We start from the raw sequence: 57,671 nt of genomic DNA, 5'->3' as shown, positions 1-57,671 counted from the left end.
CGCCGCGCACGAAGGCGATGTCGACATGGCCCAGGTCCAGCAGGTGCTGGGTGATCATCCGGGCGCCTTCGAAATCGTCGATGAACACCGCCGGCCCGCCTTGCCGGGGACGAGCCGTGGCGAAGCTGACCGCGCCGACGCCGGCCTTTTCGAGCGCTTCCAGGATGGCGGCGTCGTCGCACAGCGGCGGCGGCAGGATCACCGCACCGACCCCCGCGTCGACCAGCTTCTGCACCGCCTGGGCGGGCGTCGGATGGGCCTGGCTCGGCTCGATCAGCAGCTGGCAGCCGCTGAGGCTGGCCTGGCGGAACGCGCCCATCAGGTAGTTCGAGAGGTTCGACGAGCTGGCGTTCGAGTACAGCATGCCGATCTGCGAGACGCCGGTACGCGTGGCCCGCGCCAGCGAATTGGGGCGGTAGCCCAGGGCCTTGATGGCTTCCTCGACCTTCTCGCGCACGGCGGGGCGAACGTGGGGATAGCCGTTGACCACGCGGGAGGCGGTCATGGACGACACGCCGGCGTGCTGCGCCACGTCATGGATGGTCGGCGCCTGCCGCCTCTGCGTGCTCAAGGAGTCCTCGCCTCAATACGACTCTCTACGGGTCGGCGCGCAGTCTAGCGAAGACAGAGCGGGGAAGTCCAAGCGAGAGCGCGGCCGCGCTCGATATGCGGTTGCAGGCCAAACATCCGTTTTTGTTCTGGCGCGGACGGCGCGCGTCGCTAGGATGCATTGGTATCGTGAACAATGGTGGTGCGTCGTTGAAAAGTCCCCGCAAGGCCAAGGCGGTCCCGCCGTCTTCAGCGCGTGGCTCCTCGCCCGCCGCCGGGCCCAAGGCGATCACCATACACGACGTGGCGCGCCACGCCGGCGTCGGCTCGATGACCGTGTCGCGGGTGATCCGGGGGGCGGGCAATGTCAGCCCGGCGATGCGCGAGAAGGTCGAGGCCTCGGTTCGCGTGTTGAACTATCAGGTCAATGTCGCCGCCCGCGCCACGCGCTCGCGTTCGGCCGCCGCGCGGGTGGGGATCCTCTACAGCAACCCCAGCGCCTCCTACCTCAGCGAGATCATGGTCGGTGGGCTGGAGCAGAGCTCGCGGCTGGCCAGCCACCTGATCCTGGAGCGCTGCGAGGGGCTGGCTGGGCAGAAGCAGGCGGTCAAGCGCCTGCTGGCGGCCGGCGTCGACGGCGTGATCCTGCCGCCGCCGCTGTGCGACTCCCGCCAGACCATCAACATGTTGCGGGCCGAGGGCGTCACCGTGCTGGCCCTGGCCACCGCCCGGCCGATGATCGATGTCTCCAGCGTGCGCATCGACGACTTCGAGGGGGCGCTGGCCATGACCCGCCACCTGATCGCGCTGGGCCACCGCGATATCGCCTTCATCAAGGGCGATCCCCAGCACACCCCGACCGAGTTGCGCTACGAGGGCTTCCTGGCGGGCATGTCGGAGGCGGGCCTGGCCGTGCGGCCCGAATGGGTTGCCCAGGGCCTGTTCACCTATCGCTCGGGTCTGGCGGCGGCTGAAAAGCTGTTCGAGGCGCGCCTGAGGCCCAGCGCCATCTTCGCCAGCAACGACGACATGGCCGCCGCCGCCCTGGCCGTGGCCCACGGCCGGCAGATCTCGGTGCCGCGCGACCTGACGATCTGCGGCTTCGACGATACCGCCGTCGCCACCACGGTCTGGCCCGAAGTGACGACGATCCACCAGCCCATCGCCGAGATGGGCCGCGCGGCCGTGCGCCTGATCGTCGACGAGATCCGCGCTCGAAAGACCGGGGGCGACCCGGCCCCCGTCCATCACCTGCTGCCCTTCACCCTGATGGATCGGGACTCGTCCGGCCCGGCGCCGCCTTAAGCGGCTGGCTCGGCCAGAAGCCGGCGGGCCTCTTCCAGGCTCCACAGCCGCGCGGCGCCGCGCACGCCCGAGGCGTCGCCCCAGACGGCCGGCTTGATGCGCGTGCTCCAGCGATCGGCGAACACCCGGCGCGAGACCAGCTCGGGCAGGCGCTCGCAGACTTCCGGCACGTTCGACAGGCCGCCGCCGACGACGATGGCGTCGGGGTCGAGGATGTTGCACAGCACGGCGACCGAGCGGCCCAGGCGGTCCATCAACTGGTCGAAGGCGGTGGTCGCCGCCGAATCTCCGTCCCGCCAGGCCGAGATGATCTCTTCGCCGCTCAGCGCCCGGCCCGTCGAGGCCTGGAAGTCGCGTCGCAGGCCGGTGCCCGACACCCACATCTCCAGGCAGCCGTTCTGGCCGCACCAGCAGCGGGGGCCCTCGCGCTCCTCGGCCGTCGGCCAGGGCAGGGGCATGTGGCCCCATTCGCCGGCGATGCCGTTCTCGCCCTCGATCAGCTTGCCGTCGATCACTAGGCCGCCGCCGCAGCCCGTGCCCAGGATGATGGCGAACACGACCTTCGCCCCCGCGCCGGCGCCGTCGACGGCTTCCGACAGCGCCAGGCAGTTGGCGTCGTTGGCCAGGCGCACTGGCCGTTTCAGGGCCTCGGACAGGTCCTCGCGAAAGCGCCGGCCGTTCAGGTACAGCGAGTTGGCGTTGCGCATCACGCCGGCGGCCGGCGAGATCGAGCCCGGCGCTCCGACGCCCAGGGTGCCGCGCGCGCCGAGCTTGTGCTCAAGCCCCGTCACCAGGTCGCGGACGGCGACCAGCGCCTTGTCGTAGTCGCCCGGATTGGGAACGCGGGCCTTGGCCAGCAGCTTGCCGCTGGCGTCCAGGGCGGCGGCCTCCACCTTGGTGCCGCCGAAATCCACGCCGATCTGAATCACCAGTAGGGCTCCCAAACCCGGGTGAGGCGGACCAGCGCCTCGAGAAAGAAATAGTCGCCCCAGATGCAGGCCTCATCGACGCCGACGCGGTTGGGCATGTGATAGACGCCGTGGGCCAGGATCCCGGTTCCGGGCTGGCCCAGCGGCAGCAGGTAGCGCTCGCCCAGGGTCTCGACCATCGCCAGGGCGGCGGTCTCGTAGGCTTCGCGGTCGGGGTCGGCCAGCGGCAGTGCGCGAGCCAGTTCCAGCAGGCCGCAGGCGGCGATGGCCGCGGCCGAGCTGTCGCGCTCGGCGTCGGTGAAAACGAGATCCCAGCAGCAGACGAGATCGTCCGGCAGCCGGTTGAGGAAGTAGTTGGCCAGCCGCGCGGCCAGGTCGATCAGGCCAGGATCGGCCTTGTAGCGATGGACCAGCGGAAAGCCCGACACGCCCCAGGCCTGGCCGCGCGCCCAGCAGGAGCTGTCGCTGAAGCCCTGGTGGGTCTTGCCGCCGACGGGCTCGCCCGTCTTCGGGTCCATGTAGAAGGTGTGGAAGGTCGAGGCGTCGGGCCGCACGATGTGCTTGGCGGCCTGGGCGATATGGCTGTCGGCCGCGATCCGGAAGGTGGGGTCGCCCGTCTCCTCGCTGGCCCAATAGAGCAGGGGCAGATTGAGATTGCAGTCGATGATCATCCGGCCGGCCTGTTCGGGGTCGGAAAGATCGCCCCAGGCCTGGATGATGCCGGCGGCCGGAAGGTAGCGGGTCATCAGCCGGCGGGCGGCGGCCAGGGCCACCTCTCGGCCGCTCATGCTGCCCGTCAGCTTCCAGGCCGCCACGCACGACAGCGAATAGAGGAAGCCCAGGTCGTGGTGGTCGACATTGGCCCCGCGCTCGATCCGGTCACGGAAGCTTTCGACCTGGCGCTCGGCGGCTCGGCGATAGCGGGTATCGCCGGTCGCCTCGAAGGCCAGCCACAGCATCCCGGTCCAGAAGCCGTTGGTCCATTCGGTGTTGTCCATCGGCGCATAGACCCCGCCCTCGCTGGAGGGCTTGGGGAAGGCGTCGGTGAAGAGGTCGAGGCTGGCGTCGATACGGGCCAGGACGGCCGCCAGGATGGCGTCGAGCTTGGTCCTGTCGGGACGAGGGCGCGCCAGGATCTCGGCGGCGCGGATCAGCGGTTCGCGCGGGATCGCGCTGGGAGTGGAATGAGACATCGTCAATTGACCTTGGCCACGTCGGCGCCGCCCAGGTCGGCTTGCGCCAGGGCCGGATCAGGCTCGGCGTCCTTGGCGGGCGGGACCTCGCGCGGAGTGGGAGAGAGAGCGAACACCGAAGCTACCCAGAAGGCGGCGGCGAACAGGGCGATCAGCAGGTAGGTGCTGGGGAAGCCGATCAGGTCGTAGCTCTTGCCGACGATCGGCGACAGCACGGCCAGGCCCAGCGAATGGCCGAAGCTGACGCCCACCAGATAGAGCGTCGAGGCCAGCCGGCTTTCGAAGTGGAAGGCGATGTAGCGGAAGATCGACACCACCAGGATCGGCAGCTCCAGCGAGTGCAGCATCTTCATCGCCGAGATCGGCACGGGGCCGTGCACCAGGCCCGAGCCCGCGATGCGCACGATCATGATCGCCGCGGCCAGCAGCAGACCGTTCTTGGCTCCGATCTTGTTCACCACGAACGGCGCGACGAACAGCATGCCCGCCTCGAGGAAGATCTGGGCCGAGTTCAGGTAGCCGAACATGGCCGCGCCCTGCTTGGGATCGGCGAAGTGCGAGGCGTAGAAGGCCGGGAACTGCTGGTCGTAGACGAGATAGAGGTTCGTCACGCCCAGGATCAGCACCATGAAGCCCCAGAACTTCGGCAGCTTGAAGATGGCCATGGCGTCGGCGGGCTTGAGGGCGTCGGAGCGCTCGCGCTCGTCGGCGCTGGGCTCGATCTTCGCGAAGGCCAGCAGCGGCAGCAGGACGAGGCCCGCGCACGAGGCCAGGGCGAAGTTGTAGAGCGGGTCCAGGTTGAACAGCCGGCCCGAGAAGAACGCCGCGGCCGCGAAGCCCAGCGAGCCCCACAGGCGGGCGCGGCTGTACTCGAAGCCGTACTTTCGGCCCACGCGGTCGACGAACGACTCCAGGGCGTAGCTGCCGGCGATGAAGGTGACGCCCAGATAGGCCCCGCCTGCGATCGCGCCGAGCAGCAGGTTGGTCTTCAGGAGCGGGCCGTAGACGAAGGCGAAGAAGGCGCCCGACAGCACCACCAGTCCGCTGATCAGCCACAGGATGGTCTTGCGCAGCCCCACCTTGTCGGAAACGAAGCCGTACAAGGGCTGAGAGATCATCGCGAAGATGAAGTTGGCGGCGAACACCACGCCGGTCTCGGCGCCGGAAAGGCCCAGGGTCCGCTTCAGCCACAGGGCCAGCAGCGAGATGCTCATGGCCTGGGCGAAGAAGTAGAAGAAGAGGAAGGCGCTCAGCAGCGCGTAGTTCTTCCTGATGGCCATTCGACACCCTCCCGCGCCGGCCGCGCTGCATGGCGCGACTGGTCCGACCCTTCGGTCATAGACTGATCTGATAACGATACCAAGTGCTTTCGGCGTCGTTGTCGCTCGCTGGGCCGGGGCTTGCGCGAGCGATTTGATATCGATATCAATATTCGTGTTCGGGCGATCCGCAAGGTTTTTCGACGGCTTGCGTCGATCAGGCCGCTCGACGTTGAGAACAATGACGCCGCCAGACTGGCAGAGCGTCGCTCGGGGAGGAGTGCGCGATGGGGTTCACGGCTCGAAAATCGTCCTGGCTGGCGGGCGTCGCCGCGATCGCGGCGGGTCTGGCGGCGAGCGGCGCTTGCGCCGCCGACCAGGCCGATGCGTCGGGGCTGCATGTCTATCCGCTGCCGCCGGGCGGCCTGTTCTACAGCATGCACAACGACGCCTTCACGGTCCGGGTGCGCAAGCCGGGCGGTCCCTGGCGCGACCTCTACGAATACACCGCCAAGGTCGATTCCGATGGACCCAGCGACGTCTCGGTCGTGCAGTTCGACTTCGAGGGGCGGGTGGAGATCGGGGTCCGCAAGAACAACGGCGACTTCAAGCGCGTCGAGGTGAGGCCCGCCGGCAAGGCGATCAGGCACAAGGTCGAGAACGGCGTCGTGCTGTTCACCATCGACCAGCCGCAGAACCTGTCGGTCGAGTTCGACGGCGATCGCCTGCACAACCTTCACATCTTCGCTGGCGCGCCGATCCCGAGGCCGGCGCCGGGCCCGGACGTCGTTTTCTACGAGGCGGGACTGCACGCGCCGCCGGGCGGGGTGTTCCCGGTCAAGTCGGGCCAGACGATCTATGTCGCCGGCGGCGCGATCCTGCAGGGCGTGTTCAAGCCCGAGAAGGTCGAGAACGTCCGCATCATCGGCCGGGGTATCATCGACCGGCCCGCCGATCAGCTGGTCGTGCAGGACTCCCGGAGCGTCACCGTCGAGGGGCTGACCTTCCTGACCCCCAAGCACGGTACGATCGCCTGCGCCTCGTCGAGCAACGTGACCTTCAAGGACATCAAGACCTTGAGCAACGGTTCATGGTCGGACGGCGTCAACGTCTTCGCCTGCAGCGACGTGACCGTCGAGCGGGCCTTCATCCGCACCTCCGACGACAGCGTCGCGGTCTACGCCACCCGCAAGTCGGGCGTCGGCGACACTCGGCGGGTGAGGGTGCGCGACTCGATCTTCTGGCCCGACGTGGCGCATGCGGTTTTCATCGGCCTGCACGGCGACACCAAGGCCCGCAACGTGTTGGAGGACCTGCGCTTCGAGAACATCGACATCCTGGGGCTCGACGAGGACGATCCCGAGTACCAGGGCGCGCTGGCCATCAGCGCCGGCGACGACAACACCGTCCGCGACGTGCTGTTCGACGACATCCGCGTCGAGCAGATCGAGGAGGGCAAGCTCGTCAACATCCGCACGGTGTTCAACGCCAAGTACGGAACGAGCCCCGGCCTGCTGGTCGACGGCGTGCGTTTCCGCAACATCCGCTTCTCCGGCGACGGCTGGCCCAGCCCGTCGACGATCTCGGGCTACGGCGCCGATCGCCCGGTCCGGAACATCAGCTTCGAGAACGTGACGATTGGCGGAAAGCGGCTGAAGGCGGCCGATCCCGCGGTGATCGAGATCGGGCCCAATGTCGAAGGCGTGAGCTTCAGGTAGCGGGGAGGGCTGGCGAGTGGTTGAACCCTCCGTGTCCGGCGTCTGCTGGGCGCCCCTGAGGCGCACCGGGCGCGTGGCGCTCTATCGGCAACTCGCCGATCGGCTGCGGGCGGCGATCCTCGACGGCGAGCGTCGCCTGCCGACCGAGCGCGAGCTGGCCAGCGGCTTCACCGTGGCCCGGATCACGGTGCGGGCAGCCCTCGATCTGCTGGCGGCGGACGATCTGATCCTGCGTCGACGCCGGCACGGCACCGTGGTTCGCGGCGAGATCGACGACGTGGCGGCGAGAGGCGCGAAGGGCACGAGCTCCGGCTCGTCCATGTAATCGAGCGTGCGGATCGTAATGATCTGGCGCACGCGTTGTTGATATCCGCATGGTTGTGGTCGTTCGACATGCGTCTGATCGAGCTTCTTCTCGCACCTGTGTAGCAAGATCTATTTCGCTATTCGTCGAGATGGTCGCGCTGGGGTCGAAAAATCACAGGCGAATGTTCTCGAAAAACATCGTTGCGAATCCCGTTGACAGTTCTTGAAATGCGCTGGTATCGATAACAACAAGCCGATCGGAGCCGTCGTCGCGACGCCTTCGAAAGCGGCGCGGTCGGGGTGTCGGCCTCGGCGCAGAGCGACGTCGGACCTAAGGTCCGAAGGGGAGGATAGGATGGCTGATCTCGGCCCTCAGCGCGGTCGTAACCGCGCGCTGCAGGTTTCTCACATGGTCCTGGCGCTGGCCGCCGGCGCGAGCGCGCTGTCGGCGACGGCCGCGCATGCCCAATCGACGGGGCAGTCCGCCGACAAGCCGGTCACGGTCGAGACCACGGCCGTCGACGAAGTGATCGTCACCGGCGTCATGGTCGGCACCGCCGCCAAGAAGGCCAATGTCTCGTTCTCGGTGCTGTCCGAGGACGACATGAGCAAGTTCACGCCGATCAGCGCCGACGACATGCTGCGCGACATGCCCGGCGTGGTGGTCGAGTCCAACGACGGCGTGGCCCGCAACGAGGTCTTCACCCGCGGCATGACCATCGGCACCGGGGCCAACACTTCGGGCTATTTCTGGACCACGATCCTGGAAGACGGCCTGCCGGTCGTGCCGTTCAAGTTCAGCGGCTTCCAGGACGGCTATTTCTATCGCGCCGACATCTCGACTAGCCGGGTCGAGTCCGTGCGCGGCGGCTCGTCGGCCACCGGCGTCACCACCTCGGTGGGCGCGACCTTCAACTACATCACCGGCAAGGTGAAGCCCGGCGCGATGATCCAGACCCGGATCGGCTTCGAGGGCGAGGACCTGCACCTGTCGTGGAAGCAGGTCGACGGCGCCTATGGCTGGGTCAACGAGGCGGGCGACCTGGGCCTGGGCGTCAGCGGCTTCTACCGCCGGTCCAGCGGCCAGGTGGATCCGGGCTTCGACCTGAACCACGGCGGCCAGTTCCGGGTGAACCTCTACAAGGACTACAACACCGACAACGGCGGCGGCTCGTTCAACCTGGTCTACAAGCACCTGGACGACACCAACGCCGAACTGACCACGTTCCAGCAGCCGACCTACGGCTACCAAAACCCTGAGGAAATCCCGGGCTTCGGTCGCGACGTGAACCTGTTCATGAACGGCGGCAAGCAGACCGTTCCCAACTACTTCAAGCCGGGCAGCCACACCCTCGATCCGTCCGACGGCTATCGCTACAAGCAGGACGCCCTGTCGCTGCGCTGGAACCACGACATCGGCGAGCGCCTGACCTTCACCGGCTCGGCGCGGATCCAGAAGTCGACCTATCGCGGCCAGTCCTACAAGCCCCAGCAACTGGCCTCGCTGGCCTCGGCGGCGGCGACGCGCGAGCGGTTCGGCCTGAACATCAACAACCTGGACCGCACGCCGGGCTATTACGTCTTCACCAACGCCGCCGGCCAGGAAGTGGCGCGCGTCGCCAACAATGTCGCCGGCTCGCAGATGGGAACCAACTACCGCACCGGCGCGGCCTGTCCGCGAGTGACGGCGGCCACCTGGCAGAGCACCAGCCTGTGCATCGTCGGCAACACCTTGCCCAACCGCGACATCGACATGCGCGGCGGCGTGGTCACGGGCGTCACGCCCAAGCCCGACGGCAGCTACGATCACACGCTTCCGATCGAAAGCGCCACGCAGGATCTCGTGCTGCTGACGCGCGCCGAGGACAACTACCGTGAATCCGTCGACTACATGGGCAACTTCACGGCCACCTATCGCGGTGAGACGTGGAGCGTGAACGGCGGGCTCTACCTGTCGCGTTCCGAGCAGGTGAACGACAACTGGGCCAATGGTCTGGGCGTGTCGGCCTGGGCCGACGGCCAGGTCCAGAACCTGAACGTCAAGTACGTCACCAATGGCGGCACGAGCTATCAGCTGACCGATGCGGGCGGCTGGGGCTCATACGGCAGCGGCCTCTTCACCACCGTCTCGCAACGCGCGCGGATCATGGAGCTGTCGCCCTATGCGGGCTTGGCCTGGTCGCCGACCAAGCACTGGGACTTCAACGCCAGCATCAAATACCAGTACTTCCACGCCCGGACCTATTCGGAGACCTGGGACCTGCGCAACCCGGGCGCGGCCTCGCTGACCAATGGCGGTCTCGATGGCGATCCGCTGACCGTCTACGACAACGTCTACATGACCAAGGCGCCGGCCAAGGTGATCGGCGCCGACAAGAAGGTCAGTCTCGTCGATTACAGCGTGGCCCTGGGCTACAACTTCAACGACAAGCACAAGATCTATTATCGCTACACCGACGCCAAGCAGCCGTCGTCGGGCGTGATCAACCGCTACTCGACCGCGGCCACACTGGTGCGCCCGCTGGGCCCGACGGCCTACATCAAGGGCCACGAGTTCGCCTACACCTTCGGCGATCGCCGCTTCAACGGCCAGGTCACCTACTTCTACCAGAACTTCGCGGTGAACGATTATCCGACCGGCGTCGACAAGGACAACGTCTCGACCTACCTGTTGCCGGACAATTTCAACAAGTACTTCACGCGCGGGATCGAGACCTGGGCCAAGTGGCGGGTCACCAGGAACCTCGAGTGGAACCCGTCGGTGACCTTCCTCAACGGCAAGACCACCGAGGCCTATGTCTGGCTGAACACCGGCGCGAACGGCAACGGCGCGGACGACGACGTGCTGCGCATCGACGCCGGCCTGCTGGCGCGTTCGCCGAAATGGACGCTGAGCAACACGGTGTCCTACCGCTACAAGGATTTCCGTCTCAACGTCCGCCATCGCTGGATGGACGAGCGCAAGCTGAACACCAACTCGCTCGACCACCGGTTCCTGCCGGCGCAGGACAACCTCGACGTCTCGGTGCAGTACAGCGGCCTGAAGAAGACGATGGTCACGCTGGATGTCCGCAACGTGCTCGATAAGGCCTACATCTCGGCCTACGACCCGATGATCAGCACCAACCTTCCCGCCGGCGTGCAGGTCTATGACGTCGTCGAGCAGTTGCCGGAGTCCGGCTACCTGGTGAAGCGCAACGCGCCGCGGTCGGTGTGGCTGACCGTCCGCAAGGAGTTCTAGGCCTCGGCCGGAACCTTGAGGGCCGGCGGGCGAGCGCGTTCTTCTCGCCCGCCGACCCTACCTCAAGCATCATCAACGAGGGGCGCATGACCCGGCATCGGCTGATCCTCGGCGCGAGCGCTCTGCTCGGCCTTTTCGCGACGCAGGCCCAGGCGGCCGCGCCGCTGATCGACAAGGTGGTGTTCGGCGACGCCGCGTCCGAGGTCGCTCACGCCGTGGACGCCTCGGCTTCGGAGCAGGTCGTCGGCGGCCTGGGCGTCGTGGCGCGGCGTCTGCCGCCGGCCCAGCCCGGCGCGCGGTTCAGCGGCGACCTGACGTTCCGGCTGACCGTGGACCCGGCGATCCAGAACTACGCCTCGATCCGCCTGTGGGGCGGCGACGTTAACGACGGCAAGCTGACCCTGTTCTGCGACGGCAGGCAGATCGGCTATCGCCATCTGGGCGACATCGAGATCCTCGACATTGGAACCCAGGCGCCGCCCTTCGCCGGGCGCTTCACGTACCGCACCTTCCCGCTGCCGATCACCCTGACCAAGGGGAAGACGGCGCTGGACTGCGCCATCCGCGCCAGCGGTCCCTACGCGGTCTACACCCAGCAGTTCGAAAGCTTCCAGAAGCCGATGACCCAGGCCTCGCGGCCGGTCTATGCGCTCTACGTCCATGCCGACCCGTTCCTGGACAGCGGCGATCCGGCCGGCGTCGCGCCGCCGCTGGCGACCGCGCCGTCGGCGGGTCCCGAGGTGCTCGAAGACCTGAAGACCCGGGTGAACCGTGAGATCGACCGCAAGCTGGCCCAGCCCGGACCGCTGAACGTGCTGGAGGTGCAGTTCCTGGCTCGCGCCGCGGCCCTGTCGTGGACCAAGGCCCATGCCAATCCGGCCGTGGCCCGCAAGGTCGTCGAGAGCGGAGACGCCTTCTACGCCCGGTTCCTGACCGATCCGAAGAGCGTCTATGTCGACGCCAGCCGCACCAATGCCGACTGGGACGCCATGGGCCCGTTCGGCAAGGCGCTGCGCCTGCTGCAGGCCGATGTCGCGCCGTATCTCGACGCGCCGGTCGCGGGCGTGGCGGGGGCGCCGAAGCGCCGCGAGGCCTATGCCCGGATGCTCGACGCCGGGCTCGGCTATATTCAGACCCACCGGCGGCTCTACACCAACCAGTCGATGATCGTGGATCTGGGGATCTACTGGAGCAACGAGGGCCTGCGATCGCTTGCCAGCCCTCTGGCCCGGCCCGAACCGGCGATGCGGCGCTTCTTCTACGAGTCCATGGGTCTTGCGCCGTGGACCGGCAGTCTCGACGAGGCCGGAAAGCCGACCTATTCCAGCGCCGCCGCCGACACCGGCAGCTTCCGTTCGGCCGACGACTACAAGCTGTTCACCAAGGCCGGGCTGTCCAAGGAGCTCGGCTTCGTCGGCAGCTACGGCGAGATCCTCGACTGGGCGACCAGCATCTACCAGGCCACGGCCGCGACGCCGGGCGGGCAGGGCGATCCGGTCCTGCGCGACCAGCTCCTGAAGATGGCCAGGGCGCGGATGGCGTTCCGCTATCCGGGGATCGACGCCGAGGGCGCGCGCAGCATGCTGCTGGAGGCGCCGATCGGCTGGCGCGATCCGGTTTATCCGGGCGCGACCACCTACGTGCAGAAGTCCGGCTGGGACAACACGCCCTTCAACGTCGCGATCGCCACGCGCGACCCGCAACTGATGGCGATCGCCCGCCAGGCCCTGGACGATGGACAGTACTACGCGGTGCTGCGCGATCGCCTGAAGGACAAGAACCAGCGTACGACCATCGGCCTGCTCGACGCCTATGACGAGTGGCTGGCCGTGAAGGCCTGGCCGAAATCGGACGTGAAGCTGCCGATGACGCCCGGCCAGCCCGACTTCGTGTTCGCCGATCCCGAGGACGGGGTGGTGGCGATCAAGAACGGCGACGAGGTGCTCTACGCCTCGCTCTACTGGCGGGCCAATTGCGGGGTGAACCGCCTGGCGCGCTTCCACTACCAGACGCCGTCCGTCGACCGTATCGCCACCATCGCCGCGCGGATCGACTTCGAGCCCAGCGGCAAGACCTGCGTACGCCGCGCCACGCCGCACATCTCGGCCGGCTCGATCCCGATCGTCGCCTATCCCGGCGAGGCGCCCGCCGCGCTGGAGGGCGAGGTGCTGCCCGTGGCCAAGGGGCCGCCAGAGGCGCGCTACAAGGATCAGGACAATCCCTTCGCCGGGCGTGGCTACTACTACGAGGCCGCCTATGGCCCGTACCTGATCGCCATGAACGCCAGCCCCGACAAGTCCATGACGCTCGCGCTGCCGAAGGCGGTCGGGGATCGCGTCGACCTGGTCACCAAGCGCAAGCTGGCGTCCGGTGCGGCGAGCCTTACCCTGGCGCCGGGCCAGACGGCGGCGATCTACGCGCCGTCTCGGTAGCCGCGGAGGAGGCCGCTGGTGAGCAACGACCACGATCTGAGGCTGGTCGCGCCGTTCAGCCCTACGATCATCAAGGCGACCATGCCGCCAGGCGTGGTCGAGCGCCTCAACGCCCGGATCGACGAGATCGTCGGGCGAAAGGACGAGGTCGCCGCCCGCGACTGGTCGGCCCATCTGGCGGGCGCGGTCAGCACCGAGATCCGCTTCACCGACGTGATCCGCGAGACCGCCGAGCTCACCGACTTCCTGTTCGACGTGGCCCGCACCTACACCTACCGGTGCGAGAACGCCCTGATGCATTTCTCCGACTACGAGCGAACCGAGGAGCTCGAGGCGAAAAGGCTGCGCATCGAGATCAAGGAAGGCTGGATCAACGACATGGTCGCCGGCGACTACAATCCGGCCCATTTCCATCAGGGCTGCCTCTATTCCAGCGTGGGCTTCCTGCGCGTTCCGCCTGGCTACGAGGCCGAGTTCGCGGCCGACAAGGCAAGGCAGAACACCGCCGGCTGCCTGCAGTTCATCGACAGCCGCAGCGCCGTCGGAGCCAAGAACCTGTTCACGGTCAAGCCGGTGGTCGGCGACTTCTACCTGTGGCCCTCGTGGATGCTGCACTGCGTCTACCCGTTCCGCAGTCCGGGCCTGCGCCGGTCGATGGCGATCAATCTCGCTCTGGCCTGAGCAGGACGCCGCGGAGGGCGCTTGCGCCCAGTAATGATATCGATATCATAATTCAAAGTCAGAAGAAGCGTACGGGGAGAAGCGCGTGAAGAGCCAAGCAAAGCGGATGGTGTCGGGGCTCGCCCTGGCGAGCTGCCTCCTGGCTGGGGCGGCTGGCGCCCAGACCCTGAAGTCGGGCCATCCGTACCTGACCTTCAGCGACGCCCACGTCTCGCAGTTCAAGGCCCGCGTGGCCGAGGATCCCGACGCCAAGGCCGCCTGGGCCAAGGCTCGAGCCGACGCCGACGCGGCCCTGACCCGCAAGCCGGCCAACGACCGCGAACTGAACGCGGCCCTGATGGGCCTGTCGCTGACCTACCGCATGACCGGCGAGCGCAAGTACGCCGACCGCGCCAAGGCCCTGCTCGACATCTATGCGAACCGCGCCAACTGGGTGACCGACAAGCCGCTTCTGGCCCGCAGCCCGGTCTGGAACTCCGATCTCGGTATGGGGACCACCGCCTACACCTTCGGCCTGACCTTCGACGCCATCCACGACGCCCTCAGCCCCGCCGAGCGCGACCGCCTGGCCAAAGCCCTGGTCAAGGGCGCGATCCGCCCGACCCTGAACGACTGGATCGACGGCAAGGAGCGCATCCACAGCCTCGACACCATGGGTCACAACTGGTTCAGCCACATCGTGTTCGGCGCCGGGGTGGCGGCGATCGCCATCAAGACCGAGGAGCCGCAGGCCGACGCCTGGATCCGCCGCATCGACGAGGCGGCCGAGGAGTGGGCCAACTACGACGGCAGCGCCATCGAGACCAAGCCGGCGCACTTTGCGTCCAATGGGGCCTTCGTCGAGAGCATCAACTACGCCGACTTCGCCGCCGAGGGCTACCTGCGCTTCAAGCGCGCCTGGCTCGACGCCTTCAGGGAGCAGCCGGCGGCGACGCCGCGCCTAGCGAGCCTGGGCGACTACTTCATCCAGAACCTCTACCCGACCACGGGCGGTTTCCTGTCGACCAATTTCGGCGACGGCAATCCGACCTCCAGCGGGGCCAGCGCCATCGCCAACCTGTGGGCGACGGGCGACCAGCAGTCGCGCTATCTCTGGTATCTGAACACCGTGCGTCCCGATCCCAAGCAGGACGTGTTCGCCGAGCCCGAGAACATGGTGCAGTGGCCCTCGGCCAAGGCCCGGGCATCCGTGGGCAAGGGGCCGGGCCTGCCGATCAGCTGGATCGACAGCGACCTGGGCGCGGCGACCCTGCGCTCGTCCTGGGCGCCGGACGCCACCTTCCTGGCGCTGCGTTCGGGCTTCACCTGGAACCACAACCACGCCGACGCCGGCAGCTTCATCCTCTGGCACAAGGGCAAGCAGCTGCTGATCGACTCCGGCAACAGCAGCTACGCCCGGCCCGAGTACGATGGCTATTACCGCCAGAGCGTGGCGCACAACGTCGTCACCCTGGACGGCAGGGCCGAGCCGGAAAGCAACACCTACAACGGTTCGCACTTCGTGGGGCGGGTCGACCACCTGGTCGACGCCGGCGACCTGCGCTTCGTCTGGGCCGACGCCACGGGCCCCAACGCCCGAACCTTCGAGCGCAAGTACCGCAGCTTCATGTGGATCGGCGACGTGATCCTGGTCATCGACGACCTCAAGGGCTGGGCGCCGGGCCAGTTCGAATGGCTGATGCACTATGAAGGCGAGGCCAAGCGCCAGGGTCAGGTGATCACCGTCAGGAACGGCGAGGCCGAGGTCGCGGTGCGGCCGCTGTTTCCAGAAACCCTGCCGGACGCGGGCCTGTTCACCGACTATCCTGAACTGATGCGGATGGCCGAGGGCAAGGGCCTGAAGGATCACGCGCCCGACGAGGTCCAGCCCTACCTGCGCCTGCAGGCGCCGGGCGTGACCGACCGGACCAAGTTCGTGGTCGCCCTGACGCCGAACGGTGCGGCTGCCGCGCCCGTGATCGAGAAGGACGAGACCAAGGACTGGCTGATGGTTCGCGTGCGCCAGAAGGGCGAGGTCACCGAGGTCTATTTCAATCTGCTGGCCGACGGCCGCATCCGCCACCGCAACGCCAATGCCGATCTCGGCGGCTGGCGGACCGACGCCTACATTCTGGCGCTGACCTATCCGGAGGGCGGCAGCGCGGCTAAGCCGCGCCGCTGGTTCGTCGCCGACGGCAGCTATCTGCGCCGCGACGGCCGCGTCGAGCTCGACAGCCTGTCCAAGGCCTTCGTGGTCAAGGACAAGGCGGGGCAGGGCGTCGAGGCCAGCATACAGGGCCAGCCGACCTATGCGATCCGCCTGGCCTGCGACGGCGCGCGCTCGATCAAGGTCGACGGCGTCGCCAAGGCCTGTTCCGGCGACGTGGCGCTGGCGCGTCGATCCACGCCGTCCAACTGAGTTTCAATCATCGCATTTGTCTGACAAAAGCTCTTGTCAGCGACATATGATATCGATAACAAGGTTATGTGGTTGGAGAAGATCGCCGTGCAGGCGACGCCCCGACCCGGGAGTGAAACAGAGAGGGCGCGGCAAGCGCCCTAGCCAACAGGGAAAACCCGCCTCGCGCGGGATCTGACGGGCCGCGCCGGCTTATCGGGCGTAGGCTCCGCAGGAGGGGAAGCCATGAAGTCCGAAGTTCAATCGCGTCTGTTCCTCACCGTCTCGACGCTGGCCGTCGCGCTGGGCGCGTTCGGCGCCGCCCACGCCCAGACCGCGCCGGCGCCAGCCGCCGAAGAAGCAGTGGAGGAGGTGGTCGTCACCGGCATTCGCCAGAGCCTGCAGTCGGCCGTGCAGGTCAAGAAGAACACCATGGAGGTGGTCGACTCCATCCGCGCCGAGGACATCGGCAAGCTGCCCGACCCTAACGTCGCCGAGACCCTGACCCGCATTCCGGGCGTGCAGGGCTATCGTTACGGCGGGGAGGGGGCTTCGCCGGTCGGCGCCGGTTCGGGCCTGACGATCCGGGGCCTGTCGGGCCAGACCGCCTCGCAGGTCGATGGCCGCTCGTACTTCACCGCCGGTGGCAGCGAGTTCAACATCGAGGCGGCCATCCCCGGCATGATCGCGGGCCTGGACGTCTACAAGAACCCCTCGGCCGAGCACATCGAGGGCGGCATCGGCGGCCTCGTCGACATCAAGACCCGCCGTCCGCTCGACCTGCCGAAGATGTCGGGCAGCGTGGCGATCTCCGGCCGCTACAACGACATGGTCAAGCAGATGCAGCCCGAGTACTTCGGCCTGGTCTCGCATAAGTGGGACGTGGGCGACGGCGAGATGGGCCTGCTGCTCGGCGCCAACTACCAGAAGAGCTGGAACCGCTCCGACAATGCGCCCGGTCCCGGCGGGACCAACCTGCGCCGCGTGGTGCGCGCCGACAGCGCCGAATATATCGGCAACAGCGCCTACAACCAGGCCTATGCCGGTCGCGGCGACGTCGCCTTCCTGGCCGACGTGGCCAATCCGCTGGCCCTGAACGCGACCGAGCGCGCCAACCTGGTCAACATGGCCGGCGTGCAGATCAACGTGAACGAGGAAGACATCCAGCGCACCCGCAAGGGCTTCGCCGGCGCCTTCCAGTGGAAGGTGCGTCCGGGCCTCGAGGTCTATGTCGACGGCAACTACAACTCCTACCTCTACCACCAGGGCTACCGCTTCCTGAACGGCGTCGACAGCCGCTACGTCCAGGGCCTGGCGACCACTCCCTTCAGCACCACCGAGGGTCTGGCCAACCGCAACGCCAACGGCGGCGAGGACGCGGTCCTGGCCGGACAGCGCTTCAACAGCGGCACGTTCCTGGGCTCGAGCTTCTCGTCGATCGGCGGCGACGAGCATCGGATCTACAAGACCTGGATCCTGGCCGGCGGCGCCAAGTGGTCGCCGACCGACGACCTCGATCTCAAGGCCGACCTGTCCTACGTCAAGGCTGACCAGCACCAGGACAACCGCTCGGTGACCATGACCCCGCGCGCGGGCCTGACCTGGGACGTGACCCGCACGGTCGGCGCGCCCCAGCGGGTGTCGATCAGCGGCCCCGACCTGTCGAGCCCCGCCAACTGGGTGCTGCTGAACTACGCCAACGGCGTCAACAACGTCTATGACGACGCGGGGCTGGCCGCTCAGTTCGACGGCAAGCTGCGCATCAACGACAGCTTCATCAAGGCCGTGAAGTTCGGCGCGCGCTACTACCGAAAGAAGTCGAAGTTCTACAACTACTCCTTCAGCGGCAAGAACCTGACGACGGACGGCCTGGCCCTGGCGGCCAACCAGTCGAACGGCGTCCTGGCCTCGACCGTGCAGGATCTCGTGGCCGGCTCGCACACCAACTGGTTCGACGGCGAGGCGGGGTATTCGGGCGGCTTCCTGACCTTCTCGCCCGACGCCCTGCTGGGCGACAATGTCCGCAACCGCTTCGCCCTGGCCGGCATCGCGGCCGAGGACTCGCTGCCCGAGGTGCTGCTGTCGCGCCGCAAGGCGGTGGAGGAGACCCTGGCCGGCTACGGCGTGGTCGACTTCGCCTTCCTGAACGACCGCATCCGGGGCAATGCCGGCGTGCGGGTGGTGCGCACCAATCTCGACGCCGAGGCGCGGGTCACCGACACCACGGGCGCGACCCCGGTGATCGTCGCCCGCAGCCAGGGCAACAGCTACACCGACGTGCTGCCGACCCTGAACCTGACGGGCTACATCCAGGACGACCTGCTGGTGCGCTTCGGCTTCGGCAAGGGCATGACCCGGCCCAGCGTCGGCGACATCAACCCGACGGTGGCGGTCAACCTGACCAGCGGCACGGGCAGCCAGGGCAACGCCAACCTGCAGCCGCTGCGGGCCTACAGCTACGACCTGTCGCTGGAGAAGTACTTCGGCCCCACCAGCTACGTCTCGGCCGCGGCGTTCTACAAGAAGGTCGACGGCTTCCCGATCGGGGTCGAGAGCTGCCAGACGGTGGCGACCTCGCAGCCCTATACCGGGGTGACGCCCAACAACTGTCCGACCGGCCAGTTCCGCATCACCCAGACCCAGAACGCCGATCCCGGCTTCGCCAAGGGCGTCGAGCTCGCCGCCCAGACCTTCTTCGACTACGACTTCCTGCCGTCGATGATGCACGATTTCGGCGTCCAGGGCTCGTACACCTGGGTCAAGACCGAGCTCCCGCTCGGGGCGATGAAGGTGCGTCAGCCGTTCCAGTCCGACCAGAACTGGAGCCTGGCGGGCCTCTACGAGAACAAGAAGGTCTCGGCCCGCCTCGTCTATACCTACCGGTCGGACTACGTGCTGTTCGGGATCTCGCCCAACCCCATCGATGGCCGCTACCTGAAGGGCTACGGCCTGCTCGACGCCTCGGTGAACCTAAACCTGCGCGACGACCTGACCCTGTCGCTGACGGCCTCGAACCTGACCAACAAGGCCCCGATCCGATACGTCGGCGAGCCGGACGGCGGCTACGACACCGACATCCTGCGCCAGTACTTCATGAACGGGCGGGTCTACGGGATAAGCCTGCGCTACAAGTTCGGCGGCTGACCGCCGTCGCATCAAGTCCCGCCTCGGGGCGCCGTCGACGACGGCGCCCTTCTTTTTGCGTTCAGCGGAAGGAGAGCCCCACGACCTCGCCGCTCACCGCGATGTCGCCGTCCTTGGCCGATTTCACCGGCTTGCCGTCGATGGTCAGGTTCTCGATCGTCACGTTCTTCACCGCAACCTGGGGCGACAGGCCCCGGATGATCGACAGGCTGGGCATGCCCTCGCCGGTGTAGGCGACGTTGCGGATCGTCAGGCCGTCGATCCCGCGTCCGGGCGCCTTGTTGTAGCGCGGGTTCTCGCCGGCGACGAGGTTGATCAGCTTGCCTTCCTCGATGCGGTCGACCCGCACGTTGCTGAAGGTGATGTTGCGGATCAGCGTGCTGTCGCCGGAATAGGCGGCGATCGCGCCCTCCCAGTCGGGGTCGTCCTCGTCCAGGTTGGCGACGTCGATGTTGTCGAAGGTCACGTCGCGGATGGTGCGCGGATCGGCGTTGTCACCGAAGTGGCCGATATAGAGGGCGTGGGCGACGTCGATCCACAGGCGCATGTTCGAGACCTGGATGTCGAAGGTGTCGCCCGGCGGGTTGGGATCGGGAATGCCGGTCTGGGCGGCCTTCTGGCGGCAGATCGGGCAGTCGGCCACGGCGTAGACCACCACGGCGTCGTCCGAGACCCGCAGGTAGCCGTCGCGCACCTTCACGTGCCGAGAGGTCGAGATGTTGATCCCGTCCGACCACTTGCCCGAGGTGAAGCCGGTCAGCTGGCTGACCGTGACGTTCTCGGAGTTGCGGATGTTCATCACCCGGGCTGCGTCCTTGCGGTCGCTGTTGACGATGATCAGGTCCGAGACCTCGACGTTCCTGGCCTTTTCCAGGTCGATCGCCCGGCCGGGATCCCAGAGCAGGCCGCGCCCGGAGATCTTCACGTCGCTGACGCCGGAAAGGTCGAACGCGCCCTTCAGCACCGCGCCGCCGTCCATATAGACGCGTTGGCCCGACTTGACCGGGAAGTGGTCGAGGCCCGTGGGCGGGACGTGGAAACCAGGTCCGAAATAGACGACATCGACGCCGGTGGGGCGGGCAGGGGGCGGGGCGCCGGCCACGATGTGCAGATTGCGCAGGCGGTCGTCGTCGAACTGCAGCGAGAAACGCTCGGGCTTCGTCAGCGTCATGCGCAGGACCGAGCCCTGGCGCTGGGGCTTGATCGCGCTCGACAGCGGCGCGACCGAGACATCGGAAAAGCGGCCGTTGTTTTTCATCACCTCCAGCTCGACCGCTCCGTCGAAGTCGAAATAGACCAGCGAGGCGTTCTGCTTGGTGTCGGTGTCGACCTGCACCCGGTACTCGTAGAGGTCGCGCCATTTGGCGCCCGGCGCACGCACCCGCACGGTGAAGTCGTCGTTGTGCGCGGCGTACATCAGCTGCGGCGGAACCGGATAGGTCAGCAGCGTGTCGGCCAGCACGGAGCTCGCCACGCCTCCCAGCAGCATGGCGGCCAGCGCCGTGGTGGCGGCGCGACGGGCCAGGGTCTTCTGTCGGCTCATGTTTCCTCCCAGGATCTTCGGCACCATCGGTGATTATGATATCGATATCAATAACGTCGACATATGTGACGAAGCGTGACTGGAGGGAACCGTCGCTTTGACGCATGGGAACGGTCTTCCTATGGTGCTCCTTGAGGCCTGTAAGGCGTCGGACCCCGGCTAGACCCGTTCCGTGGCAGGAGGCCCCCAACCGTTTTGTCTTCCAACCTGCTCCTTCTCGTGATCCTGGCCGCGCCGTTCCTGGGCGCGGCCGTGGCCGCCGGCCTTCCGCGTCATGCGCGCACCTCGGCGGCCATCCTGTCCTGGCTGGTTTCGCTGGTCTCCCTGGTGAGTCTGGCGGCGCTCTGGCCGATGTTCGCGGATGGAGAGGTGCTGCGGCTGGCGATTCCCTGGCTGCCGTCGCTGGGCGTCAGCCTGATCCTGCGCCTGGATGGCCTGTCGTGGATCTTCTGCGCCCTGATCCTGGGGATCGGCGCCTTGGTGGTGCTCTACGCCCGCTACTACATGTCGCCGAAGGATCCGGTGCCCCGGTTCTTCTCGTTCCTGCTGGCCTTCATGGGCGCGATGCAGGGCGTGGTGCTGTCGGGCAACCTGATCCAACTGGCGGTCTTCTGGGAGCTGACCAGCCTCTTCTCGTTCCTGCTGATCGGCTACTGGCACCAGAACCCCTCGGCCCGCGAGGGCGCGCGCATGGCCCTGACGGTCACGGCGCTGGGCGGGCTGTGCCTGCTGGTCGGCATGATCCTGATCGGCTCGATCGCCGGCAGCTACGACCTGGACGACGTGCTGGCCGCCAAGAGCGTCATCCTGGCCGATCCGCGATCGGTTCCTGCCCTGGCTCTGGTGCTGATGGGCGCCCTGACCAAGAGCGCCCAGTTCCCGTTCCATTTCTGGCTGCCGCGCGCCATGGCCGCGCCGACGCCTGTCAGCGCCTATCTGCACTCGGCGACGATGGTGAAGGCGGGGATCTTCCTGCTGCTGCGCATGTGGCCGATCTTCGGCCAGACCGAGCTCTGGTACTTCGTCGTCGCCGGCGCCGGGGTGGCGACGCTGCTGATCGGCGCCTGGTGCGCCATCTTCCAGCACGACCTCAAGGGCCTCCTGGCCTATTCGACCATCAGCCACCTGGGGCTGATCGTGCTGCTGCTTGGCCTGGGCTCGCCGTTGGGAGCGATCGCGGCGATCTTCCATACGGTCAACCACGCCACCTTCAAGGCGTCGCTGTTCATGGCCGCCGGCATCATCGACCACGAGGCCGGCACGCGCGACATGCGCAAGCTGAGCGGCCTCTACAGGTTCATGCCGATCACCGGCACGCTGGCCATCGTCGCCGCGGCGGCCATGGCGGGGGTGCCGCTGCTGAACGGCTTTCTCTCCAAGGAGATGTTCCTGGCCGAGGTGGTGGCCGGCAGCGACGGCCACGCCTTGAACGCCGCCCTGCCGGTGCTGGCGACCTTGGCCAGCGCGTTCGGCGTGCTCTATTCGCTGCGTTTCATCCTGGCGACCTTCTTCGGCCCGCCGCCCACGGCGCTCGACAAGGTCCCGCACGAGCCGCCGGCCTGGATGCGCCGTCCGGTCGAGATCCTGGTCGCGCTGTGCCTGCTGGTCGGCGTACTGCCGGCCCTGACCGTCGGACCGTTCCTGCGCAGCGCCGCCGTCGCCGTGCTGGGCTTCGACGACTTGCCCTATTACAGCCTGGCGCTCTGGCACGGCTTCAACATGCCGCTGCTGCTCAGCGTGCTGGCCCTGGCCGGCGGCGTGGCCGCCTACGCGATCTTCGGCCGGAAGCTGAACAACAATCCGCGCGGCGGACCCTGGGGGCTCAAGCGCCTCAACGGCGGCTATCTCTTCGAGAAGGCTATGACCGGCGTCGTCAAGGGCGCGCGCTGGGTCGAAAGCCGCCTGGGGACCGAGCGGATGCAGCCGCAGCTGCGCCTGGTCGTCCTGGCCGCACTGGCCGCCGGCGCGGCGGCCGCATTCGCGGGCGGCGTGGCGATCCGGCCGTCCTGGTCGACGCCCGGCGCGGCCGAGTTCGTATTCGCGGGTCTCTGGCTGACCGGGGGCGGCTGCGCGATCGCGGCGGCCTGGCAGGCCAAGTATCACCGCCTGGCCGCGGTGGTGCTGATGGGCGGGGCGGGCCTCGTCAGCTGCATCACCTTCGTCTGGCTGTCGGCGCCGGACCTTGCCCTGACCCAGCTGCTGGTCGAGGTGGTCACCACCGTTCTGCTGCTGCTGGGCCTGCGCTGGCTGCCCAAGCGGCGCGAGGATATCCAGGCCTCGCAGGTGGAGCTCACGCGCTCGCGTCGCCGCAGGCGTGTCGATCTGGTCGTCGCCGCCGTCGTCGGCCTGGCTCTGGCCTTCGTCTCCTACGCCGTCATGACCCGGCCGATGGTCGAGGGCATATCCCGCTTCTTCGTCGAGCGCGCCTACAGCGAGGGCGGCGGGCGCAACGTCGTCAACGTGATCCTGGTCGACTTCCGGGCCTTCGACACCTTCGGCGAGATCACGGTGCTGGGCATCGTCGGCCTGACCGTCCTGGCGCTGCTGCGCCGCTTCCGGCCGGCCAGCGACAGCCTGCCCGCGCCCAACCAGAAACAGGCCCGTGAGCGTACCGGCCCCGTCGCCGAAGGCCGCAAGGCGGGCGACGCCGTGCGCGACACCATGCTGATCCCGCGTGTGGTCATGCGTTGGATGTTCCCGTTCGTGATCGTGCTGGCGGTGCATCTGTTCCTGCGCGGCCACGACCTGCCGGGCGGCGGCTTCGCGGCCGGGGTGGCGCTGTCGATCGCCGTGCTGCTGCAGTACATGGCCAACGGCGCGCGCTGGGTGGAGGAGCGATTGCTGCTGCGGCCCATCCTCTGGATCGGCTGGGGGCTGACGATCGCGGCCGGCTGCGGTCTTGTCGCGATCGGGTTCAACCGGCCGTTCCTGACCTCGGCCTTCAAGTATGTCGAGCTGCCGCTGCTGGGCCGCGTGCCGCTGGCCAGCGCCGTGATCTTCGACCTGGGCGTCGTGCTGCTGGTGGTCGGCGCCACGGTGCTGATGCTGGTGGCCCTGGCCCACCAGTCGCTGCGCCGCGCCAAGGACGACGCCGAAAACGAGCAAGCGGAGGAGGGCGCATGACCGAGTTCGTGCTCGCGGCCGCCATCGGCGTCCTGTCCGCCGCCGGGACCTGGCTGCTGCTGCGGCCCCGCACCTTCCAGGTGATCATGGGGCTGTCGCTGCTGTCCTACGCGGTGAACCTGTTCATCTTCTCGATGGGGCGCCTGCGCTCGGGCATGCCGCCGATCACGGCCAAGGGCGCCGAGCGGCCGGAGCTGTACGCCGACCCGACGCCCCAGGCCCTGGTGCTGACCGCCATCGTCATCAGCTTTGCTTTGACGGCCCTGTTCCTGGTGGTGCTGCTGGCCTCGCGCGGCGCGACCGGCAGCGACCACGTCGATGGACGGGAGCCGGCCGAATGAGCCTTTGGGACCATCACCTGATCCTGCTGCCGATCCTGCTGCCGATGGTCATGGCCTCGGCCATGCTGCTGTTCGACGAGCGTCGCCGACGGCTCAAGAGCATCATCAGCTTGACCGCCATGGCCGCCATCCTGCTGGTCGCCCTGGCCCTGCTGCACGAAAGCATGACCGGCGCGGCCGATGGCGGCGACACCGCCCGCGTCTATCGCCTGGGCGGCTGGGACGCGCCGTTCGGCATCGTGCTGGTGGCCGACCGGTTGTCGGCGATGATGGTGGCGCTGACCAGCGTGCTGGGCGCGGGAGTCCTGGCCTTCGCCCTGGCTCGCTGGGACCGGGCCGGTCCGCGTTTCCACGCCCTGTTCCTGTTCCTGATCATGGGCGTCAACGGCGCCTTCCTGACCGGCGACCTGTTCAACCTGTTCGTCTTCTTCGAGATCATGCTGGCGGCCTCGTACGGCCTGGCCCTGCACGGTTCGGGCGAGGCGCGGATCCGGGCGGGCCTGACCTACATCGCCATCAACCTGACGGCCTCGCTGCTGTTCCTGATCGGGGTGTCGCTGCTCTACGGCGTGACCGGCACGCTGAACATGGCCGAGTTCGCGCTGAAGGTGCGGACCATCGCCCCCGACGACCGCGGTCTGCTGCACGTCGGCGCGGCGATCCTGGGCACGGCCTTCCTGATCAAGTGCGCGGCCTGGCCGCTGGGCTTCTGGCTGGCGCCGACCTACACCGCCGCCAGCGCGCCGTCGGCCGCGGCCTTCGCCATCCTGTCCAAGGTCGGGGTCTATGTCGTGCTGCGCCTCAGCCTGCTGGCCTTCGGCGACGACGCAGGGGCCTCGGCGCATTTCGGCCAGTCGTGGCTGCTGGTCATGGGCCTGGCGACCCTGGCGTTCGGGACCCTGGGCCTGATCGCCTCCCGCGACCTGTCGCGCGCCGGCGCCTATGCCGTGATGGTCTCGTCCGGGACGATCCTGGCCGTGGCGGGCGTGGGCGACAAGGCCGTGCTGGGCGGGGCGCTATTCTACCTGATCGGCTCGACCCTGGCCTGCGGCGCGATGTTCCTGCTGGCCGAGGTGCTGCAGCGGGGCGTCGATTCCGGCGCCCAGCGCGAGCGGGCGGTGTTCGATGACGAGTACCGCGACCCGTTCGACGACGACGAGCGCAACGAGCCGGGTCTCGTCATCCCCGCCGCCGTCGCCGCGCTCGGCGGGGCGTTCCTGATCTGCACCCTGATGATCGCCGGCCTGCCGCCGCTGTCGGGCTTCATTGGCAAGCTGGCCATGCTGGACGCCCTGGCCCGCTCGCTCGCGCCGGCCAGCATCGCCGTGATCGTCGGCCTGTCGCTGTCCAGCCTCGGCGGCCTGATCGGCCTGACCCGACTGGGCGTCGGCGCGCTGTGGGCGCGTGACGAGGATGCGCCTGAACTGGTGGTGGGCGCGGCCGAACTGGCCGGCATGGGCGGCCTGCTGGCGGCCTGCGTGCTGCTGGCGCTGTTCGGTGGCGCGGGCCTGGGGTTCGCCGAGCACACCGCCGAGTGGCTGGGCCGTCCCGACGCCTATATCCGCGCCGTGCTGGGGGCCACGCCATGATCCGCGCGCTTCTTCCCCATCCGCTTCTGGCGCTGGGCCTGTTCGTCACGTCGCTGCTGATGAGCGGCTCGGTCGAGCCGCCGGCGCTCGCGCTCGCGGCCGTCCTGGCGCTGGCCACGCCCCAGGTGATGCGGGCGCTGGACGCCCAGACGATCCGCATCCGCTCGCCGGGCGCCATCGTCGCCCTGGCCGGCTGCGTCGTGGTCGACGTGCTGCGCTCGAACTGGGCGGTGGCGGCTATCATCCTGGGCCGGCGACGCCGCGAGCGCCGCTCGGGCTTCATCCATGTGCCGTTGGACCTGAAGGATCGCTACGCCCTGGCGGTTCTGGCGGTGATCCTGACCGCGACGCCCGGCACGCTGTGGGTCGAGTACGACAGCGCCACCGGCCGCCTGCTGCTGCACGTGCTGGACCTGGTCGAGGAGGACGAGTGGATCCGCCTGATCAAGGACCGCTACGAGCGCCGCCTGATGGAGATCTTCGAATGAGCCAGGCGATCCTGTTCTGGTGCCTGACCGCCGCCCAGGCGCTGCTCGTCGCGGCCATGGCGCTGGCCGCCTGGCGCGCGGTGCGCGGCCCTCGCGCCCAGGACCGCGTGCTGGGCCTCGACACTCTCTATCTCAACGGCATGCTCCTGCTGCTGGTGTTCGGCGTGCGCACGGGGGGCTCGATCTATTTCTACGCGGCGCTGATCATCGGCATGCTGGGCTTCGCCGCCACGGTCGCCTTGGCCAAGTTCCTGATGCGCGGCGAGGTGATCGAATGAGCGTCGCCGACCTTCCCGCCTGGGCCTGCGTGACGGTGGGCCTGCTGGCCGTGGCCGGAGCGGCGCTGTCGTTCCTCGGCGCCGTCGGCCTGTGCAGCTTCAAGACCTTCTACGAGCGGGTGCACGCCCCGACCCTGGGGGCGACCCTGGGCATGGCGTTGATCGTCGCCGCCTCGATCCTGTTCTTCACGCTGGTCGAGGGCAGGTTCATGCCGCGCGAGCTGCTGATCGGCGTCTTCCTGACGGTGACCACGCCGGTCACCCTGATCCTGCTCGGACGAGCGGCCCTGTTCCGCGACCGGACCGAGTTCGCGCGCGAGAAGGACTCCGAGGAGGCCTAGCCTTCCTTGATCACCAGGGTGTCGACCCCGATCCGCTGCAGCAGCGTCGAGGCGACGCTGCCGATGGCTGCCTGGACGAAGCCGCTGATCCCGCGCGCGCCGATCACCACCAGGTCTGGCCACACCTGGCGGGCCACCTCGTCCAGCACCACGCCGGCTTCCCCGGGCTCCAGGTGCGGCGTGATCCTGGCGCGGACGGTCTCGGGCAGGTCCGGGTCGGCGAGCAGGGCGTCCAGCTTCCGTTGCGCTTCCGCACGGGCCAGGTCGCGCACGTCTTCCGACTTGATCCGGCTTTCGAACGGCACGTGATAGGCGTGGACGAGGTGCAGCTTGGCCTCCGGAAACAAAGCCGCCGCGCCCAGCAGGGCGGCCTTGGCGCCCTTCGAGAAGTCCGACCCGATCAGCAGGCGCTGGTAGGGTCCGTGCGGCCGCTGCTTGACCACCAGCACGGGAGCCGAGGCGTTGCGCACCACGTGGTCCACCGCCGTTCCCAGGAGGTAGTCGCCAAGGTCGTTGTAGCGAGCGACGCCGGTGACCAGCAGGTCGCTGCCCATCTCCCGCGCCGTGTCGGTGATGGCCTTGGGGGCTGGGCCGTAGGGCAGGCTGACGCTGGCCTTGGCGCCGGGATCGGGCAGCACGCGGCGCACGTCCAGCGCTGTGGTCGGCGCGTCGCGCTCGATGGCGTGCACCACATGCACGTCGGCGTTCCACTCACGGCCCAGTTCCAGGGCGCGATCGACGGCGCGGTCGCTGCGGGAGGTGAGGTCGGTGGCCACCAGGATCGAGCGGACGGGGTGGGTCATCGGCGAACTCCTCACTGGCTGGGCGACGAGGTTGGCCCCGGCTCGCGAGCGTTGCAATGCAAAATGGCTCTCATCTGGGGTTGCGCCGTGGCAACGCGCTGTCTTTCCTGACGATTTGGGCGCCTGCCCGACGGGCAGTTGACGCGCGACGCGTCCGCTTGCAGAGCTAGGGCGTTGACGGCACGGCGCGCCGGGAAAGAAGAAGCGCGCCACCGAGGGCGGGCAGAGGCGAGCGGTTTTGAAGGAAGAGGGGTGGCGCGGGCTCGTGCGCCGGATCACGCGGATCACCCGTGATCCTTCGGGCGCCGAGGACGTCGTGCAATCGGCGATGGTGCGGATGCTGGAATACCGGCGCGCCAACACGCTCAGCAATCCGGAAGGGTTCGTCGCCCGCGCCGCGGTCAACCTGGCGATCGACGAGCGCCGCCAGCGCGCCCGCCGCCCCGAGGAGGCCCTCGATTTCGTGGAAGAAGCCCTGGCCGACGCCGGGCCGTTGCAGGACGAGGTCCTGCGCGCGCGCGAGCGCCTGGATCGGCTCAAGCTGGGGTTGGCGCGCCTCAGCCCGCGGACACGGGAAGTATTTTTGCTTCACCGGCTGGATGGGCTGAAGTATCGGGAGATCGCCGAACGGCTGGGCATCACGGTCAGCGCGGTGGAGAAGCACGTGGCCAAGGCGGCCCTCTTCCTGACGAAATGGACCGAGAAGTGGTGAAGCCCGAGCGCGATCTGGAAGCCGTTCGCCGGCAAGCGGCCGACTGGCTCGCGCGCCTGCGCAGCGACGCGCGCACGCCGGGCGACGAAGCCGGCTTCAAGGCCTGGCTCGAGCGCTCCGAGGACCATCGCACCACTTTCGACGCCCTGACCTCCACCTGGGAGCTGGCGGGCGCCCTGCGTCACGATCCGCACATCGCTGCGAGCAGGCCGCGTCAGCCGGCGCGCCTGGCCCGGCGCGCGGTGCTGGCCGGCGTCGGCGTCTCGGCGGTCGGCCTGGGCTGGCTGGCCCTGGCGCCGGAGGTCTACGCCACGGGCGTGGGCGAGACCCGAACGCTTCACCTCGACGACGGCTCGTCGGTGCTGCTTGACGCCGACAGCCGGCTGAGCGTGCGCATCGACGGTCGCCAGCGGCGGGCGGGGCTCGACAAGGGCAGGGCCTTCTTCCGCGCCGCCCGCGATCCGGCCAGGCCGTTCGTCGTGGCCGCCGAAGGACGCGAGATCGTCGGCGACGGCGGCGACGCGTTCGGGGTTTCGGTGCTGTCGCAGACAGTGTCGGTGGTCGCGGTCGAGGGGCAGGTGCTGGTGATGACGCCTGGCCAGCCGTCGGGGCGCATCGCCGCCTCGGCCGGCCAGCGCGTGGTCGCGACCGGGCAGGGGCCCGCGCGCCGCGAGACGGCCGACGTGCAGTCGGCCACGGCCTGGCGCTTCGGCCAGGCTGTGTTCGACGACCAGACCCTGGCCGAGGCCCTGGCTGAGATGAACCGCTACAGCCGCCGGCGCATCGTGCTGTCGGATCCCGCCCTGGAGAGCCTGCGGATCAGCGGCGTCTACAAGGCCGGCGACAACGAGGCCTTCGCCCGTTCGGTCGCCACGCTGCTCGACCTGGATGTCCGCGCCAACGGCGCTGGCCTGCTGATCGAGCCGCGCACCGGGGCATGAACCGGTCGTCGCGATCGCTCGAAAAAAGTTGCTGAGGAAAAATCGACCTCCGTCGTCAGGCCTCTTAAGCCCGAAAACGTCGGGCCGAGAGGGGACTAGAATTTCATGACGATGGGGAAAGACGGCCTGCGCCGGATGCTGGCCGGATCGGCGGCCGTGGGCGTTCTGCTGGCGGCCGGGGCGGCCATGGCCCAGACCGTGACGGTGGACGTCCAGGCGCAGTCGCTGGACAAGGCGCTGCGTGAACTGGGCAAAGAGACGGGGACCAACATCCTGTTCTCGCCCAAGACGGTCGCCGGCCGCCGCTCGGCCGCCGTGGTCGGCAAGTACACGCCGCTGGAAGCCGCGCGCCGCATGGCCGGTTCGGCCGGCCTGGACGTCGTCGAGGACGGCGCCGGCGCCCTGATCGTTCGCGCGCCGGGCGCGACCCAGGCCGCGACGCTGCAGCCGGCCTCGTTCCAGGCCGTAGATCAAAGCCCTGCTGTCGAGGTTGAAGAAGTTGTGGTGACCGGCTCGCGCCTGCGTCGCACCACCTTCGACAGCCCGTCGCCCGTCGTCGAGATCGAGCGCGAAGACCTGCTGGAAAGCGGTTATGTCGACATCGCCGAAGCCCTGACCGACCTGCCGGGCGTCGACATCGGCGTCAACCTGTCGACCAGCCAGTCGGCCGTGCAGGACAACGGCCTGTCGACCGTCAGCCTGCGCAGCCTGGGCCAGAACCGCACCCTGACCCTGATCGACGGCCACCGCACGGTGTCCAACGCCGGCAACATGAACGCGGTCAGCCTCAGCTCCGTCCCGCAGTTCTTCGTCGACCGCGTCGAGATCAGCACCGGCGGCGCCTCGGCCGTTTACGGCTCGGACGCCATTTCGGGCGTCGTCAACATCATCACCACCACCAAGCTCGACGGCGTGAAGGCCCGCGTGGTGGCCGGCGTGACCGACGACGGCGGTGGCAGCAGCACCGAATACTCGGTGGGCGCGGGCAAGCGCTTCTTCGACAACCGCCTCTACGTCATGGCCGGCGCGACCTACGAGAAGCAGGACGCCCTGAACGCCACCGATCGCAAGTGGGCGCTGCAGTCGGTCGTCTATGATCCGGCGACCAACACCGTCTCGGGCCCCGACCTTTCGACCTACACGCCCGGTGGCCGCTTCCGCAGCACCAGCTTCTATTATGACGAAGGCGGCCTGAAGCAGAACTTCGTCACCGCCCAGAACGGCTACGAGACCCGCACCAACGGCACGCTGATCACTCCGGCCAAGCGTTCGTCCGGCGCCCTGAAGATCGTCTACGACGTCAATTCCAACCTGAAGATCTGGGGCCAGTTCCAGGCTTCGCGCGTGACCACCAACTCGGTCCGCGAGCCCTACGGCCTCTACAATTCGACCACCTACGGCGTGAACGACGAGTTCTCGATCGGCAACATCGCGCGGGCCAACCCGTTCGTGCCGGCCCAGATCTATTCGGCCTCGACCTCGTCGATCAGCTTCCGCCGCCGCATGACCGAGGTGGGCGAGCTCGAGATCTACAACCGCCGCACTACCTTGCGCGGCTGGGCCGGCGCCGAGGGCAAGGCGTTCGGCGACTGGGACTGGGGCCTGACCTACGGTTACGGCGAGTATGACGGCTATCAGGTGCGCCGCAACGGCCTGAACATGGCCAACGTCAAGAACGCCCTCAACGCCGAGCGCACCTCGGCCGGCGTGGTCCAGTGCAAGGACGCCGCGGCCCGCGCCGACGGCTGCGTGGCGCTGAACCTGTTCGGCATCGGCTCGATCACCCCGGAAATGGCCGACTACATCCGGGCCAACGTCTGGTATCGCCCGCAGAACCGTCAGGACACCGTCGAGGGCCACATGACCGGCGAGCTGTTCCAGCTGCCGGCCGGTCCGATCCAGACGGCGTTCGGCTTCGAACTGCGCCGTGACAAGACCCGCACGACCACCGACGAGCTGACCCAGAACGGCCTGACCAACTTCGCCTACATCCCCGAGTACAGCGGGGTGGTGAAGACCAAGGAAGCCTTCGTCGAAGCCTCCGCGCCTCTGCTGAAGGACCTGCCGTTCGCCTACCGCCTGGAAATCGACGGCGCCGTCCGCGTGGCCGACTACAATCTCCAGAACGTCGGCACCACGCTCAGCTATCGCGCCGGCGTGCAGTGGGCGCCGGTCAAGAGCCTGCGCTTCCGGTCGGCCTGGAGCCGCGCCCAGCGGGCCCCCGACACCACCGAGCTCTATTCGCCGCCCCGCGACGACTACGACTCGATCGTCGACATCTGCTCGGGCGTGACGGCCAGCACAACCGGCCAGGTCGCGCAGAACTGCCGCTCCAACGCGGGCATCGCCGCGGCCATCGCCGCCAACGGCGCGTTCGTGTCCGAGGTCACCAGCGTCAACGCGCCCAACGGCGGCAACATCGACCTGAAGGAAGAAACCGCCGACACCCTGACGGTGGGCTTCGTCCTGCAGCCGACCTTCCTGCGCGGCTTCGACCTCAGCGTCGACTACTACGACATCAAGGTGACCGACGCGATCTCGTCGCTGTCGAACGCTCAGCTGATGGCCGAGTGCTACGGCTCGACCGGCGGCGCCGACAACCGCTTCTGCAACGTCATCACCCGTGACGCCGAGGGCCAGATCACCAAGATCCTGAACCTCGAGGAAAACCTGGACGACCTGCGCGCCAGCGGCGTCGACGTGGCCCTGCGCTACCGCTTCGACCTCGATCGCTGGAACGTGCCGGGCGACTTCACCTTCCGCGCCAACTACAGCCGTCGCCTGAAGCTGGAGACCCGCTACTCAGGCATCAACGGCACGACGATCGCCGACGATCTGGGCGAAGTCGGCACGTCCGAGCACGAGGGCAAGGCCAGCCTGGCCTGGCGCAACCGCCACTGGAACCTGCAGTGGACGGCCAACTACATCGGCGAGGCCGTGGACGACAACGACCTGGCGGCCGACTTCGCCGCGCGGGGCGTGACCAACCCGCTGTTCCTGAACGTCGACGCCTTCTGGCGCCACGACCTGTCGGTGCGGTTCTATCCGGACCCGAAGAACAAGGAACTGCGTGTGTTCGGCACGGTGCGGAACGTGTTCGACAACGAAGGTCCGTTCCTGCCCAGCGGCACGGAGTCGGGCAACGACTACAACTACAGCGCCGTCTACGGCGTCACCGGCCGGTCCTTCACCCTGGGCCTGCAACTGGCGTTCTGACGTCTTTCGCCGGCGCCTTCGGGCGCCGGCGATCCTTCTTTTCCGGAGCTTCCCATGACCTTTTCACGCCTGGCGGCCCTGGCCGCCGGAGGCCTGCTCGCGCTCGCCGCGCCGTCGGCCTGGTCGGCCCCTCGCACCATGACCGCCGTGGATCTGGTGGGCCTTGAGAAGCTCTCCGATCCCAAGGTCTCGCCCGATGGCCGCTTCGTCCTCTATTCGGTCGGCCGCGTCGACTGGAAGGCCAACGCCGTGCAGGACGATCTCTGGCGGATCGGCCTCGACGGCTCGGATCCTCGCCGCATGGTCGAGGGACCGGCTTCGGGCGCGGCCTGGGCGCCCGACGGCAAGTCGTTCGCCTTCGTCGCCCGGCGCGACGGCGACAGCGGTCGCCAGATCTATATCTCGGCCATCGACGGCGGCGAGCCGCGCCGCCTGGGCAAGGTCCGCACCAGCCCGTCGTCGCTGCGCTGGTCGGCCGACGGCTCTGCAATCTACTTCCTGGCGGCCGCGCCCGACGGCAAGACCCTGGCCAAGCGCAAGCGCGAGAAGGACGACATGCTGTCGTTCGAGACGCCGCAAGGCCGTGGCCGGCTGTGGCGCATCACCCTGGCCGACGGCAAGGCCGAGCCTGTCGTCGAGGGCGAGTTCGAGGTCGAGGCCTTCGACCTGTCGACCGACGGCAAGGCCATCCTCTATCGCCGCGCGCCGTCCGACCTGCTGGATGACAATCCCAAGTCCGAGCTGTGGCTCAAGGAAGGGAAGGGCGCCGATCGCCGCCTGACCGACAACGACTTCCAGGAAAGCACGCCCCGCCTGTCGCCGGACGGTCGCTCGGTGCTGTTCCTGGCCACGGCCGAAAACGGCCGCTACGGCACGGTCAATCCGAACCTCTTCGTGGCGCCGGCCGCCGGCGGGGCGCCGCGCGAGCTGGCCCACGGACTGCCCTACGAGATCGAGGACGCCGTCTGGTCGGCCGACGGCCGAGAGATCTACATCACCGCCACCACTGGCGTTCGCCGCGAGCTGTTCGCCATCGACGTGAAGAGCCAGGCCGTGCGGCCGCTGGCCCAGGGCGACCACGCCGCCGGCGACGTCACCCTGACCCGCGACGGCAAGACGCTGGTGTTCTTCAAGGCCTCGGCGACCTCGCCCGGCGAGGTGTTCCGCCTGGATCCCGCGCGGCCCGCGGCGATGCAGGTAACCCACCTCAACGACGACATCGCGACGCGCTTCCGTCTGCCGCGCCAGGAGGCGATCCAGTGGACGGCCCCGGATGGTCAGGCGCTGGAAGGCCTCGTCACCTATCCGCTCGACTGGCAGCCGGGTCGCCGCTATCCGCTGATCGTGCAGAGCCACGGCGGTCCGCGCTCGTCGGACGTGTTCAACGTCTTCGCCTATGGCCGCTTCAACCCGCTGCTGGCGGCCAAGGGCGTGATGACGCTCAGCGTCAACTACCGGGGCGGCACCGGCTATGGCGACGAGTTCCTGCAGGGCATGAACGCCGGCTACTTCCGTCATGCCGACAAGGACGTGCTGTCGGGCGTCGACAACCTGATCGCCAAGGGCCTGGTCGACCCGGACAAGCTGGGCGTCATGGGTTGGAGCGCCGGCGGCCACATGACCAATCGCCTGATCACCGTCACCGACCGCTTCAAGGCCGCGTCCTCGGGCGCTGGCGCGGTCGACTGGCCGTCGATGTACCTGACGTCCGACACCCGCTGGCAGCGCAGCGAATGGTTCGTGACCCCGCCCTACGGTTCGGCGGCCCGCCGCGATCTCTATGTCGACAATTCCCCGCTGAGCCAGCTCGACAAGGTCAGGACGCCGACCCTGATCCTGGCGGGCGCCGAGGACGAGCGCGTGCCCTGGACCCAGTCGGTCATGCTGCACCGGGCGCTCAAGGCGCTCGGCGTCGAGACCGAGCTCTATCTGGCCCCGCGCGAGCCGCATAACTTCCGCGAACTGCGCCACCGCCTGTTCCAGGTGAACGTGCAGATGGACTGGTTCAGCAAGCGCGTCCTTGGCCAGGACTACGACTGGAGCGCGGCGCCCGACGCCAAGGACGAGACCGACTAAGCCGGTCTACTGCAGGGGCGTGTCGTAGGGGCGCTGCTCGTCGGGATCGACGGGCGGCGACTTCGGCGGGTCCTCGAAGGGAACGACCGGATCGTCGATCTCCGGCGGCGGCCCGTCAGGCGGAATCTCGAGCGGCGGCTGGCCCGGCGTGGGATCGGGGTGCGGCGGCGCGATCGGGTCGGTCATGAACATCTCCATGACGATCGAACGCGCGGGCTCGCGGCGCAGGTTCTACTGGCAGGGCAAGGTCTCGCCGCTTTCGAAGTCGACGCGGAAGCAGTGCTCGACGCCGGTCTCGACGTCGCGGACCACGATGGCGGCCTGGCCGTAGGAATCCACCTCCGGATGCCAGGCCTCCATGAAGGCCACGGCGGCCTCCTCGAAGGTCTCGGCGTCGACGCCATGGGCGTGGTCGCAGCCGTCGTGCAGGGCGTGGACGCGGAAGGTGCGGGTCTCGAACATGGCGTTTCCTCCGAACATCCAACGCATGGCGAGCGCGGAGGATTCAACGCCCTCCCGCGAGCGGCGTCCAGATGGTCGGACCGGCGCGAGGCCGGATTCCGGCCGATCGCCAAACGAGAAAGCCTCATCACCCTGATCGGCGCCTCTCAAGTCTTGCTCAAGATGCTGGAAAGGTTGGGGTTTCCGCGCGGCTCTGGCCGGCGGGAAAAGTTCTGCGGCTCCGTCGTGAATTTCTGGCCGCCCGTTTCGCGGCGAAGGTCAGGTTCCAGCCTTACCTAACCCGCCATTCAGGTCGGGGCGCTCCCGCCTGCGAGGGTGGAGGACAGCATGCAAAGCACGAGATTGGCCGAACGTGTCGACGACGGCGAGGCGGCGACGGAAGCCGAGCCGCCCGCCCTCTGGCCGGGCGTGATCGCCCTGACGATGGGCGTCTTCGCCCTGGTGACGTCGGAGTTCCTGCCTGCCAGCGTGCTGACGCCCCTGGCCGCCGATCTCGGGGTCAGCGTCGGGGCGGCGGGGCAGGCGGTGACGGCCACCGCCGTGGTCGGCGCGTTCGCGGCGCCGCTGACGCCGGTGCTGACGGGTCGCTTCGACCGCCGGCTGGTGATGCTGGGCCTGATGGTCGTTCTGGCGGTGTCGAACCTGCTGACCATCTTCGCGACCAACCTGCCGGTGCTGCTGGTCGCCCGCGTGCTGCTGGGCGCCAGCCTGGGCGGCTTCTGGTCGATGGCCGCGGCGCTTGGCATGCGTCTGGTGCCCAAGGCGGCGATCCCCAAGGCGATGTCGCTGATCTTCACCGGCGTGTCGGTGGCCACCGTCTCGGCCGCGCCCGTCGGCGCCTATGTCAGCGACACCCTGGGCTGGCGGGCGGCCTTCGTTATCGCCGGCGTCGTCGGGCTCGCGGCCCTGGCGGCCCAGGCCTTCACCCTGCCGCGGCTGGCCCCGACCTCGGTCCCGCGCCTCGGCGGCCTGGTGGAGGTGGCGCGGCGCCCGGCCGTGGCCGCCGCCCTGGTCGGCGTGCTGCTGGTCATCTCGGGCCACTTCGCCGGCTTCACCTATGTGCGTCCGGTGCTGGAGCAGGTGGCGGGCCTGGACGTGGCGGCGATCTCGCTCAGCCTGCTGGCCTTCGGCGTCGCCGGCTTCTTCGGCAACCTGGCCGGCGGGGCGCTGGTCGGCCGCGATCCGCGCCTGTCGGTTCTGGGCGGGGCGGGCCTGATCGCGCTCGCCGCCACGGCCATCGTCGCCCTGGGAAGCATCGGCTGGGTCGCGGCCCTGGCGCTCACCGTATGGGGTTTCGCCTTCGCCATGCTGCCCGTCGGCTTCCAGGCCTGGGCGACCTCGGCGGCGACCGATCAGGCCGAACTGGCCGGCGGCCTGCTGACCTCGACCTTCCAGGTGGCCATCGCCCTCGGCGCGGTGCTGGGCGGCCTGCTGGTCGATCGCCTGGGCCCGCTCAGCGCCCCGGGCTACGCCGTCAGCGCCGCCCTGGCCGGGGTGATACTGGTGCTGGCGGTGCGCCGGACCTCCTCGCGCGCCGCGCCGGAGGCCGCCTGCCAGGCCTGCGGCTAGTCCTCGTCCCGGCGCCGGCCCGAAAGGTCGGCGCCGGCGTCCGGCGCGAACCGCCGGTTCCAGATCGTCGCCGAAGCCGAGATCGCGGTGACGATCAGGAAGGCCAGGGTGAAGTCAGTCAGCCTTGGCGAGGCGTGGCCGCCGCTCAGCATGCCCACGTGCAGCGCCAGCGCCCCGGCGCAGACCCCGAGCGACAGCATCAGCTGCTGGAAGGTGGCGTAGAAGCTGGTCGCCGCGCTCATCCGTTCGGGCGGGATCTCGTCATAGGCGATAGTGTTGTAGGCCGTGAACTGGAACGACATGCAAAAGCCGCTGGCCATCAGCGTCAGGAAGATCAGCCAGATCGGCCAGCCTGGCCGGAACAGGCCGCAGACCGCGTAGCCGGCGCTGGCCGCCAGGCCGCCGACGATCATGCTGTTGCGAAAGCCGAACCGGCGCAGGATGCGCGGCGCCAGGCTCTTCATCGCCAGCGAACCGATGGCGCCGGCGATGGTGATCGTGCCGCTGGCCGCCGCCGTCATGCCAAAGCCCAGCTGCAGCATCAGCGGCAGCAGGAAGGGCTGGGCGCCCTGGGTGATGCGGGTCAGCGAACCGCCGATCACCGACAGCCGAAACGACGGCACGGCCATCAGCGACAGGTCCAGGATCGGGTCGGCCCTCCGCTTGGCGTGGCGGATGTAGAGCCCGCCGGCGACCAGGCCGACGGCGATCAACGCCAGCGCCATGGGCAGCTCGCCGTCGCGGCTGGTCATCTCGAAGCCGAACAGCAGGCAGCCCAGCGACACGCCCGACAGCAGGAAGCCGACCGGGTCGGCGCGCACGGGCGCCTCGCCGCGCACCTCGTCGATGAACAGGGTGACCAGCACGATGCCCAGCACGCCGATCGGGATGTTCAGATAGAAGATCCAGCGCCAGTCCAGATAGGTGACGATGAAGCCGCCGATCGGCGGCCCCAGGATCGGGCCGATCAGCGCCGGAATGATCAGCCACGACATCGCCGAGACCATGTCCTGCTTGGCCACCGAGCGCAGCAGAACCAGGCGTCCGATCGGGATCATCATCGCCCCGCCCACGCCCTGCAGGAAGCGGGCGAAGATCAGGAATGGCAGGTTCGTGGCTTGTCCGCACAGCACCGAGCCGCCGACGAACACGGCGATGGCCAGGCGGAACACGGTCTTGGATCCGAAGCGGTCGGCAAGACGTCCGCTGGCCGGGATGAAGATCGCCAGCGCCAGCAGGTAGGCGGTGAGGGCCGAGCTCAGGCTGGTGGCCGGCACGCCGAAATCGCGCGCCATGGTCGGCAGGGCCGTGGCCAGCACCGTGGCGTCCATCTGCTCCATGAACAGCGCGCAGGCGATGATGACGGCGACCAGGCGATAGGGCGGCCGCTTGGCCGTATCGGCCTCGGGCGCGGCGGGAGCGCGGGTCACGCCGTCTGCGGCGGGCAGGATGCCGTCACGAACCTCGGAATTGATCGAGGCCAGGCCCCGCCGCCTCAGCCTCGTCACGCGCCAGGCTCCCGAAGTGAAGTCGTGGGCGGCGCGGCGGGGAGGGGCAAGCTTACGGGCACGGGCGGTCCTGAAAGGTCGAACGGGCGGGCGCAAACTCGTGCGTAACGGCAAGCCGGGTCAAGCAACCGTCAGCTTTTCTGAATTCCTATTAAATTGATCTGAATTGTAGCTGGGCTCGCCGGGAGGCCTGATGGACGAAGGCCAAGCTTCGTTCCTGCGAGTCTCCGATGAGTGATCCGACCCCTTCCGCCCACGCCGCCGTTCGCGGCGAACCGGAGATCCAGCGCCGGGAGTTGCTGCTGGCGGGCGGCGTCGCGGCCGCGGCGGCCGGCGTCGTCGCGCCCGGAGCGGCCAAGGCGCAGGACGCCTCGCAGGTTCCGCCGCCCGCGCGGCAGCCGCGCGCGCCGGCGGGCGGCAAGAGCCCGTGGGGCTACGACACCTGGAAGCAGGCCACGCCGCAGCCGGTCTCGATCCGGCCCGGCGAGGCTCCGCTGCCCGAGCGCCCGCGCGCCTATACCGACATCAAGAGCTATCACGCCCACGTCTATTTCGACGAGGACACCTCGCAGAAGGCGGCCCTGCTGCGCCGGTGGGTGTCCGAGCGCTTCGTGGTCGAACTGGGCGACTGGAACCTGACCCCGCGCGGCCCGCACGTGACGCCGTCGTTCTATTTCGGCTTCACCAACGACCTGCTGCACGTGATCCTGCCCTGGCTGCAGCTCAACAGCCTGGGCCTGACGATCCTTCTGCATCCGAACACGGACGATCCTCGATCGGACCACCTCTATTACACCGCCTGGATCAACCGCTCGCAGCCGGTGAACGGCTACGGCATGAAGAAGCCGGGCGAGGGCGAGCCGCCGGTCGAGCTGATCTATCCCAACACCAAGCCGTTCCTGCCAATCGAGACGTGAGGGCCATCGAGGCGTGAGGGAAGGGGGCCTCACGCCCCCAGCATGTTGCCGTAGCCGATCACCACGGTGGCGCCCACCAGCAGGGCCACGCCGGCCCAGACCATGTTGCGCACGGCCGGGCGGGCGTCCTTCCACTCCTTGAAGGCGAAGCCCCAGAGCGTGCCGAAGATGATGATGCTGGCCATGTGCAGGGTCCAGCTGGAGAAGCCGAACTTGCCCATCTGGCTCTCGCCCATGGTGTAGAAGAAGAACTGGAAGTACCAGGCCACGCCGGCCAGGGCGCTCAGCAGGTAGTTGGCCAGCAGCGGCGGCTTGTCGGCGGCCTCCTTGCCGGACGAGGCGCGGCCGATCCACTGGCCGGCGCTGCGGTTCCGGGCGATCAGGAAGGCGCACCAGACGCCGTTGGTGATCAGGCCGCCGAACATCACCAGGCACAGCACTGGCAGGCCGGTCCACAGCGGGCCGGTGCCGGCCGCCGCCGAGATCGCCTTGATCGGCTCGCCGGCGGCCAGGCCGAAGGCGAAGCAGGCCGACATGATCCCCGAGAAGATCGCCACGGCCAGGCCCTTCCTGAAGTCGAACTCGGCGACGGCCGCGCGCTTTTCCTCGGGCGACAGGTCGCCGTCCTTCTTGGCGCCGGCCCAGGCCACCACGACGATGCCGGCGACGGTCATCAGCAGGCCCAGCAGGATGATCCGGCCCGAGGTCGAGGTGAGCAGGGCGTCGGCGAAGGTGCCGCGCACCAGCGGCGGGATCAGCGTGCCGAACACGGTGCACAGGCCCAGCACCACGGCCATGCCCAGCGACAGGCCCAGATACCGCATCGTCAGGCCGTAGGTCAGGCCGCCGAAGCCCCAGAGCACGCCGAGCAGGATGCAGAGGCCGGCGATGTGCGGGGGAACCTGGCCCATCACGCCCAGAAGGTCGCGGGTCTGCAGCGAGGCGAAGAACCAGGGGGCGAGCAGCCAGGAGAACACGCCCCCGGTCAGCCAGTAGATCTCCCACGACCAGCGCCGCACGCCGCGGAAGGGCACATAGAAGCTGGCCGAGGCCAAGCCGCCCAGCCAATGGAAGAAAACGCCCAAAAGCGGATTCATCGGCGTCAACTCCCACATATTAAAATGATTTTCTAATTATTGGGATCATTGCGACCGGGCGGGGCTTTGTCAACGAACCGCGCCGGGCGTCGCCGCCGGGACACGGTCAGAGCCATTTCCACGTCGAAACACTGTGTGGCGCTCGACATTGGTGCGAATTAGCGGTTATCGTCCCGATTATAGGGAATCTATCCCATAATATGAAATTTGTCGACCTTGGCGTCATTCCCCGACCCTGAGCAACGGCAAGTCGCAACTGGAGAGGAAACCATGAAGACCCCCATCAGCGCCCATCTGCGCGCCAGCGCCTCGCGCCTCGCCGTCGCGGCCGTCCTGCTTTCGGCCCCCGCCATCGCCCATGCCCAGGCCGCGCCCGCCGCGGGCCAGACCGTCGAGCCCGACGCCGTCGAGGAAATCGTCGTCACCGGCATTCGCGCGTCGCTGCGCAGCGCCATGGACGTCAAGCGCAACTCCCTCCAGGTGGTCGACAGCATCTCGGCCGAGGACATCGGCGACTTCCCCGACAAGAACCTCTCCGAAGCCCTGCAACGGGTGACCGGCGTGCAGATCAGCCGCCAGGACGGCGAGGGCCGGGGCGTCAGCATCCGCGGCGCCGATCCCAGCCTCAACCGCGTCGAGATCAACGGCTCGTCGGCCCTGTCGCTGACCGTCGGCGGCACCGACCGCGCGGTCGACTTCCGCGACATCCCCGTCGAGTTCGTCTCGCGCCTGGACGTGGTCAAGTCGCCGACGGCCGACATGGCCGAGGGCGGCATCGGCGGCACCGTGCGGGTCATCACCCGCCGTCCGTTCGACAGCAAGAAGCCCTTCGTCGCCGGCTCGATCCAGGGCGTCTACTCGAACTTGGCCAAGGAGTACGACCCCAAGCTGGCGCTGATCGGCAGCCGCACCTTCTTCAACGACACCCTGGGCGTGCTGGTTTCCGGCACCTGGGAGAACCGTCACCTCAACAGCAACAACGCCCGCACCACGGGCTGGACGACGCGGGCCGGAACCAAGCCCACCGACGGCTCGCCGGGGCGTCCCACCGACATCAACGGCGACGGCAAGGCCGACTACATTCCCGATATCCCGCGTCTGATCATCGATCGCCGCGAGACCGAGCGGAAGGCGCTGAGCAGCGTCGTCGAATGGCGTCCGACCGACAACTTCAAGGCCTATTTCGACGCCACCTACGCCACGGCCCGGGAAGAGGTGAACAGCTCCTTCCTGCAGCTGTCGGGCACGAGCGGCCTCATCGACTACAGCAAGACCACCCTCGGCGCCGACGGCAACACCGTCGACCACATCGAACTGGTCAGCAGCACCAGCTTCCCCATCGACCTGACCTATCGCAACATCCTGGGCAACCTGGAGCGCACCCAGTACACGACCGCCGTCGGCGGCGAATGGAAGCTGGAGAACTGGATCTTCGACGCGCGCTTCGACTATTCGAACGCCGAGGTTCAGAACAACGAGATCAACGCCACCGCCGTGGCCTTCGGCCTGCCGCGCGTGATCGTCGACTACAAGGGCGGCAAGGGCTCGCCGAACTTCTCTTTCCCCGGCCTCGACGTGACTTCCGGCCAGAACGTCCAGCGCCTCGACGCCGTGTTCAACCCGCGCAACAACTCGGCCGAAGAGACCGCCCAGCAGGTCAACGTCACCTATAAGCCGAACATCTCCTGGCTGACGGCGATCAAGGCCGGCTTCCAGGCGCGTCAGTTCGAGACCGACCAGGTTCTCTACCAGCGCACCACGCGCCTGAACTGCCGCAACGACGCCAGCAGCAACGCCATCAACGCCGTGGCCGCCTCGTGCTCGACGCTGGCGGACATCGTCAACATCAACTCGACGGTGCAGAACATCCCGTTCTTCCACACCGGCGACCTGGGCTATTCCGGCGGCGTGCGCCAATGGAACGACAACACCATGGCCACCTACGCGGCGATCCTGGCCACGGCCGGCCGCAACGACGACGTGTTCGCGGTTAATCCGAACCGCAACACGGCTGAGGTCTACGGCAATCCCGGCAGCTATCAGAACTTCCTGGACACCTGGTCGGTCGAGGAGAAGACCAAGAGCGGCTACGTCCAGGCCAGCTTCGACTTCCAGGAACTGCCGGTGCCGATCAGCGGTACGCTGGGCGTGCGCGTCGTCGACACCAAGACCCTGTCGACCGGCTACAACCGCGTCCAGACCGGAACGACGCCCAACGAGATCGTCAATTTCGTGAAGGGCGAGGCCGAGGGCGGCTACACCAAGACCCTGCCGTCGCTGAACATCCGCGCCGAGTTCATCCCCGGCAAGCTGATCGGCCGCGCCGCCGCCAGCAAGGTGATGGCCCGCGCCGCGCCGTCGCAGCTGGCCCTGCGCCGCTCGATCGACCGCAACAGCCTGACCGGTTCGCGCGGCAACCCGGACCTGCAGCCGTTCGAGGCCACCGCCTACGACGCCGGGCTGGAATGGTACTTCAGCCGCGACAGCTTCATTTCGGCGACCTACTTCCGCAAGGAGATCTCGTCGTTCATCGTCAACCAGGCCGTCCAGGAGGACGTGGAAGGCGAGAACTACGTCATCACCACGCCGGTCAACGGCAACGACCAGGTGACGATCAACGGCCTGGAGATCGGCGGCCAGTACGCCTTCGACTTCCTGCCCGCGCCGTTCCAGGGCTTCGGCGTCCTGGCCAACTTCACCTACCAGAAGGACAAGGGCTACAAGGGCGAGAACCTCGTCACCAAGGAAATCCTGCCGTTCCCGGGCCTGTCGCGTAAGAGCTACAACGTCTCGCTCTACTACGAGAACGAGAAGGTCAGCGCCCGCGCGTCCTACAACTGGCGCAGCGACTGGCTGATCACCCCGGTCGGCCGCGGCAACTGGCCGGAGTTCAACAAGGCGTTCGGCACCCTCGACGCCTCGGCCAGCTACAACGTCAACGACAAGATCACCGTCTTCGTCGAGGGCGTGAACCTGACCGACGAGGTCCGCCAGGAATACAACGCCGACGCCCGCCAGATCGGCAACGAGACCTTCGGCTCGCGCTACTACTTCGGCGTCCGCGCGAAGTTCTAGGCGCGCGAAGTTCTAGGAACGGCGCAGGATCAGCCCGGCTCGGTCAGCTTCAGGAAGTTGGCCAGGGTCGGGCTGATCTCGCCCTTGCGCCAGGCCAGGCCCGTCTCCAGTTCCGGGGCGGCGCCGGCCAGCGACACGTAGGTGACGCCAGTGCGCGCCAGGTTGCGCAGCGAGGCGGGGACCAGCGCCACGCCCAGCCCGCTCGACACCAGGCTGATGATCGTCTGCATCTGGATGGCCTCCTGGGCGATGCGCGCCTCGCCGCCCAGCAAGCGGTAGTGGCCGGTGACCAGGTCGTGGAAGTTCGGCGCGACGTGTTTGGGAAACAGGATCAGCGGCGAGGCCAGCAACTCGTCGGCCGACAGCACCGCATCGCCGGCGATCCGTCCCTCGTCGATCCAGGCGCTGGGCACGGCCGCGACCAGCGGCTCGCGCAGCAGGCGCCGGTAGGCCAGGGCCGAAGGCAGCGGCTGGTCGGTCGGTGGAATGATGATCCCCGCGTGCCGCTCGCCCTCGACCAGGGCCGGCAGCTGCACGTCGCTGGTCGCCTCGAACAGCCGGATCTCCACCTCCGGATAGGCCTGGGAGTAGCGCCGCACCAGCGAGGGCAGCACGCTGTAGTCGGCGGTGCTTACGAACGACAGCGCCAGGTACCCGCTCTGGCCGTCGCGCATCCGTTGCGCCGCGCCGGGCAGGGCGTCCAGCGTCGCCAGCGCCTCCTGCACCTGCGGCAGCCACTGCTCGCCCAGCGGGGTCAGGCGCACGTTGCGCTTGGTGCGCACGAACAGCGCAGCCCCCAATTCCTTTTCCAGGGCCATGATCGACTGGCTGAGCGGCGGCTGGGTCATGCGCAGCCGCTCGGCGGCCCGGCCGAAGTGCAGGGTCTCGGCCACGGCGGCGAAGTGGCGAAACTGCCGGACGTCCATTTGATATCTCGTGTAACCTAATGATCGCCTTTTAATATATTTTGCTCGCGTCGTCAGCGGCGGTAATAACCCCACAGCCGACACTGAGATTTTCCCATGCCTCCCTATCGCTCACGCACCTCCACCCACGGCCGCAACATGGCCGGCGCCCGCGGCCTGTGGCGCGCCACCGGCATGAAGGACAGCGACTTCGGCAAGCCGATCATCGCCGTGGCCAACAGCTTCACCCAGTTCGTCCCGGGCCACGTGCACCTGAAGGACCTGGGCCAGCTGGTCGCCCGCGAGATCGAGGCGGCCGGCGGCGTGGCCAAGGAGTTCAACACCATCGCCGTCGACGACGGCATCGCCATGGGCCACGGCGGCATGCTGTACTCGCTGCCCAGCCGCGAGCTGATCGCCGACGCGGTCGAGTACATGGTCAACGCCCACTGCGCCGACGCCATCGTCTGCATCTCCAACTGCGACAAGATCACGCCCGGCATGCTGATGGCCGCGATGCGCCTCAACATCCCGGTGGTCTTCGTCTCGGGCGGTCCGATGGAGGCCGGCAAGGTGCAGATCAAGGGCGCGATCCGCTCGCTGGACCTGGTCGACGCCATGGTCGTGGCCGCCGACGACAAGTACACCGACGAGGAAGTCGAGGCGATCGAGAAGGCCGCGTGCCCGACCTGCGGCTCGTGCTCGGGCATGTTCACCGCCAACTCGATGAACTGCCTGACCGAGGCGCTGGGCCTGTCGCTGCCCGGCAACGGCTCGGTCCTGGCCACCCACGCCGACCGCGAGGCGCTGTTCAAGGAGGCCGGCCGCCTGATCGTCGACCTGTGCCAGCGCTGGTACGAGCAGGAGGACGTCACGGCCCTGCCGCGCGGGATCGCCACGCGCGAGGCGTTCGAGAACGCCATGAGCCTGGACATCGCCATGGGCGGCTCGACCAACACCGTGCTGCACCTGCTGGCCGCCGCCAGCGAGGGCGGGGTCGAGTTCTCGATGGCCGACATCGACCGCCTGTCGCGTCGCGTGCCGTGTCTGTCGAAGGTCGCGCCCGCCAAGTCCGACGTGCACATGGAAGATGTCCACCGCGCCGGCGGCGTGCCCGCCATCCTGGGCGAACTGGAGAAGGGCGGCCTGATCGACGCCAGCCAGCCCACCGTCCACGCCGCGACGATGGCGGAGTCCCTGGCTCGCTGGGACATCGGCCGCACCAACAGCGGCACGGCCCAGGAATTCTTCCGCGCCGCGCCCGGCGGCAAGCCGACCCAAGTCGCCTTCAGCCAGGCCGCCCGTTGGGAGGAGCTGGATCTGGATCGCGAGAAGGGCGTCATCCGCTCGGTCGAGCACCCGTTCTCCAAGGACGGCGGCCTGGCCGTGCTGTTCGGCAACCTGGCGCCGGAAGGCTGCATCGTGAAGACGGCCGGGGTCGACGAGTCGATCCTGACCTTCCGCGGCACGGCCCGCGTGTTCGAAAGCCAGGAAGACGCCGTCAGCGGCATCCTGGGCGGCAAGGTCGTGGCCGGCGAGGTCGTGGTCATCCGCTACGAAGGCCCCAAGGGCGGTCCGGGCATGCAGGAGATGCTGTACCCGACCACCTACCTGAAATCGAAGGGCCTGGGCGCGGCCTGCGCCCTGATCACCGACGGCCGCTTCTCGGGCGGCACCTCGGGCCTGTCGATCGGCCACGTTTCGCCGGAAGCCGGCGAGGGCGGCTTGATCGCCCTGGTCGAGACCGGCGACAGCATCCTGATCGACATCCCCAACCGGGGCATCAACCTGGAAGTCTCCGACGCGGTGCTGGCGCAGCGCCACGCCGCCCAGCTGGCGCGCGGCAAGGACGCTTGGAAGCCGAAAGACCGCGAGCGCGAGGTCTCGCCGGCCCTGCGCGCCTACGCGGCCATGACCACCAACGCCGCTCGCGGCGCGGTGCGCGACGTCAGCCAGGTCGAGCGCCAGAACTGACGTGAGATCGCGGCCGGGCTCGCACGAGCTCGGCCGCGCAATCCTGGGGTGAGTTTTTCTGCCCGCACGGCGAGAATATCGGTCGTGCGGAGGAGGGCGGGACGGGTCAGGTTTTCGACATCGACGTAAAAAGCTTCAGGAGAAGCCGATGTCCGACCGCAAGCTCCACCCCGAAACCCTGGCCCTGCACGCCGGCTGGCGGGCCGATCCGACGACTGGCGCCGTGGCCCCGCCGATCTATCAGACCACGTCCTACCAGTTCCAAAGCGCCGAGCACGCGGCCGACCTCTTCGCCCTGCGCCAGCTGGGCAACATCTACACCCGCATCGGCAACCCCACGATCGACATCCTGGAACAGCGCCTGGCCGCGCTCGAGGGCGGGGCGGCGGCCCTGGCGGTGGCCTCGGGGCAGGCGGCCTCGGCCTTCGCCATCCAGAACCTGGCCCGGGCCGGCGACAACATCGTCAGCTCCACCGATCTCTATGGTGGCACCTGGAACCTCTTCGCCAACACGCTGCGCGACCAGGGCGTCGAGGTTCGCTTCGTCGATCCGGAAGACCCCCAGGCCTTCGCCCGCGCCACCGACGAGCGCACGCGCGCCTACTACGCCGAGACCCTCCCCAATCCGAAGCTGACGGTCTTTCCGATCGCCGAGGTCGCCGCCATCGGCCGCGCCCACGGGATCCCGCTGATCGTCGACAACACCGCCGCCCCCTTGCTGGCGCGGCCGCTGGAGCACGGCGCGGCGATCGTCGTCTATTCGACCACCAAGTATATCGGCGGCCACGGCACCTCGATCGGCGGTGTCATCATCGACGGCGGCAATTTCGACTGGGAGGCCCATCCCGAGCGCCAGCCTCTGCTCAACACGCCTGACCCCAGCTATCACGGCGCGGTCTGGGCGCAGGCGGCCAAGCCGCTGGGGCCGATCGCCTACATCCTGCGGGCCCGCACCGTGCTGCTGCGCGACCTGGGCGCGGCCCTGTCGCCGTTCAACGCCTTCCAGATCCTGCAGGGGCTGGAGACGCTGCCGCTGCGCATCGCCCGCCATTCGCAGAACGCGCAAGGCGTGGTCGACTTCCTGGCCAAACGGCCGGAGGTGATCCAGGTGATCTATCCCACCGCCCAGGACGGTCTGCGCCGCGAGCGGGCCGACCGCTACCTGTCGGGCGGCTACGGCGGCCTGGTCGGCTTCGAACTGGCGGGCGGGCGCGAGACCGGCAAGCGGTTCATCAACGCGCTCAAGCTGTTCTACCACGTGGCCAATATCGGCGACGCCCGCAGCCTGGCCATCCATCCGGCCTCGACCACCCACTCCCAGCTCAGCGCCGAGGACCAGGCGGCGACCGGCGTTTCCGAAGGCTATGTGCGCCTGTCGATCGGCCTGGAGCACATCGACGACATCCTGGCCGACCTCGATCAGGCCCTGGCCGCCTCGGCTGGTCTGCGCGTCGCAGCCGAGTGACGAAAAAGCCCGCCAGATCAGCGACCTGGCGGGCTTTTCTCATCTTGGGTCAGTGCTTCGAGGTCTGCTCCACGGCGCGGAAGACGCGCAGGTAGTTGCCGCCCCACAGCTTGCCGATGTCGGCTTCGGAGTAGCCGCGCGCCACCAGTTCGGCCGTGACGTTGCCGGCCTCGCCCTCGTTGGCCCAGCCGATCACCCCGCCGCCGTGGTTGAAGTCCGACGACAGCCCCACGTGATCGACCCCCACGCGTTTGACCGCGTAGTCGACGGAGTCGACCAGGTCCTTGACCGTCGCCTTGGGCAGAAGGTCGGTGACGGCGTGGCTGTAGTCCCTGCGCTTGTCGGGCGACAGCGCCTCGGTCCCGTCGGCCGCGCGCTTGAAGGCGACCGGCAGGCCGTATTGGGCGCGCAGGGCCGCCACCTTCGGCCGCAACTCGTCGGTCAGCCGCACCAGATAGGGTCCGAAGGCGACGATCTGCACCACCCCGCCCTTGGCGGCGATGGCGTCCAGTTCGGCGTCCGACAGGTTGCGCGGGTTGTCGACGACGCCCTGCACGCCCGAATGGCTGGCCACCACCGGCGCGCGGCTGATCGCCAGCACCTGCTTCACGCCGTCGGGCGTCAGCTGGGAGACGTCGATGATCACGCCCAGGTCGTTGAGCCGACCCACCGCTTGCTTGCCCAGGGGCGACAGGCCGCCCCATTCGACCTTGGTCCCGCCGCTGGGCCGCGAGGAGTCGGCGAAGGCGTTATTGCCGGCGTGTACGAAGCCGAAGCTGCGCACGCCCCCGGCGTAGTAGGCGTCGATCGGCGCCAGGTCCTCGCCGAACGGATAGGCGTTGAGGAAGCCGACCACGATCGCGCGCTTGCCGGCCTTGGCGGCGGCTTCGACGTCGTCGGCTTTCAGGGCCAGCACGGCGCGGTCGGGGTGGCGCTCGGCGACGCCGCGGATGGCGGCAAGCTTGGCGTCGGCCTCCTTGCGCGCCTGGGCGTAGCCTTCGGGCGTGCGCGGCCCCTGCGCCACGAACACCGCCAGCACGGCTGCGTCGACCCCGCCGCGCTCCAGCTTGGGCAGGTCGACCTGGCCGTCGCCGTCGACGGCGGCCTCGTGCGCGCCGACGCCCAGGTCGGCCGGCACGTCGACGTGGCTGTCGAGCACCAGGGTGCGGGCATGGACGGCGGCGGCGTCGAGATCGGCGGCCGCGGCGGCGCTGGCCAGCGCCAGGGCGGCGGCCGTGGCCAGGAGGATGGGGCGAAGCATGGCGTCGACTTTCTTGTCGTTGATCGGGGAGGGCGCCTCGCCGCGCGCCGGGCCCCTCGGCGCGTTCGTGAAGGCGGACTGACGCTAGCCGCCGCCGGGCCGCGCCGACCAACGCGGTGTTCTCATGCTCGATATTGCCGCCGGTAAAGCTTGCGCTCGGCCCCGCTCGCCGGTCATCTCGGCGTCCTTTTCGAACCGAGAGTGCGCTTTCCCATGCTCGACGACCGCAAGCCCCACGAAAACCGTCCGCTCGGCAAGAGCGGCCTTTCCGTGTCGCCGCTGGCCTGGGGCATGTGGCGCTTCAAGGGCGAATCCGTCGCCGACGCCCGCCATCTGGTCGAGACCGCGCTGGAGAGCGGGATCACCCTGCTCGACACCGCCGACATCTACGGCGCCGACACGCCCTACGGTTTCGGTTCGGCCGAGGTGCTGCTGGGCAAGGTGCTGCACGACGCCCCGCACCTGCGCGAGAAGTTCGTGCTGGCCTCCAAGGGCGGCATCATCCTGGGCGTGCCCTACAACTCTAGCGCCGACTATCTGGTGTCGGCCTGCGACGCCTCGCTGCAGCGCCTGGGCGTCGAGAAGATCGATCTCTACCAGGTTCACCGTCCCGACGTTCTGGCCCATCCGGCCGAGGTGGCCGCCGCGCTGGTCAAGCTGCGCGAGCAGGGCAAGATCGACGCCGTAGGCGTCTCCAACTACCTGCCCAGCCAGGTCGCCGCTCTGCAGGCGCACCTGCCGTTCCCGCTGGCCAGCATCCAGCCGGAGTTCTCGCCCCTGGCCATCGAGCCGCTGTCGGACGGCGTGCTCGACCAGGCGCTGGAGCGCGACATGGCCGTGCTGGCCTGGTCGCCCCTGGGCGGCGGGCGCCTGACGGGCGAGGGGATCGACGATCGCGGCCGGGCGGTGATCGACGCTCTGGACGCGGTGGCCCGGCCCCAGCACGTCGACCGCGCCGCCGTCGCCCTGGCCTGGATCATGGCCCACCCGTCGCGGCCGATCCCGATCATCGGCTCCCAGACCCCCGAGCGGATCAAGGCCGCCGCCGACGCCCTGCACGTCCACATGACCCGGGCCCAGTGGTACGCGATCCTGACCGCCAGCCGGGGCGTTCCGCTGCCCTAGGTCGGGACTGGGCGTCATTTGTTCGGGCCGATTTTCACCGAGTATCCCCGCGAAGGCGGGGATCCAAGCCGAGATCGCGGACGATCCGCGGCTGAGCCACATTCCGGAAATCAGCTCTTGGCTGTCTCGAAAGCGGTCGCCTTTGACGGGCGGCGGCGAGATCGCTAGATCATGGCGCGGTAATGAGAATCGTTCTCATTCGGGGTGGCGTGATGCGATCTGGCCAGAGGGGAACGGCTTCCGACCTGACCGGCCTGCTGGAGGCCCACTATGAGGACCTCCGCCGCTTCGCCGCCCGCAAGGCCCGCTCGGCCAGCCTCGCCGACGACGTCATGCAGGACGCCTGGCTGAAGCTGTCGGACCTGACCCGCGCGCCGGGCTTCGACGGGGCGGCGGTGCGCAACCCCTTGAGCTACCTGCGGCGGATCATCGCCAACCTCGTCGTCGACCGCCAGCGCCAGGCGGCCGCCCAGAACCGGCGGATCGCGCCGGGCGATCTGCCGCTGGAGGCGGGCAGCGACGCGCCCTCGGCTTTTCAGGTGCTGGCCGGCCGCCAGGAGATCGCCGTCGTCCAGGCCGCCATCGCCGAACTGCCCGACAAGTGCCGCCAGGTGATCCTGCTCTATCGCGGCCACGACCTGACCATGCAGCAGGTCGCCGACCGCCTGGGGATCTCGCCGCGCACGGTCGAGAACCATCTGGCGAAAGCCATGGGCCACTGCCGTCGCCGGCTGAAGGAAGCGCGCGGCGATGGATGAGACTAGGGGAAGCGCGGGCGCCGGTTCGTCCTGTCCATCGGGAGGACCAAAAGCCCACATGAGCGACAAGGACAAAACCGGGGGCGGAGACCAGGCGGTGTTCGACGCGGCCGCGCGCCGGGCGCTGCGCCTGCGCGACGGAGCCGACGCGGCCGAGCACGCCGCCTGGCTGGCCGCCGAGCCGCAGCGCGCCGAGGCGATGGCCGAGGCCGACCACATTCTTTCGCTGATCGGCGCGGCGGCGGCGCCTCTTGAGGACGTTCGGTCCCAGCCGCGACGACGGCGAGGCGCCGCCGCCGTCGCCGTTCCGCGTCGCCGGATCTGGAAGATCCCTGCCGCCGTCGCCGCCTGCCTGGTGCTGGCGCTCGGAACGGGCGTCGCGCTCGAGACGCTCGCGCCCGCCGACCCTAACCGTCTTGTCGCCGAGGTCGGGCAAGTGCGCCGCCAGGTGCTGGCCGACGGCAGCGCCGTGACGCTCAACACCGGCGCGGTGCTCGACGTCCGCTACGGCCCTGAAGGCCGCCGCGTGCGGCTGGTCAAGGGCGAGGCCTTCTTCGACGTGGCGCATGATCCCTCGCGGCCCTTCCTGGTCGAGAGCCGGGCCGGCAGCGCCCGGGTGCTGGGCACGGCCTTCGACGTCCGCCTGCAGGGCGATCGCGCCAAGGTCAGCGTCCTGCGCGGCGCGGTGCGGGTCGAGCCGGCGCGCGGCGGCGGGATGGCGGTGCTGCGGGCCGGGCAGGGGGCCTGGCTCGACGGCGCGGCGCCCAAGGCCCTGGCGCTGGAGGATCCGGCCGCGGTCGACGCCTGGCGGCAGGGACGGCTCGTCGTCTATCACCGCCCGCTGTCGGAGGTGGTCGACGAGATCGGCCGCTACCGTCGCGGCAAGGTGTTCGTGCGCGGGCAGGCCCTGGCTGGCCGGCCGGTATCGGGGGTGTTCGACGTCGCCCGGCCCGACGCCGCGATCGACGCCCTTGCCGCCTCGCTGGACCTGCGCACCGCGCGCCTGGGCGGTTTTGTCCTGCTCTACTGACCGGCTCGTAACGTCTCCGCAAAAAAATCGACGAGGTCGCTAGGGGATCTCGCCGTCGGGTTTCGTCTCTCCATCATAAGATGCAATTGAGTGTTGCTCGCAATAATGAGCGGCCCACGAGACGAGACCGACCGCAGACATGACGACGCCCGCTACCCGCCCCGGCCTGCTTCCGCGTATCCGCCGGCTGTCGCTGTGTCTGGCCCTGGCCTCGGCCAGCCCGCTGGCGCTGGGCGCGCTTCCCGCCGCCGCCCAGGAAGCCTCGGCCTACGCGGTCGACATTCCCGCCCAGCCGCTGCCCCAGGCGCTGAGCCAGTTCTCGCTGCAGACCAAGGTCCAGATCGTCTACGCCGTCGAGGCCCCTTACGGGCGCCGCGCGCCCGCCGTGCGCGGCCGCTTCAGCCAGGGCGAGATCCTGTCGCGCCTGCTGGCCGGCAGCGGCGTCACCTGGCGCGAGGTGCGCCCCGGCGTCGTCACCCTGGAGGCCGCCCCCGTCGCCAAGGGCGCGGTGGTCACCGACGTCCTGCGGGTCGAGGGCGCGAGCGGCGGCGGCGATGCGCTGAGCGCCCGCGACGCCCTGGGCTACGACGGCGTCTACGACCTGGACGGCGCCTCCACCTACGCCGGCAAGAGCCAGGTCGAGCGCTACAAGGGCGTCAGCCCGGCCGACGTGCTCAAGGGCATGGTCGGGGTGTTCAGCGGCGACGCCCGCAACAGCGGCGCGCTCGATCCCGGCGTTCGCGGCGTCGAGGGGCCTGGCCGCGTGCCGGTGATCATCGACGGCGGCGAGCAGGCCCTGACCGTCTGGCGCGGCTACAACGGCGCCAATAACAGAAGCTACATCGACCCCAGTCTGGTCGGCGGCGTGCAGGTGCTGAAAGGCCCGTCCCTGACCGCCGGCGTCCATACCTCGGTGGGCGGGGCGGTGGTCATCGACACCCTGGCCCCGCGCGACATCCTGCGCGAGGGCGAGCGCTATGGCGCGGAAGTCCGCATCGAGGGCGGGAACAACTCCACCAAGCCGCGCCTGCCGACCCTGCTGACCGGCCAGGACTATCGCAACGTTCCGGGCTTTCCCGGCTCGACCGGGACCACGGGCTTTCCCAACAGTCCCTACAGCGATCCCTACGTGCAGGTGACGCCGCGCACCTCGTCGGACAACGACACCCTGTCGCTGGGCGATCGCGCCGCGCGCCTGGCCATCGCCGGCCGCAGCGACGACTTCGAATGGCTGGCCGCCTACGCCTGGCGCGAGCGCGGCAACTACTTCGCCGGCGAGAGCGAGGCCGACTATTACCGCCAGACCAACCTGCCCACGCCGTCGGGCCCGCAGGACCTGATCAAGCGCCTGGCCTTCAACTACCGGCCCGGCAACGAGGTCCCCAACACCTCCAGCGAGATGAGCTCCTGGCTGGGCAAGCTGGTCTGGAAGATCAGCGACGCCCAGCAACTGAAGTTCGGCGTACGCGACACCGTCTCGACCTATGGCGAGGTCATGCCCTCGCGGATCATCTCGGTCGGCAACAACGGCATGGGCAAGGTGCAGTGGCCGCTCAGCGAGGTCCACGCCACCGCCTGGAACGTCGACTATCGCCTCAAGCCCGGCGGCCGCTGGGTGGACCTGAAGACCTCGGTCTGGCTGACCCGCACCAACAGTCACACCTACAGCGCCGGCGGCTTCCCCAACTGGGCCCAGAACGCCGCCAATCCGATCATCAAGAACACCGCGCTCGCCAACGCCAAGAACGACCGCTACGGCCTGTCGGCCAGCAACAAGATGCGCCTGGCGCCGAACCTCGACCTCGTCGTCGCCGGCGACTGGCAGCACGAGAAGCTGACCTCGCCCGACGAGTGGGGCGGCACGTTCGACGGCTGGCGCCAGTATCCCCGGGCCGGCCGGCGCGAGGAATACAACGTCCACGCCAATCTCGAATGGCGGCCGGTCAGCGAGCTGACTCTCACCGCCGGCGCGCGCTATTCGCACTACTGGGCGTTCGACGACTTCCTGGCCGAGCAGCTGGCCAAGGGCGTGGTGTTCACCAATTACGTCTTCACCGACGGCACGGTGCTCTACCGCACCCTGGTCAACGGTCGCACGGTCAACAATCGCATCGCCTGGGAGCGCGACAGCACCGGCAAGTTCACCCGCGCGACCAATCCTTGCGTCAACGGCTTCCTCAACAGCGTGGCCAACGCCACCGGCTACTGCGTGGCCTCGCTGAACCAGGCGCCGGTCACCGCCGTCAGCCGCACCCAGCGCGGCGACGGCTGGACGCCGGCGGCCTCGGCGACCTTCAACTTCACGCCGAACGCCCGCGCCTATGTGCGCTACGCCGAGGCCTATCGCTTCCCCAGCCTGTTCGAGAGCACGGTCGGCTTCTCGGCCGCCATCGACCCGACCCGGCCGCTGAAGCCCGAGCACGCCCGCACCTGGGAGGTCGCCTACATCCACGACCTGTCGGCGCTGCTGTCGCTGCCCGAGGGCCAGCGCGCCGACTTCAGGCTGACCTGGTTCCGCAACCGCACGACCAACGTCATCGAGCGCGGCACGCAGCTGCAGCTGTCCAACATGGAAAAGCAGGTCATCGAGGGGATCGAGCTGCAGGCCCGCTACGACAACGGCCGGCTGTTCGCCGACTTTTCCGCCGCCCACAACTTCAAGAACAAGGTCTGCGACCGCCAGCAGGCGATCCTCAAGCAGCCCAACACCGGCATCGTGCCCGACTGCGTGAACTTCGGCTTCGTCGGCGGCTACCTGCTGACCCAGGCCACGCCCGAGAATTCGGCCAACCTGAACCTCGGCGCCCGCTTCATGCAGCGCCGGCTCGAGGTGGGCGTGCGCGGCGTCTACTACAGCGGCTACGACAATCCCGAGCTCGACCGCTTCATCGGCGGGGCCACCGCCACCCGCGTCGACGGCTGGGCGCTGAACACGCCCTACCTGTGGGACGACATCGTCACGGTCGACGCCTACGCCAACTTCAAGCTCAACGAGAAGGTCCGGTTCGAGCTGGTCGGGACCAATCTCAATGACCGTTACTACACCGATCCCCTGACCCGTACGGCCCAGCCGGCCCCCGGGCGCACGCTGAAGCTCAGCATGACCGCCCGCTACTGATCCTCCCAATTCACGGCTTCCGTCGCGCCGGCGCCCCAACCGGCGCGGCGGCGGCCGCTGGATACCCCGGGCCTCGACCGAGGCTCGGTCAAACAAGCATCGGAGAAGACGAGATGTCCCGTTCGACCTTCAAGACGCTGATCCTGGCCTCCGTCACGGCCGTCGCCCTGGCGGGCGTGGCCCACGCCGGCATCGTCGGCGTGTCCACCGACGAAACCCACCTGAAGGTGGGCGCCAGCGTGATCAACGCGGGTCCGCACACCGCCGGCAAGGCCGGCGTCGCCGTCGCCTCGATCGGTCTGTCGGCCTATGTCGACTTCCAGGGCCTTTCGGCCTCGGCCCCGCCGGTGAACGGCGTCAGCACGATCAACAACCCGTCGACCGCGCCGGGCAGCCACAACGGCATGGGCGTGTTCAACTTCGCCAAGATCAGCACCGGCGACTTCTGGTTCGGCGAATGGTCCGACACCGCCAACGCCAATGACGGCACCCACACCGTCTACTACGTGGGTGACGACACCGGCGCGACCGCCGGCTCGGGCACGGCCAGCTACTCGGTCAAGGGTCTCAGCGACTACGCCACCAACGGCGTGCTGACCGGCACGTTCGACGCCGACTTCGGCGCGGGCACCCTGACCGGCTTCGTGCAGAGCGCCTCGAACGGCTACAAGGTCGACATCGGCTCGGTCGGCATCTCGGGCCTGACGATCGCCAGCACCGTCGACAACGCCACGGCGACGCAGGGGACCACCACCCTGGCCTCGGGCGGCGCGGTCAGCGGCCAGTTCTTCGGCGCCAACGCCGCGGCCCTGGCGGGTCTGGTCACCTTCGGCGGCAACAGCCGCTACGACACCGCCTTCGGCGGCACGAAGAACTGAGGACGCGAGGGGTGGGGACCGGTCGGTCCTCGCCCCAAGCCCCCGCGATGCTCAGGTCGTCACGCTTCAAGCCCGCTCCGTTCCGCGTCGCCGCCGGCTGCGCGGCTTTCGTCGTTCTGGCCCTGGCCGGCGCCGCGCACGCCCAGGTCGACGAGGACACCCGCCTGCGCCTCGACCAGGACCTGTCGCGCCGCGCCGCCGAGCGCGAGGCCAGGACGCGGCAGGAGACCGCCCCCGACGTGCTGGTCATCGACGGCCAGGCCTACACGGTGGGGCCCGGCGCCGACGACGTGGGCAAGGCGCTGTACCTGTCCCTGGCCCGCCGCCAATGGGCGGACGCGCGCCGCTTCCTGAAGGCCTATCTGGCGCTGCCCGACCAGGATCCGATGCTGGTCCACTACGCCCAGGGGCAGCTGTCGCGGCAGGACGGCGACCTGCGCGGCGCCGAGCGCAGCTACCGCCAGCTGCTGGCGCTGCAGCCTGACTTCCAGCCGGGCCGCATCGAACTGGCCCGGGTGCTGTTCGAGAACCAGCGCGACCGCGAGGCCGAGGCGACCTTCCGCGCCGTGCTCGCCCAATTGCCGAAGGACGATCCCCGCGCGGCGGGGGTGCGCCGCAGCATCGAGACCTTCCTGGCGGCCCTGAAGCGTCGCCGCGCCTGGACCGGCCAGTTCGCGCTGGGGCCCGGCTGGAGCTCCAACGTCAACCAGGCCTCGGGCAGCTATGCCTGCCTGCTCCCCGGACCCGAGGGGATCTGCTTCTTCGATCGCAAGACGCCCGATCCGGTCGGCGCGGCGACGGTGAACTTCGAGACGGTCCTGAACCGCCGGCTGCCGTTGCGCGGATCGGGCGGCCTGACCTTCCGCGGCATGGCCTATGGCGAGCTCTATCCTGAGGAGGGACGCTACAACCAGGCCACCTTCGTCGCCCAGGCCGGGCTCGACTATCGCACGGCCAAGCTGGCTTTCGGCGTCGCGCCGTCGCTCGACGTCGGCACGCTGGGCGCCGAGCGTCTGTACGAGGCCCCCGGTCTGCATGCCGAGGTCAGCCGCGTGGTCGGCGCCTCGACCCTGGTCAAGCTGGAGGGAGACTACAAGGCGATGCGCTACCGGCAGGCCTCGTTCGCCTCGCTGGACGGCGGCCAGGCCTCGCTGTTCCTGACCGCCTGGCGCGGCCTTTCCGGCGGCTGGACAGTGTTCGGCGGCATGGACCTGCTCGACAAGGACGCCGATCGCCCGGTCAACGCCTACCGCCAGGCCGGCCTGCGGCTGGGGGCGGCGACGCCGACCGTGAAGGGCTTAAACGGCACGCTGTTCGCCTCGGCCCGGCGCAAGCGCTGGGACGCCGTCAACGAGACGCTGGAGGCCCGCCGCCGCGACGACGAGCAGAGCTTCACCGCCATCGTCCGCGCCCCGCGCTGGAAGACGCCCGGCGGCTTCACGCCCAGCCTGACCCTGCAATACGCCAAGGTCGCCAGCAGCATCGACTGGCTGTTCTCCTACGAGAAGACGGCCGCCAGCCTGAAGCTGGAGCGGGTGTTCTGATGCTGCAGGCGCTGCCCATGACCGTGCTCGAAATCCCCTGCGAGCCGCTCGCCGCCACGGGGCGCAAGCGCCGCTGGAGCCTGGCCTTGTCCGGGGCGGTGGTGCTGCACGTGGCTCTGCTGCTGGGCGCCTATCTGCGGCTGGCCAGGCCCGAAATGCCGCCGGCCGCGCCGATCGAGGCCATCGCCGTGGAGTTCGCCGTCGAGCCGGTGGCCCCCGCGCGTCCCAAGGACGAGCGGCCGCCGGGGCCTGAGGCCAAGGCCAGTCCGGCCGCCATCGCTGCGCCGGCGCCGCCGAAGGCGATCGATCGTCCGCCCGATCCGCGCGGGGTGCTGCCGCCGCAGCAGCGGTCCGCCGCCCGGGCCGTCGAGGGCGACGCGGCGGCCAGGCCCTCCACGCC

At 68.7% G+C, this 57,671-nt stretch carries 41 protein-coding genes and 1 pseudogene (1 of these 42 running past the window's edge); 30 read left to right on the top strand and 12 right to left on the bottom strand.

Translation table 11 applies throughout. The annotated features are described in order from the left end of the window. On the bottom strand, positions 1-571 hold the 5' portion of the coding sequence (locus tag AC1DCG_RS11050) for a LacI family DNA-binding transcriptional regulator (RefSeq protein ID WP_477030492.1). Its footprint begins 452 nt before the window's first position; only the first 571 of its 1,023 coding nucleotides appear in the window; the start codon lies at positions 569-571; the stop codon falls past the left edge of the window. 281 nt (positions 572-852) lie between these two features. Between AC1DCG_RS11050 and AC1DCG_RS11045 the strand changes: the two genes are divergently transcribed. Then, the gene (locus AC1DCG_RS11045) at positions 853-1,854 is read left to right on the top strand and encodes a LacI family DNA-binding transcriptional regulator (RefSeq protein WP_477036578.1); all 1,002 of its coding nucleotides are present in this window, start codon (positions 853-855) and stop codon (positions 1,852-1,854) included. Here AC1DCG_RS11045 and AC1DCG_RS11040 read toward each other — a convergent pair. The 3 genes from AC1DCG_RS11040 to AC1DCG_RS11030 are packed head-to-tail and all read right to left on the bottom strand — an operon-like array spanning position 1,851 to position 5,256. Then, positions 1,851-2,783, bottom strand: coding sequence for an ROK family protein (locus tag AC1DCG_RS11040; protein WP_477030490.1), 933 nt, complete (start codon positions 2,781-2,783; stop codon positions 1,851-1,853). The genes AC1DCG_RS11045 and AC1DCG_RS11040 overlap by 4 nt on opposite strands. Continuing rightward, complete coding sequence (locus AC1DCG_RS11035; protein ID WP_477036577.1) at positions 2,780-3,976, bottom strand: glycoside hydrolase family 88 protein; 1,197 nt, start codon at positions 3,974-3,976, stop codon at positions 2,780-2,782. The genes AC1DCG_RS11040 and AC1DCG_RS11035 overlap by 4 nt, the downstream gene beginning before the upstream one ends. A gap of 2 nt (positions 3,977-3,978) precedes the next feature. After that, positions 3,979-5,256 (bottom strand): oligosaccharide MFS transporter, encoded by a 1,278-nt coding sequence (locus AC1DCG_RS11030; protein ID WP_477036576.1) that lies wholly within the window; start codon positions 5,254-5,256, stop codon positions 3,979-3,981. Positions 5,257-5,522: 266 nt separating this feature from the next. On the opposite strand from AC1DCG_RS11030, the gene AC1DCG_RS11025 reads away from it, so the two are divergent. The 7 genes from AC1DCG_RS11025 (at position 5,523) to AC1DCG_RS10995 (ending at position 19,134) form a co-directional block, all read left to right on the top strand. Then, positions 5,523-6,953 (top strand): glycosyl hydrolase family 28 protein, encoded by a 1,431-nt coding sequence (locus AC1DCG_RS11025; RefSeq protein WP_477030487.1) that lies wholly within the window; start codon positions 5,523-5,525, stop codon positions 6,951-6,953. A gap of 73 nt (positions 6,954-7,026) precedes the next feature. Next, positions 7,027-7,278: a GntR family transcriptional regulator gene (locus AC1DCG_RS11020; RefSeq protein ID WP_477030486.1), complete on the top strand. Its 252-nt coding sequence runs from the start codon at positions 7,027-7,029 to the stop codon at positions 7,276-7,278. A gap of 336 nt (positions 7,279-7,614) precedes the next feature. Beyond that, positions 7,615-10,500 (top strand): TonB-dependent receptor plug domain-containing protein, encoded by a 2,886-nt coding sequence (locus AC1DCG_RS11015; protein ID WP_477030485.1) that lies wholly within the window; start codon positions 7,615-7,617, stop codon positions 10,498-10,500. 86 nt (positions 10,501-10,586) lie between these two features. After that, positions 10,587-12,932 carry a hypothetical protein gene (locus tag AC1DCG_RS11010; RefSeq protein ID WP_477030484.1) on the top strand — a complete coding sequence of 782 codons (2,346 nt, stop codon included), beginning with the start codon at positions 10,587-10,589 and terminating at the stop codon, positions 12,930-12,932. A gap of 18 nt (positions 12,933-12,950) precedes the next feature. Next, positions 12,951-13,613, top strand: coding sequence for a putative 2OG-Fe(II) oxygenase (locus tag AC1DCG_RS11005; RefSeq protein ID WP_477030483.1), 663 nt, complete (start codon positions 12,951-12,953; stop codon positions 13,611-13,613). A gap of 85 nt (positions 13,614-13,698) precedes the next feature. Next, positions 13,699-16,011, top strand: coding sequence for a heparinase II/III domain-containing protein (locus AC1DCG_RS11000; protein WP_477030482.1), 2,313 nt, complete (start codon positions 13,699-13,701; stop codon positions 16,009-16,011). Between the two features lie 225 nt (positions 16,012-16,236). Next, positions 16,237-19,134 (top strand): TonB-dependent receptor, encoded by a 2,898-nt coding sequence (locus AC1DCG_RS10995; RefSeq protein ID WP_477030481.1) that lies wholly within the window; start codon positions 16,237-16,239, stop codon positions 19,132-19,134. A 61-nt stretch (positions 19,135-19,195) separates the two neighbouring features. Here the strand turns inward: AC1DCG_RS10995 and AC1DCG_RS10990 are convergent, their stop codons facing one another. Further along, on the bottom strand, positions 19,196-20,677 hold the full coding sequence (locus tag AC1DCG_RS10990) for a glycosyl hydrolase family 28 protein (RefSeq protein ID WP_477030480.1): 1,482 nt from the start codon (positions 20,675-20,677) through the stop codon (positions 19,196-19,198). Positions 20,678-20,872: 195 nt separating this feature from the next. Between AC1DCG_RS10990 and AC1DCG_RS10985 the strand changes: the two genes are divergently transcribed. From AC1DCG_RS10985 to mnhG, 6 genes are read left to right on the top strand one after another with little or no spacing between them, the layout of a single operon-like run. After that, positions 20,873-23,800, top strand: coding sequence for a monovalent cation/H+ antiporter subunit A (locus tag AC1DCG_RS10985; protein ID WP_477036575.1), 2,928 nt, complete (start codon positions 20,873-20,875; stop codon positions 23,798-23,800). Continuing rightward, positions 23,797-24,141, top strand: coding sequence for a Na+/H+ antiporter subunit C (locus AC1DCG_RS10980; protein WP_058347490.1), 345 nt, complete (start codon positions 23,797-23,799; stop codon positions 24,139-24,141). The genes AC1DCG_RS10985 and AC1DCG_RS10980 overlap by 4 nt, the downstream gene beginning before the upstream one ends. Then, positions 24,138-25,730 carry a monovalent cation/H+ antiporter subunit D gene (locus tag AC1DCG_RS10975; RefSeq protein WP_477030478.1) on the top strand — a complete coding sequence of 531 codons (1,593 nt, stop codon included), beginning with the start codon at positions 24,138-24,140 and terminating at the stop codon, positions 25,728-25,730. Before AC1DCG_RS10980 ends, AC1DCG_RS10975 begins: the two co-directional genes overlap by 4 nt. Continuing rightward, on the top strand, positions 25,727-26,218 hold the full coding sequence (locus tag AC1DCG_RS10970; RefSeq protein ID WP_477030477.1) for a Na+/H+ antiporter subunit E: 492 nt from the start codon (positions 25,727-25,729) through the stop codon (positions 26,216-26,218). The genes AC1DCG_RS10975 and AC1DCG_RS10970 overlap by 4 nt, the downstream gene beginning before the upstream one ends. After that, positions 26,215-26,496: a K+/H+ antiporter subunit F gene (locus AC1DCG_RS10965; protein ID WP_165256386.1), complete on the top strand. Its 282-nt coding sequence runs from the start codon at positions 26,215-26,217 to the stop codon at positions 26,494-26,496. Before AC1DCG_RS10970 ends, AC1DCG_RS10965 begins: the two co-directional genes overlap by 4 nt. After that, a complete protein-coding gene (gene mnhG, locus AC1DCG_RS10960) occupies positions 26,493-26,837 on the top strand; it encodes a monovalent cation/H(+) antiporter subunit G (protein ID WP_477036574.1) in 345 nt (114 codons plus the stop codon). Before AC1DCG_RS10965 ends, mnhG begins: the two co-directional genes overlap by 4 nt. On the opposite strand, the gene AC1DCG_RS10955 is transcribed toward mnhG, so the two are convergent. Continuing rightward, positions 26,834-27,640 (bottom strand): universal stress protein, encoded by an 807-nt coding sequence (locus tag AC1DCG_RS10955; protein ID WP_477030475.1) that lies wholly within the window; start codon positions 27,638-27,640, stop codon positions 26,834-26,836. The genes mnhG and AC1DCG_RS10955 overlap by 4 nt on opposite strands. A 265-nt stretch (positions 27,641-27,905) precedes the next feature. Between AC1DCG_RS10955 and AC1DCG_RS10950 the strand changes: the two genes are divergently transcribed. The 4 genes from AC1DCG_RS10950 to AC1DCG_RS10935 all read left to right on the top strand — a co-directional run bounded on the left by AC1DCG_RS10950 (position 27,906) and on the right by AC1DCG_RS10935 (position 34,585). Then, the gene (locus tag AC1DCG_RS10950) at positions 27,906-28,352 is read left to right on the top strand and encodes an RNA polymerase sigma factor (RefSeq protein ID WP_477030474.1); all 447 of its coding nucleotides are present in this window, start codon (positions 27,906-27,908) and stop codon (positions 28,350-28,352) included. Continuing rightward, positions 28,349-29,293, top strand: a complete 945-nt coding sequence (locus AC1DCG_RS10945) for a FecR family protein (protein WP_477036573.1) — start codon at positions 28,349-28,351, stop codon at positions 29,291-29,293. The genes AC1DCG_RS10950 and AC1DCG_RS10945 overlap by 4 nt, the downstream gene beginning before the upstream one ends. A 105-nt stretch (positions 29,294-29,398) precedes the next feature. After that, positions 29,399-32,509: a TonB-dependent receptor domain-containing protein gene (locus AC1DCG_RS10940; protein ID WP_477036572.1), complete on the top strand. Its 3,111-nt coding sequence runs from the start codon at positions 29,399-29,401 to the stop codon at positions 32,507-32,509. Between the two features lie 54 nt (positions 32,510-32,563). Further along, positions 32,564-34,585: an alpha/beta hydrolase family protein gene (locus tag AC1DCG_RS10935; protein WP_477030471.1), complete on the top strand. Its 2,022-nt coding sequence runs from the start codon at positions 32,564-32,566 to the stop codon at positions 34,583-34,585. Between the two features lie 6 nt (positions 34,586-34,591). On the opposite strand, the gene AC1DCG_RS10930 is transcribed toward AC1DCG_RS10935, so the two are convergent. Then, a complete protein-coding gene (locus AC1DCG_RS10930; protein WP_477030470.1) occupies positions 34,592-34,771 on the bottom strand; it encodes a hypothetical protein in 180 nt (59 codons plus the stop codon). Positions 34,772-34,816: 45 nt separating this feature from the next. Next, positions 34,817-35,047: a DUF5961 family protein gene (locus AC1DCG_RS10925; RefSeq protein WP_477030469.1), complete on the bottom strand. Its 231-nt coding sequence runs from the start codon at positions 35,045-35,047 to the stop codon at positions 34,817-34,819. Between the two features lie 327 nt (positions 35,048-35,374). Between AC1DCG_RS10925 and AC1DCG_RS10920 the strand changes: the two genes are divergently transcribed. Further along, positions 35,375-36,616 (top strand): MFS transporter, encoded by a 1,242-nt coding sequence (locus tag AC1DCG_RS10920; protein WP_477030468.1) that lies wholly within the window; start codon positions 35,375-35,377, stop codon positions 36,614-36,616. Here the strand turns inward: AC1DCG_RS10920 and AC1DCG_RS10915 are convergent. Next, positions 36,613-38,124, bottom strand: a complete 1,512-nt coding sequence (locus AC1DCG_RS10915) for a DHA2 family efflux MFS transporter permease subunit (protein ID WP_477036571.1) — start codon at positions 38,122-38,124, stop codon at positions 36,613-36,615. The genes AC1DCG_RS10920 and AC1DCG_RS10915 overlap by 4 nt on opposite strands. A 230-nt stretch (positions 38,125-38,354) precedes the next feature. Here AC1DCG_RS10915 and AC1DCG_RS10910 point away from each other — a divergent pair, with 230 nt between their 5' ends. Continuing rightward, positions 38,355-39,041, top strand: coding sequence for a DOPA 4,5-dioxygenase family protein (locus tag AC1DCG_RS10910; RefSeq protein ID WP_477030466.1), 687 nt, complete (start codon positions 38,355-38,357; stop codon positions 39,039-39,041). A gap of 29 nt (positions 39,042-39,070) precedes the next feature. On the opposite strand, the gene rhaT is transcribed toward AC1DCG_RS10910, so the two are convergent. Further along, entirely contained in the window at positions 39,071-40,138 is a 1,068-nt protein-coding gene (rhaT, locus tag AC1DCG_RS10905; protein ID WP_477030465.1) for an L-rhamnose/proton symporter RhaT, read from the bottom strand. Positions 40,139-40,408: 270 nt separating this feature from the next. On the opposite strand from rhaT, the gene AC1DCG_RS10900 reads away from it, so the two are divergent. Further along, a complete protein-coding gene (locus AC1DCG_RS10900; RefSeq protein ID WP_165256364.1) occupies positions 40,409-43,213 on the top strand; it encodes a TonB-dependent receptor in 2,805 nt (934 codons plus the stop codon). Positions 43,214-43,242: 29 nt separating this feature from the next. On the opposite strand, the gene AC1DCG_RS10895 is transcribed toward AC1DCG_RS10900, so the two are convergent. Further along, a complete protein-coding gene (locus tag AC1DCG_RS10895) occupies positions 43,243-44,139 on the bottom strand; it encodes a LysR family transcriptional regulator (protein ID WP_477036570.1) in 897 nt (298 codons plus the stop codon). A gap of 96 nt (positions 44,140-44,235) precedes the next feature. Between AC1DCG_RS10895 and ilvD the strand changes: the two genes are divergently transcribed. Further along, on the top strand, positions 44,236-46,092 hold the full coding sequence (gene ilvD, locus AC1DCG_RS10890) for a dihydroxy-acid dehydratase (protein WP_477030462.1): 1,857 nt from the start codon (positions 44,236-44,238) through the stop codon (positions 46,090-46,092). Between the two features lie 148 nt (positions 46,093-46,240). Further along, positions 46,241-47,557 carry an O-acetylhomoserine aminocarboxypropyltransferase/cysteine synthase family protein gene (locus AC1DCG_RS10885; RefSeq protein ID WP_477030461.1) on the top strand — a complete coding sequence of 439 codons (1,317 nt, stop codon included), beginning with the start codon at positions 46,241-46,243 and terminating at the stop codon, positions 47,555-47,557. Positions 47,558-47,606: 49 nt separating this feature from the next. Here AC1DCG_RS10885 and AC1DCG_RS10880 read toward each other — a convergent pair whose 3' ends face one another. Further along, positions 47,607-48,818: a dipeptidase gene (locus AC1DCG_RS10880; RefSeq protein ID WP_477030460.1), complete on the bottom strand. Its 1,212-nt coding sequence runs from the start codon at positions 48,816-48,818 to the stop codon at positions 47,607-47,609. A gap of 213 nt (positions 48,819-49,031) precedes the next feature. Between AC1DCG_RS10880 and AC1DCG_RS10875 the strand changes: the two genes are divergently transcribed. The 7 genes and pseudogenes from AC1DCG_RS10875 to AC1DCG_RS10845 all read left to right on the top strand — a co-directional run. Continuing rightward, positions 49,032-49,943, top strand: coding sequence for an aldo/keto reductase (locus tag AC1DCG_RS10875; protein ID WP_477030459.1), 912 nt, complete (start codon positions 49,032-49,034; stop codon positions 49,941-49,943). A 212-nt stretch (positions 49,944-50,155) separates the two neighbouring features. Then, positions 50,156-50,701, top strand: a complete 546-nt coding sequence (locus AC1DCG_RS10870; protein WP_477030458.1) for an RNA polymerase sigma factor — start codon at positions 50,156-50,158, stop codon at positions 50,699-50,701. Positions 50,702-50,759: 58 nt separating this feature from the next. Further along, positions 50,760-51,731 (top strand): FecR family protein, encoded by a 972-nt coding sequence (locus AC1DCG_RS10865; RefSeq protein WP_477036569.1) that lies wholly within the window; start codon positions 50,760-50,762, stop codon positions 51,729-51,731. A 139-nt stretch (positions 51,732-51,870) separates the two neighbouring features. Continuing rightward, positions 51,871-54,849, top strand: coding sequence for a TonB-dependent receptor (locus AC1DCG_RS10860; RefSeq protein ID WP_477030456.1), 2,979 nt, complete (start codon positions 51,871-51,873; stop codon positions 54,847-54,849). Positions 54,850-54,962: 113 nt separating this feature from the next. Then, a complete protein-coding gene (locus AC1DCG_RS10855; RefSeq protein WP_477030455.1) occupies positions 54,963-55,727 on the top strand; it encodes a Slam-dependent surface lipoprotein in 765 nt (254 codons plus the stop codon). Between the two features lie 47 nt (positions 55,728-55,774). After that, positions 55,775-57,271, top strand: a complete 1,497-nt coding sequence (locus AC1DCG_RS10850) for a surface lipoprotein assembly modifier (protein ID WP_477036568.1) — start codon at positions 55,775-55,777, stop codon at positions 57,269-57,271. Beyond that, positions 57,271-57,671 (top strand): annotated as a pseudogene (locus tag AC1DCG_RS10845) (hypothetical protein); the annotation flags it as partial. The gene AC1DCG_RS10850 and the pseudogene AC1DCG_RS10845, both read left to right, overlap by 1 nt.

The organism is Caulobacter sp. 10L414 (assembly GCF_056395525.1).
The sequence above is the reverse complement of the archived record's forward strand: the minus strand, read 5'-3'. Positions and strand labels throughout refer to the sequence as shown.

Excerpts from the sequence above, each read along its gene's own strand:
- AC1DCG_RS10955 (WP_477030475.1), bottom strand. The coding sequence starts at position 27,640 with ATGACCCACCCCGTCCGCTCGATCCTGGTGGCCACCGACCTCACCTCC.
- AC1DCG_RS10885 (WP_477030461.1), top strand. The coding sequence starts at position 46,241 with ATGTCCGACCGCAAGCTCCACCCCGAAACCCTGGCCCTGCACGCCGGC.
- AC1DCG_RS11025 (WP_477030487.1), top strand. The coding sequence starts at position 5,523 with ATGGGGTTCACGGCTCGAAAATCGTCCTGGCTGGCGGGCGTCGCCGCG.
- AC1DCG_RS10940 (WP_477036572.1), top strand. The coding sequence starts at position 29,399 with ATGACGATGGGGAAAGACGGCCTGCGCCGGATGCTGGCCGGATCGGCG.
- AC1DCG_RS10900 (WP_165256364.1), top strand. The coding sequence starts at position 40,409 with ATGAAGACCCCCATCAGCGCCCATCTGCGCGCCAGCGCCTCGCGCCTC.
- AC1DCG_RS10935 (WP_477030471.1), top strand. The coding sequence starts at position 32,564 with ATGACCTTTTCACGCCTGGCGGCCCTGGCCGCCGGAGGCCTGCTCGCG.
- AC1DCG_RS11035 (WP_477036577.1), bottom strand. The coding sequence starts at position 3,976 with ATGTCTCATTCCACTCCCAGCGCGATCCCGCGCGAACCGCTGATCCGC.
- rhaT (WP_477030465.1), bottom strand. The coding sequence starts at position 40,138 with ATGAATCCGCTTTTGGGCGTTTTCTTCCATTGGCTGGGCGGCTTGGCC.
- AC1DCG_RS10875 (WP_477030459.1), top strand. The coding sequence starts at position 49,032 with ATGCTCGACGACCGCAAGCCCCACGAAAACCGTCCGCTCGGCAAGAGC.
- AC1DCG_RS10870 (WP_477030458.1), top strand. The coding sequence starts at position 50,156 with ATGCGATCTGGCCAGAGGGGAACGGCTTCCGACCTGACCGGCCTGCTG.
- AC1DCG_RS10930 (WP_477030470.1), bottom strand. The coding sequence starts at position 34,771 with ATGACCGACCCGATCGCGCCGCCGCACCCCGATCCCACGCCGGGCCAG.
- AC1DCG_RS11010 (WP_477030484.1), top strand. The coding sequence starts at position 10,587 with ATGACCCGGCATCGGCTGATCCTCGGCGCGAGCGCTCTGCTCGGCCTT.
- AC1DCG_RS10855 (WP_477030455.1), top strand. The coding sequence starts at position 54,963 with ATGTCCCGTTCGACCTTCAAGACGCTGATCCTGGCCTCCGTCACGGCC.
- AC1DCG_RS10865 (WP_477036569.1), top strand. The coding sequence starts at position 50,760 with ATGAGCGACAAGGACAAAACCGGGGGCGGAGACCAGGCGGTGTTCGAC.
- AC1DCG_RS10860 (WP_477030456.1), top strand. The coding sequence starts at position 51,871 with ATGACGACGCCCGCTACCCGCCCCGGCCTGCTTCCGCGTATCCGCCGG.
- AC1DCG_RS10995 (WP_477030481.1), top strand. The coding sequence starts at position 16,237 with ATGAAGTCCGAAGTTCAATCGCGTCTGTTCCTCACCGTCTCGACGCTG.
- AC1DCG_RS10880 (WP_477030460.1), bottom strand. The coding sequence starts at position 48,818 with ATGCTTCGCCCCATCCTCCTGGCCACGGCCGCCGCCCTGGCGCTGGCC.
- ilvD (WP_477030462.1), top strand. The coding sequence starts at position 44,236 with ATGCCTCCCTATCGCTCACGCACCTCCACCCACGGCCGCAACATGGCC.
- AC1DCG_RS10990 (WP_477030480.1), bottom strand. The coding sequence starts at position 20,677 with ATGAGCCGACAGAAGACCCTGGCCCGTCGCGCCGCCACCACGGCGCTG.
- AC1DCG_RS10965 (WP_165256386.1), top strand. The coding sequence starts at position 26,215 with ATGAGCCAGGCGATCCTGTTCTGGTGCCTGACCGCCGCCCAGGCGCTG.
- AC1DCG_RS10925 (WP_477030469.1), bottom strand. The coding sequence starts at position 35,047 with ATGTTCGAGACCCGCACCTTCCGCGTCCACGCCCTGCACGACGGCTGC.
- AC1DCG_RS10920 (WP_477030468.1), top strand. The coding sequence starts at position 35,375 with ATGCAAAGCACGAGATTGGCCGAACGTGTCGACGACGGCGAGGCGGCG.
- AC1DCG_RS11030 (WP_477036576.1), bottom strand. The coding sequence starts at position 5,256 with ATGGCCATCAGGAAGAACTACGCGCTGCTGAGCGCCTTCCTCTTCTTC.
- AC1DCG_RS11015 (WP_477030485.1), top strand. The coding sequence starts at position 7,615 with ATGGCTGATCTCGGCCCTCAGCGCGGTCGTAACCGCGCGCTGCAGGTT.
- AC1DCG_RS10980 (WP_058347490.1), top strand. The coding sequence starts at position 23,797 with ATGACCGAGTTCGTGCTCGCGGCCGCCATCGGCGTCCTGTCCGCCGCC.
- AC1DCG_RS10975 (WP_477030478.1), top strand. The coding sequence starts at position 24,138 with ATGAGCCTTTGGGACCATCACCTGATCCTGCTGCCGATCCTGCTGCCG.
- mnhG (WP_477036574.1), top strand. The coding sequence starts at position 26,493 with ATGAGCGTCGCCGACCTTCCCGCCTGGGCCTGCGTGACGGTGGGCCTG.
- AC1DCG_RS10970 (WP_477030477.1), top strand. The coding sequence starts at position 25,727 with ATGATCCGCGCGCTTCTTCCCCATCCGCTTCTGGCGCTGGGCCTGTTC.
- AC1DCG_RS10850 (WP_477036568.1), top strand. The coding sequence starts at position 55,775 with ATGCTCAGGTCGTCACGCTTCAAGCCCGCTCCGTTCCGCGTCGCCGCC.
- AC1DCG_RS10910 (WP_477030466.1), top strand. The coding sequence starts at position 38,355 with ATGAGTGATCCGACCCCTTCCGCCCACGCCGCCGTTCGCGGCGAACCG.
- AC1DCG_RS10895 (WP_477036570.1), bottom strand. The coding sequence starts at position 44,139 with ATGGACGTCCGGCAGTTTCGCCACTTCGCCGCCGTGGCCGAGACCCTG.